This window comes from Paracoccus yeei ATCC BAA-599 (assembly GCF_000622145.1).
GTDB classification, from domain to species: domain Bacteria; phylum Pseudomonadota; class Alphaproteobacteria; order Rhodobacterales; family Rhodobacteraceae; genus Paracoccus; species Paracoccus yeei.
Genome location: NZ_KK211402.1, coordinates 311,363 through 366,202, shown reverse-complemented (window position 1 = coordinate 366,202; position 54,840 = coordinate 311,363). Strand labels below are relative to the sequence as shown.

Here is a 54,840-nt window from a genome sequence, read left to right as displayed (position 1 = left end):
TACTAATGGCTCGATTGGCTTGATTTGATCCGGAAGAAGACAGACCTTCTTCCAAAAGCATCCTTGGACAACTTCATCCTGCGGGATAACGCCGATCTCGCTCCTTTTCCGGTCTGGTGGCCAAAGCACGAGCAAAACACCCGATCCCATCCCGAACTCGGCCGTTAAGTGCCGTCGCGCCAATGGTACTGCGTCAAAAGACGTGGGAGAGTAGGTCACCGCCAGACCTGAAAAGAAGCGAAAACATCTCTCAGAACGATGAAAGCAACGCAAAGCGATGCAACGGACGCGGGGTAGAGCAGCCCGGTAGCTCGTCAGGCTCATAACCTGAAGGTCGCAGGTTCAAATCCTGCTCCCGCAACCAAAAAAATACGTCTTATCAAAGACTTCAAGGCCGAGCAAAACGCTCGGCCTTTGTCATTGCAGATTCTTGTCAACACCTGGTCAACGTTTGTCGAGCCCCCCATCGACGAAGCGGATAATCGTCGCCCGAGCCAACCTTCACTTCGGAAGATCCTCCCGAAACCGGTCCATCTGGTGCATCCGCTCGTGCAGGATCGTCACGATGCCGACGTCCCCGTTCGACAGTCGCCGCCAGTACACGAAATGATGGACATGCCGGAAGTAGAAGCCTTCGACCCCGAACTCGGCCGGGATGGGGCGTGACGCGACGCCATGGCTTTCTATCTGGTCAAACGCCGCGAAGAGGTCGGTGAGGTACCGATCCGCTTGCTCGATCCCCCAACGTTCGCGGGTGTAACGGTAGATCTCGTCAAGCCGCAGCGATGCGGCCTCCTGGACGCGAACGACCACGTCGTCAGCCCCGGTTCCGGGCGATCACCTCGGCGGCGGTCAACGGGCGATAGCTTTCCTCTGGCGCTGCAAAAGCACGCGACAGCTCAGCCTTCAGACGATCAAACGCCTCCCGCTCCGCCCTCTCCTTGTCGCGGCGGATCAGGTCGCGCACGTACTCGCTGATGTTCTCGTAGGACCCGTTCTCGCCCACGTTCGATGCCACAAACTCGCTCAGCGCGCCGCTGATCCGGACAGTCATCGTCGTGGTCTGGGACATGTTGGCCTCCATCTGTTGTGTTCAAGATACGCAAAAATGAACACGCAGACAAGATTGGCTCGGCATCCTTCGCCGCGCCATTATCCTGATGATGCCAGTGCTTCCAGATACGGGCGCATCTGGTTCCATGCCGCGTTCTCGCGCGCGGCTGTCGCGAGTTGGCCAGCCGTGGCCTTCCTCGCGCCCAGCGCCGCCTTCATTGCCTCGATGGTAACGGATCGGTCGAGCAGCTTCGGGTTACGAAATGCGTCAGCAATTGTCTTGGTGATGGAATAGACACGCACCTCCACGCCGCGGATGCGATGAGTCTCGATGTTATTCGTCAGGTAGGGCTCACGGAAGCGAACGATGCGGGTGCGGGGGTATTCGATCTTCGGTGCCCAGTCCTTGGCACCGATGGCGATCCACACCCGCCGTGGCAGCTGGTCGGTCAGTTGATGAAAGGACAGTGCCGAGGTCAGGCAGATGACAGCCTTGGGTGCGAGCTTGGCGATCTCGATCAGCCCCTCATGCAGGTCCGGCTCGCTGTCGGGCAGTTGATACAGCCCCCTCCCGATGCGCACGACCACGCCATCTGCCACTGCCCTCGCGATCGTGGTCCTGCTCACGCCTATGGGCGCCAGATCCCTTGAACGGGCGCATGAGCTTCCATGTATCGATCATGCGGGCGCGCTGGTTCTGATCCGTCGCGAGCATAGCTACAAAACCTCAGGTAAAGGTGCATCCTGTCCTAGGTTTGGTAACATCGAGGGCAGATTGAAACAACCAGTGCAGACATTCACTGGACAACACCAAGATGAACAATCGCCTCGGAATATGCGGAGATTTGTGTCGCTATTCTCCGCAAATGAGATCAGCGATGTTTTCAATATCCACGCAATGTCGCTCTCAACCGATTGAAGCAGCCTGTTCCGGAAGGCCCCAGACAGCGCGGGCGAGCGTAACAAGTGAACGCTGACGCTGATGAACGGCCCCCTCATTCCACGAGGAGTAGGGCTCGATCAAGGCGACCGCCCGGTCAATGCGCGTGTTCGTACCGACCTTTGGCCGCTCGCTCAGCGCCCGTGTCAACAGCAGCTTGGACTGCTGATACACCGGCCTCTTTTCACTGTAGGGGCGGTTCCCGAGCGAGGTGTTTATGGATTTTTCGACGAGGACGAGGTTACCCAGCCTTTGCACAACCTCCGGATCGCCGACGGGACCGAACTCAGCGGCGGCTTCTGCATTCGGCGTTTGAGGAAAGATATGCTCGACCTCGTATCCGCCGCTCACGTAGTTCCCAAGCCACCTCGTACCCTCGGTCTCGCCATAAGCCAGAAGATCCACCTGCTGGGTTAGCTTGGCCAGCACGTACTGAAACCGATACAGCTGCAAGCTGCGAAGTGCGAGTCGGCCCATCGAGTCATCGAAACGGTTCGCCAGGTCTGCCTTCGCCTTGTCGAAGCGTGCGACGATGAAAGTATCAAGCTCATCGTCGGAGTTGATGGACCTCAGCTCCGTTGCCCATTTCGCGAAGTTGCGTTCGAAATCCCGCGTCGGCTCTCGCGTGATGACATAGCAAAAGAACAGGTTCTCCACTTCGGCGGCCAGACGATCGAACAGCGCCGGACCAAGATGGCGCCCCGCAAGAAGCAGTATCAGGTGCTGACGCGCTGCTTGGCCGCCCAGTAGCCGGATGTTGTCGAGATAGCGGTTGCGCTCACCCTTTTCATTCTTGCCCTCGCGAAACCGCTCATAGGCCCGTGCGGCTGACACGAGTTCTTTGGCAAAACCGATTGGATCGCGTCCATACCCGACGAGCGCATCGTTTTTCGTGAACCAGCCATAGATCTCGTCCTCACGCAGGAGATCCACGTCGTACCTGCTGAAGATGAAGTAGCGGAGAAATCGCAGGGGTTTCTCGCCCATGCGGAAAATCGTGTCCTGCAGCTCCTTCCATGTATCCTTCAGGCGGTCGAACTGTCCCTTGGGCGTCTTCATGAAGAGCAGGTTCTTCAGAAGGTCCATGGAGTTCAGTCCAACGCCACGATCGTTGATCGTTTCGAATATCTTCAGGGCTTTCGCGACGTCTTCGGTCTCGATGCGGATCAGCTTCACCTTGTTCGTCAGGTACCCGTAGAGTTTGCGGACGGCTGCGGCATCCTGACCGAATTCGGACTCGAGAAACCGGGTGACGACATGATGGGCGTTGTGCATGTTTCGCATCGACTGGGTGGAGGGCGTTTCTATGCGCTTCCCATCAGCGAGGCGCGTCAACGCATCGCCACTATCTTCATACTGCAGGTCGAGCCGGTAGCGTCGACGCTCCTCGCCGGAAACGTCAACCGCAGCATCGGCGATCTGGGAATTCAGCACTGAGGAGGGCTGTGCTCCCAGCTCAGCGAACCGATCCCGGATCGCGCAGAGCGTGATGTAAAGAGTTGTCATCCGCTGTTGGCCGTCGATCAGGTCAAGCACGCCATCGCGGCCAGGGCAGACGACGATGCTGCCGATGAAGTACTCTGGGGCATCTTGCGCGGGGCCGTCGCCCATCTCTTCGCGGACGTCCTTCAGAAGCTGTTCGACCTGGTCCGTATCCCAGACGTACTCGCGCTGATAATCGGGGACAGCATAGAAGGACTGGAAGAGGCTGGCGACCGAGCAGTCTTCACTCTGGATCTTCTGAATGGCCATCTGCGCTTTCCCTTCCCGTTGACACAGTTAAGTCGTCGCAAAATCTGCGGAATTCTTCCAGACCAGATTTGCAGCGATCGCATGTCACTCCCGAAAAGTGCTCAGCCAGAGGCCAAGCTGGAATAGCCGTCGACAAGCTGTCTGACGACATCGCATTTCATCCAAGTGCACAATTGTGCCCATCGCCATGCGGGACAGGCAGGGCCGCACCTGACATCATCAACCCGCTGCGAATCCCTGCCGCTCGTTGACAGCGTGAATCCATGAACCGGGCCGGGCGATGCGCCGCGGTTGAGGCGACCGAGCTTCCTATGGAGGCTTCGCCCGGCCCGTGTTTCATCTGCACGCCCGCGCCTGATCACGCAAGACAGCGTAGTCGCTTAGCATCCGCACTATGACGGCGCCCTCTGGCAGCGAGTCGACCTCGTCGGCAGCGCGCGCTTGATCCGCAGAAGAATATTCGACCACAGGGGAACATGGCGCGCGGGTCTCAAAACCTGCCATCGCGCAGGCGCTCAGCCAGAGCGTCACGATCAGCAGGGCGGCGGGCGGCGGCGTCGAGCATCTGGCGGTGGATGGCATCGTTTCTCTCTCGGAGGTCTAGCCGTTCGGCGACGCGCCCAGCGCGCTCGCCTGCCCGGCGCAGGTTCAGCAGGAACAGCAGGATCGCTGCGGCGGAGACGAACAGGCCCAGCGCCTTGCGCGCCGGGCCATGGGTGAGGAGCCAGCCGATCACCGCTGGCCCCGCTTCCAGTCGTCGAGCCGCGCGTGAATGGTGACCGCGATGCCGATCAGCGCGATGACGATCAGCACCCAGCGCAGCGTGTCGAGGTAGGGCACCAGCGGCTGGATCGTCGACTGGGTCTCGGCAAGTACGTCCTGCAGCACTTCCACTCCAGCCGCGCCGACGGTTGCAGCGCCCGCAGCGCCGCCGCCGCGCAGGGTGCGGCTTTCTGATAGGACTTCGCGCACGGGCGGCAGTTCCGGGGCGAAGGGCACGGATCGCGCCGGGAAGGGATCGCCCCAGGACCGGGCGGGGCCGAGGTCGATGTGCATGAAGCCCGACCGCGGGTAGTATCCGAACCCCAGGAACCCGACCGCCCGCGCCGCCGCTTCGAAGGCCGCAGGATCGTGGTTGGACATGGCGATGTCGAAGGCGGTGGCCTGCATGTGTTTCGAGGCCGGGGCGCCTCCGACAGCGCGGTTGTGTTCGGGGCTGCGATAGGCGGAGCGGATGATCAGCGGCTTGCCCAGCCGATCGCGCAGGGCCTGCAGCTTGTCCATGGCTTCCGTGTTGATCTTGATCGCGCCGGTGCCGCGGCAGGCGATTTCGGCGGCCGAGAAGTTCGGCCAGCGCCAGGCAGTCGCGGGCACGTCGCGCCAGTGGGAGTAGGTCAGGATCGGCATGGTGGATCCTCCAGATGAAAAAACCCGCCCCCGCGCGGCAAGGCCGCGCAGACTTTAGGTTCTGGCGGGCATTGCCCGCCGGGGGCGGGGGATGTGGTCGTGGTAGATTGGTCGCCAGGCGGTCAGTCGGATCGGCCGCGCTGGAAGGCGTCGAACAGCATGTCCCGCATGGATCGGATGTCCGTCTCGATCCGGTCGAGGCGGTCGCCATCAGTCTTGCGGTCCTCGCTGCGCTGGCGGTCGATCCGGTCCCGGTCGGCGATCAGTTCCCGGTCCAGGCGATCCAGCAGGGCCTCGTTGGTAAACGCTTTGCGCGTGATCGCCGCGATCAGGGCCATGGTGCCACCGATCAGGGCTGTCAGCGCGGCGGTGATCCCGTGGTCCCGAAAGGCCCGCGCGACCTCCCCGGCGAGAGTGGTCTGGTTATCCATCATGGTCCTTTCCGGCCACGGGGCGTGGCGCTTCAATAATCGGTCTCGACGTAGACGCCGGAGCAGTCATAGGCGACGGCTGCGGCTGTGCTGCCGTTGTTGAGGTAGTTGCGCGGGCTCAGGAGCTGGGTCGCCGCGGGCATGTCGGTGGTGATCGTGGCTTCGGCGACGGCGCCCGAGACTTCCTCGACCACGCGGATCCCGACCGCGCTGTCGTTCGGGGCCGCCGCGATATAAAGCGTCAGGACATTGGTCGTGCTGGCCACGGGGAAGCCCGCGCCGAGGTCGATCAGGGTCGGCGCGGCCGCGCCGTCGTTGTGGACGATCTGCCAGTTGGCATGCGTGCCGCGCTCGAACCCGATGCCCAGCGCGTTGACGACGGCCGAAAGGGTGAGGGTGGTGGACAGCGCCGCGATCGACCCGATCAGGCCGAAGAACCCCATGCCCGTTGCTTGCAGCGTGACCAGCGACAGACGGTTCACATAGGTGAAACCGCCCAGACCCTCGGCATTGCCGCGCCAGCAGACCCAGCCTGCGGATCGCTCCTCTGCCGCCGCCCCGGCCGTGGCCGCCGAGGTCATCCGCCAGCGCCGCATGGAGGTGGAGAGGTTGGTGGTGGCCAGCGTCGGCGTCGCCGCCGTGCCGACGGCCGTCCGCGGCATGCCGTTGGTGTTGATCGTCGTGCTTGTCGAGGGCGCCCATGTCGCGATGCGGTTGACCCCAAAATGCGGCTGAAGCGGAAAGTGGCGGCCCGAAGGGCGCTCGACATCCAGCCAGCCCATCCCCGCCCGGTCGCGGGCATAGAGCGCGAGTTTCCCCGCGGGCGGTGGTGAGGGCACGGCATCATGGGCGGGCAGGACCACCGGCTCGGCCAGTTCGACGCGGCCGTTGGTGCGGTCGACCTTGATGGCGTCGAAGAAGGCCGAGCCGTCCGGGCTGACCTTGAAGCTGAAATCGTCATTCCCGAGCAACCCGATGAGGGCGCGGGCCGAGAAGCCGGTCTTGAAGGCGAAGGCCGCGTCATTCCCGGCCGCAGCCTTGTTGACTGTCGCCTCGATGCCTGAGCCTGCGTTGTTCAGCAGAACTGCCGGGGTGTTCACCGACAGGCGGTTGTAACTGTCCGCCGTGGCCCCGCCGAGGCCGAGCAGTTGCGCGGTCAGGTTTGCCTGCGGCATGCCGACCTGCGTGACGGCATTGGCGAATGTGACGGTGGGCGTGTTCACCACCGTGGTGCCCCCGGCCCCGGCGGTGGCCGAGCCGATGTTCACGACGGTGGTGGATCCGGAGGCGCCTCCGGTGCCGATGTTCACGGTCTTTGTGACCCCAGCCGTCGTGGCGCCGGTGCCCATACCGTAGGTTGCGGTCGTCGTCGCCGTGCCGATCGAGGCGCTGGCGGCCGACACCGTCACGGTTCCGGACGCCGTCAGCGTGCCTGAGAAGGTCTTGTTGCCGCTGAAGGTCTGGGTGCCCGCGAGGATCGCCAGTTCGGACGAGGTGTTCGGCAAGGTGAAGCTGCGCGTCGTCCCGGCGCTGATGCCCGCCAGCGAGAAAGTGGCCTTCTTCGTCGGGTCCGCGTCGTTGACCAGGCTGAACACCGCGTCCGAGACGTCGCGGGGCTCACCGACCACTTCCCAGGCGCTGCCGGTCCAGACGAGGAACAGGCCCTCGGCTGCGACCCAGACCAGCCAGCCGGTACGCGGCACGAGGCGGATCCATGCGCCATCGACCCAGAAGGCGATGTTCAGATCCCACCCGGCCCAGAGGCCTGTTGCGCCGGAGGCCACCAAATGTCGGTTCCCATCGTTGGGACTCGCGGGTGGTGCGGTGCGCGTGCGGTCGAGGACGGAAAGCTGCACCATGGCGTCGAGCAGGCGCAAAGCCTCGTTGTGGGTGGCATGCTTCTGCGCCTGCGCCGCCAGGAGATAGGGCAGGCCCAGATGGGTCGTGGTGTCGGACATGGGGGTTCCCGCGAGTTGGGATCAGAATTGCAGCGTCACAGACGCGGGCGTGCCGCGGCCAAGGCGGTTCGAGAGCTGGTAGATGCGGATCACAAGCGTTTGGCCGGGCCCGAGCGGCGCACCCCAATCGGCAGTCTGCTGGGCGGCGGTATAGAGGACGGAGGTCGTGGTGCTGGTCAGCGTGCGCTTGACCGAAGCACCATCGAGGATCTGGACGTCATAACCCTCGACATCTTCGGCCAGCGGCACCTCGACCTGCTCCCAGGCATCGGCCACCAGCGCACGGGACCGGCGCGTCCAGCGGATGGTTAGATCGCCCGGGCTGCGTGCGATCCGCCATGGCTGTTCGACATGGACTGGCGCGAAAGGCACGAGGCCGCGCCCGGTCGGGGTGAAGCCCAGCGCGGCGTAGCTGTCATCCGTTACAGAACGCGCGGCCGGGCCCACCCGCCAGTTCCACGGCTGTCCGAGATCGGACTCGGCGATGGGCAGCGAGGCCAGCGTCGCATCTAGCACGACCACCCGTGTCCCGGCCGGGGCCGGGTTGCCCATCGCATGTTCCGTTCCGCGCTGGCCACGCAGCAGACGGATCAGGCGGTACCTGCTTGGCGCGATCAGTTCAGCCTGACCAGCCTGGACGATCTCCCATTGGCCAGCGGCGGCCTCGACCGCCAGCGCATTCGCCCCACCGAACAGTACGACGTCCGTCACGCTTTCCAGCGTTCCGGACAGGAGATCGACGACCAGTTGGTTGCCCAGATCGAAGCGCGAGGTCGGGCCGGGAAAGAAGTCGAAGGCCAGCGTGCCGATCCGCGCCCGGCTACCGAATGTGGTCAGCAGATTGAACCCATCCGTCGAGGCGCTGCGGAAGACCGCGATCTCGCCCGGCCAAGGGCTGGCATGGGCGGCGATCAGGGGTCGATGGGCTGGCTGGTCCTCAGTGATCTGCGGCAGGTCCAGCATGACCACTTCCGGCGTGCCGAAGACAACGGGGCTTGCAAGTGAGGCCGGGCGGGGATCCCCAGGTGGCAGATCGTAGGCGGCGCGGTCCTGACGCACCGCCTCGATACCGCGCGCTTCGGCATCGGCGACCGAGACGAGGCGGAACTCGACCTCGCGGCCGTCATGGGCGAGCCGGATCACGTCGGCCGGATCGAGGGCGAGGCGCGATGGCGGCAGGCGGAAGGTCGCGCTCTCGCGGCCGATCCAGGCTTCCATCAGCGCGCGACGGCAGCGGCGTTCGGCCTCCTCGGGCGGGATCGCCATCGGGAAACTTTCCGAAGCAATGCGCGTCGTGTCGACAGTGATGCGCCGTGCCTCGACCAGCGCAGCGTCATAGTCCTCATCCGCCCTTGCGACCTGCCACTTGAGGGCTTGGGGCAGTTCGGTCTCCTGGCCGCGGGTCAGCTCGAAGGCCTCGCCCTCGCGAACGGCGACAAGATCGTCGGTGGCCAGCGTGGCGACCGAGGCCCGACCGCGCATGACAAAGCGGATCACGCCCTCCGTCTCGATGGCGTCGAAGCCGAAGTGGCGGGCCAAGGTGGAAATCGATGACCGAGGGCTTTCCAGCGCGCCGATGACATAGCCCTCGACCGCGCCCCAGAGGCCGGAGACGTCGATCAATGCCTCGTCGAGCCCAGCGCGCAGGCAGAGGTGGCGCACAAGGGCCGCCAGCGACACCGCGCCCAGCCGCCCGGTCAGCCAGTGCCCAAGCCGCCAGTTCGGACCGTCCGTCCAGATCCCGGTCAGCTCGGGAAAGAACGGATAGGGCCGCGCATCCCAGGTCCAGGCGGCGCATTCGGGGACATGCACCATCCGGCCGCCGTAAACAGTCGAGATCGGGTTGTTCGCGCCCTGACCCCACCAGAGGTAGCTCGCCTCGAGATAGGCGCGCTGGATGGCATCGTCGCGCCAGCTGCGCGAGAAATAGGGCGTGAAGCTCTCAGACGACTTCGGGTCGAAGAAGACGTTCGGCTGGTTCGTCCCCCGGTCGACGGCGGGGCAGCCAAGCTCGGTGAACCACACGGGCTTCGACTGCGGCACCCATGCCGTGGGCGTGCCGCTCTCCACCCCACCCGGCCGGTTGAAATGCGGGTTCGACCACCAGGCGCGCAGATCCTTGTAACGGAACACCCACGGTTTGCCTGCAGCGCCATCCGTGATCGGCGTCCGGATCTGGGTCGACCGGTCGGCGTCGCTGGCATAGAACCAGTCGAAGCCTTCGCCGCCTGCAATGTTGGCCTGCAGGTAGCCGCGATCATGGTTCGCGGGCCAACCCTCCAGCGCATCGGCATGGTCGAAACCGTCGCGCCAGTCTGACAGCGGCATGTAGTTGTCGATGCCGATGAAATCGATGTTCGCATCCGACCAGAGCGGGTCGAGATGGAAGAACACGTCCCCGGTGCCATCGCCGGGCTGGTGGCCGAAATACTCCGACCAATCGGACGCATAGCCCACCTTGGTGCCCGGCCCGAGGATCGCCTTCACCTCGGCCGCCAGCGCCTTGAAGGCCGTCACGGCGGGATAGGCGCTGGCGCTGGACCGGATCGTCGTCAGGCCGCGCATCTCGGTCCCGATCAGGAAGGCATCGACACCGCCAGCCACTGCGCAGAGATGGGCATAGTGCAGGATCATGCGGCGCAGCCCCCAGTCGCCGGAGGGGCCGGTCCAGCTGACGGTGTCGCCCGACACCGCGAACTGCGCCGGGGACGCCGCGCCGAAGAAGGCCGAGACCTGCGTGGCAGCGGCGGCGGTCTTGTCGGCGGTCCCCGCAAATCCTGCCGCCGGGGAACAGGTGATCCGGCCACGCCACGGGAAACTCGGCTGGCCCGGCGTCGCGGCATTCGCGCTGTAGGGGTTCGGCAGCGTGTTGCCGGGCGGCACGTCCATCAGCAGGAACGGATAGAACGTCACCCGCAACCCGCGCGCCTTCATCTCTCGGATCGCCTGCACCACCGCGAAGTCGGCTGGCGTGCCGCCATAGACCGGACGGTCCTCGGCATCGCGGCTGACGAGGTGGGCATTCGCCCGCGCTACGCCATTCACGGACCAAACCTTCGGGCTGGTGACCTTGGCCGCCACTTCGACGCCGGGCTTGATCGTACAGTTGCCCGCGCGCAGATCATTGCCGAACCAGGCGACGACGAGGCTTACGCTCTCGACGGCCGGGGCCATGGCCTGCAGACGGTCGAGGGCCACGACGATGTCAGCCTCATCCGGGAGCGCGTTCAGGTTCTCGGCCGAGGTGGTGCCGCCGGTGGTCTGGCCGAAGACCGTGGTCGTGGCGCCGATCGTCTTGCGGACAGCTTCGGTCGCATAGGTGAACTCGCCCGAGGCGGGGATCATCGTCACGGCCTTGACCAGCCCCTCGGCGGTGTCGGGATCCGCGAGCGGCCGGAATACCTCGAAGCTGAGCTGCGGCAGGCGATTGCCGTAAGTCGAGAGCGGCAGTTCCTCGAAGACGACATAAGCCGTGCCGCGATAGGCGGGGGTGTTGGCCGCCCCCATCTTCGCCGCAATGAACGGGTCAGCCGTCTGGGTCTCGTCGCCTCGATACCAGCGCCAGGTGATGCCGGTCATGTCGAGCGGTTTGCCGTCGGCCCAGATTCGGCCGATGCCGGTGATCGGCCCCTCGCACAGGGCGACCGCGAAGGACGCATAGTAGAGGTATTCGGTCGTCTGGACCCTCCCGCCGCCCCCTCCGCCCTTGCCGCCTCCCTGTGTCGTGGTCTTCGTCTCCTCACGAAAATCCGTGGCCCAGATGATGTTGCCGCCGATGCGCATGCGGCCGTAGAGGCACGGGATGATGGCCCCTTCGGTGGCCGAGGTGATCCGAAGACTGTCAAGACGCTGGCCCTCGATCTTCTGCGCGGGGGCCAGTGAGGACACGATCCAGCTGTCGACCACCGACCCGATGGTCGAGCCGATGAAGCCACCGATGGCAGCGCCAGAAAAGCCGAGGATCGCGCCGCCAAAGGCCCCGCCGATGGCGGAACCGACGGCGCCGAGGACAAGCGTGGCCATGGGAAACTCTCAGCGCGCAGGGAACAGGAAGGCGAACGCGATGCGGCGTCGCCATGCAGGTGTCAGCGGTTCCTCGATCACGCCGAGGCGTTCATAGGCGTGAAGGAAGATGTCAGGTCCGGTCAGGATGCCCACATGCTTGGCGATGGCGCGGGGCATCATCCGGAACAGGATCAGAGCACCGGGCGGCGCATATGCTGGTACGATTTCCGGCATCATCGCCCGCGCGCCGTCCGCCAGCACCTCGCGAGGGCCGGTCTCGCCCCAATCCCGGCTGTAGGGCGGGATCGGGAACGGCTCCGGCCCGATGACCTCGCGCCAGACGCCCCGTGCCAGGCCGAGGCAATCGCAGCCGACCCCGCGCAGGCTGGCCTGGTCGTGATAGGGCGTGCCGAGCCAGGACCGGGCGACGGCGATGACAAGCAATGGATCGGCGGCCGTCACAGCACAGCCCCCTCGTGGCCGCCGTCCTTGGTGGCGTATCGAAGAACCGCGTCCTGACCGGGGATGTGTGGGAAGCCCCGGAAGTTCGCGACATTGGCGAACTTCGTCCCGCAGGTAGCGATCCGCTTGTCGCAGCCTGCCTGGACGATGAAACTGTCTATCGCCGTGATCGGGCGCACCGGGGCTTCCAGCAGGGTCAGGATCGCCACCCCGTCGACGAGGTCGTGCGACAGCACCTCGACGCGCCGCCCGGCATTCGCCCCGGTCGACCATTCGACCAGTCCGAAGGTGAACCAGCTCGCCGCAAAGGTGCCAAGGCCGGAGGCGGTGAACGCCCGGTCGCGCAGGACATCGATCACCGCGCCGCTGCCCTTTAAGGCTGGTGCCTCGAGGTTCACGCCGCAGCGTGCGTCGCCCAGCGCGGCGTCGCAACTCGCCTGGAACGTTCGCCCCACGGTCTGGCCAAGGACATGGGCCAGCGACCGCACCTCTGCCACGAAGGCGAGGCGCCCGCGACGGATCTGGCCGATGGCACCGCGGCGCAGCAGCACGCGCTGCGAAGGGTTTGCCCAGTTCACCCGCCAGACCTCGACAACTGCGGCGTCCCATCGGCCGTCGAGGATGTCGGTCTCGGTGATCCGGTCGGAGGACAGCACGCCTTGCGCGTCCTGCGCATCGACCGAGAGGTCGGAGCCCGAGCGCACCTCTGACGCCGTCAGCCCGCTTTCCGGTTCGAACTCGGTCCCGTCGAACGACAGGGCCCTGTCGTGGTCGGTGAAGCCAAAGGTCACGCCGTCCGCTCGGGTGATCCGCCAGCACCAGGACAGGGTGGTGGCGCCCTCGTCGAGAAGGGCCTGCAGCGCGGGGTTCAGGGCTTTCATGTGCGGATTTCCACGAGAGGGATCGAGGTGATCGACCCGAGGCGTTCGAGATCGAGGGTGACGTCGAGGGCGTCGGTGTCGAAGCGGACAGGGACGTCGAATTCGAAGCCCGCGGTGATCGCGACGCCTGCGGCGGGAGCCGCGGTGAAAGTGACAAGGCCGTTGACGGAAGAGACAGACCAGCCGGAGGCCTGCGGCGTGCCGTTCAGGGCGATGGTCACCGTCCCGGCGACGGGTTTGGTGATGGCCCGCGTCCAGGACTGCGCGCCGGAGCTGTAGCGTTTGGTCAGCTGGAACAGGGTGGCTGACCCGTTGCCGGTGCCGATGGGCTGGTTGGTCGGCCCCGGCGACTGCGATGGCAGGCAGGACTTGAAATCGGCCCAGTCCTTGAACCGGAAGCCGTGGAGGCGGCCGTTGCGGGCCTCGAAGAAGGCGACGACTGCTGCCAGATCGTCAGCGCGGCGGATGCCGTAGGCCACGTCATAGCGGCGGCGGCTGTTGGCCCAGCTGGCGTTGCGTTCCTCGGCCCCGCTTGCCAGCTCGACGATCTGGGTGCGCCGCTCGGGGCCACCGCGTGCGCCGCGGCTGATGTTGTCCGGAAAGCGGACCTCGTGGAAAGCCATCACATCCCCCTCCGCCCAAGCGACACGGCGCGGGCGATGTCGCTGGCGACCTGTGTCCGGGACTGGCGGAAGCTCTCGGCGTCGCGGGCGTTGATCGTGACGTTGACTGTGGAAGCGCTCGCCTGGCCGTGACCGGCCGCCTCGCGCCGGGAGAGAACCCGCTCCCCGCGTTGCAGGATTGCGGGCACCTCGTCCGGTCGCAGCCCGGCCCAGCCCCCGTTGTGCATGCGCGGGGCACCCGCAAAGGCCAGCGCCGGGACCATGCGTCCGGGACCAGGGGCACCGACCATCCCGCCCGCATGCAGGATGTTGGCGAAGATCCCGCCCGCGCCGCCCAGCGCTCCGGAGAGAGCGTTCGCAATCGGGCCGAGGATGAAGCGGCGGGCCGCGAGCTTCGCAAGATCGGCGATCATCGATGTGACCAGATCGCGAAAGTCGAGCTTTCCGGTTTTCACAAAGTCGCCGATGGCGTTCTCGGCGCTCTGGAACGCGCCGACCAGCGCGCTCCCGATATCCCCGCCGATGTCGCGCGCTTTGGCGGCGTAGTCGGCAAGTGCGGCGGTGACGGCTTGCCAGCCGGTCAGAGCCTGCTCGGCTCCGTCGGCAGTGTCGGCCCCTGCCTGTCGCCCCGCCGCACCGGCGCGACCTGCCGCTCCGCCGGTATCGTCCAGGTCTTCGCCCAGGGCCCCGGCCGCAGCAGCGGCACCCGCCAGCGCAGTCTCGGCGTCGACCCCCGTGCCGGTCACCGCATTCTTCAAAGCCTGCCAGCTGGCGAGCGGCCGACCGGCGGCATCGGCGAGCATCCCGGCCGCCTCGCGATAGCCGTCGGCCCGGGCGCGGGCATCGTCAGCCATGGCCCCGAGCCCGAGATCGGGTGGTTCCAGATAGGTCCGCGACAGCGCGGCCGAGAAGGCATCCGCGGCTGCGGCCCCGGCTGCGGTCGCGGCCCCTTCAAAGGGATTGCCGATACGCCCCAGTTCCACCGGATCGAGGATGCCGATCCGCACGCCACCTTCGCCCGTGGCCCACTCTGGCAGCAAGGCCAGCGCCGCGTTCAGGGTCTCGATGAAGCTGTTGATACGGGTGACGACACCGTTCAACATCGCCTCGACGCCGGAGATCAGCCCGTTCGCGGCCTGAAACGCGAAGTCTCCGATGGCCCCCGGCAGGCTGCCCCAGATCGCCACCGCCGCGTCATAGGCCCCCTGGAAGATCGCCGCCGTCCGGTCGCCGAAGCTGACGACACCCGCGATGGTGCCTTCCAAGGCCGAAAGACCGGCCGCCTTCAGCCCCTCCCATCCAGCTGTCATCCGAGCGAGGGCCGCGTCGAGCGACAGGCCGATGCGCGACCAGACTTCGCGGGCCAGATCGCCAAGCAAGCGGAAGGTCTCGCCCACCCCGCCGACCCGGGCGACGAGCTGCGAGAATTGATAGACCAGCTCGCCCGCCCCGACGATCAGCGCGCCGATGCCGGTGCGGATCAGAGCGCCGCGCAGTAACACCAGCGCGGTGGCAAGCCCGCGCACGGACAAGGCTGCGGCCGCCATTCCCGCGACCCAGCGCCCGGCCATGACGGCGGCGAAGGTCGCGGCATACGTGGCGAGACGGCCGAGGTTACCGATAAGCGTGTCGATGGCCGACCGCAGGATGCCACCATCTGACGCGAGGGCGACGAAGGCATTGGCCAGTGCCTCGATGGTCGGGGCGACGGCCACGGCGATGCGGTTCCGGAGGCCATCGAACACGAGGGATACGGTGCCCAGAGCGAGTTGGGTGCGGCGCAGGGCTTCCAGCGCATCATTGTCCAGCACCGCGCCGAGATCGGAGGCCTGATCCCCAAGCCGGGCCATCTCGGCGCCGCCGTTCCGCAGGAGGGGGATCAATCGCGTCGCGTCCGAGGCCATGGCCTCCAGATAGAAGGTCATCTCCTGCTGGCTGAGCCCGGCCCGTTCCAGCGTGTCGACATAAAGCTGAAGCGCCTCGGGGCCGGAAAGGCGGGCGAACTGGTCGGCCGTGACGCCCACGCGCGGGGCCACGTTCTCGAAGAAATCCGCCATCGGCCCGCCGCCGGTCTGCAGGAAATCCCCCACCCGGTCGTTCACGTCCTTCAGGATATCGGCCAGCTTCTCTTGCTCGATGCCAACCGTCCGCGCCCCCGCCGACCAGCGCTGCAGTGCCTCGGGCGTTGCATTGGCGACCTGCGCGAACTGCCGGATCTGCGCGGCGCTCTCGGCGGTGGATCGGACGATCAGGCCGAGCGAGGCCGTGGCGGCGGCAGCGGCAGCCCCAAGGGCGAGACCGGCACGGCGTGCGAAACTCGCCAACCGGGTGTTCGCCAGTTCCATCTCGCGCGACAGACGGCCGAAACCACGGGCACCGGCCTCGCCCACCCCTTCCAGTTCCGCGCGCACGCGCCGCCCGCCCTCCGCCACGAGGCGGACGGAGACCTTCTTTTCAGCCATTCCGGCGTCCTTCCATCTGCTCGTTCAGTTTGCGCACCATCACCGCCTCGATCTCGGGCAGCAGTTCGGCGGCGATCAGGGGCGCAATGCCCAGCGCCTGCGCCAATGAGAGCGCGGCACCCATGTCCCATCCGATGACGGCCCCCGGCGCGAGGCGCAGCTGGCCGCCGAGGCGCTGGGTCAGGTCCCAGACCTGCCAGCCCTCGACCGTCATCGGCCTGTTCAGTCTTGCGGGGCAGTCGGGGCAGGGGCCCGCGCAGGCCGCGCAATAGTCGTCGCCCCCGCCGAAGGACCAGTCGGCGAGGGCCCGGAGGCGTTTTTTTCCTGATCCAGCATGAGGCCGCGGGCGACGTATTGCGCCTGGAAGGCTTCGAACACCGGCCAGATTTCCAAGAGAGCGTCGATCCCCGCCGGGCTGACGGGCACGAGGTTGCCTGCCTCGTCACCAACGCCGTCCCATTCCAGCACCGCCTGGCGCGCGACGGCCTTGGCCATGGCCAGCGCCATGTCCTCCTGGCTGGAACTGTCCGACAGGCCGTCGATCATCGGGTCCGCGCGAGCGGAGACCATGAGCGCGGTGGTCAGTGGGGCCACCAGCACGCGCAGTCCGGGCAGGAGGTCCAGCCATTCAGGGCGGTTCGACAGGTTCAGGCGGATCATGGTCAGTATCCCGTGACAGTGTTGACGAGGACGGCGGTGCACATGCGGGCGGGGCTGGTGGCCTTGGCGGCCTGCCAGTCGAAGGTGGCCTGGATGCCCTGGGGTCCGGGGATCTCGATCCGCGGGACGGGCAGGTAGACGGCATGGGCGGTGAAGGTGTAGCTGGCGTTCGCGCCGAGGCTGTAGGCGAACTCCAACTCGCAGGGTGTGCCGTCGATGGCTTGTGTCACCAGCGCCGAGTCCGCGAAGCGCACCTCGATCCGGCCGGTCAGGGCCGCCATGCCGGGATCGGCGCCTTCGATCTTGCCGTCGTTGCGGATGGTCTCGATCCGGTCGAGGCCGTTGGCATAGGTGATCTCGGCCGAGACGACATTGCCCAAGGTGGTGCCATTGCGCTTCACCACCCCGTTGAAGTGGCCGAAGCGCTGCAAGCCCAGAGCGGTGGGCGTCCCCGCGGCCGTGGTGGCCGCGATGGCCTCGCCTTGGGCGATCAGCCGTGCAGTCGCAGTCAGCAGGCCCGAGCGGTTCATCTGCCAGGACAACTGGTCCACCACGCAACCAGCATACATCGCAAACCGCGGCACCTCCGGCATCGCCACCTCGATGGCCATGGAGGGCAGGGTCCAGTTCCCGGACTGGAACGTGTGGGTCTTGGGCGTGGTCCCGGTCGTGGTCGGGGCGCCTAAGGCCGCCTTCAGCCAGAAGCCGAAGGCCTCCACATCGATCGGCACCACCACTTCGCCATCGGCGGTGACGGCGTCTTTGATGGGGGCCAAGGGATCTCGGCCGTAGCCCAGCAGCTCGGAATTCAGCAGCGGCTGTTCCGCGCCCAGTGTGGTGCGGGCAAAGGGCATCAGCCGATAGCCGCTGGCGGGCGGGGTGCCGTAAACCGTCTCGAACGCAAGCGCCATCTGCGCCCGCGCGCCGTGAGCGCGTGCCATGGGGGTCTCCTATGTGGGGGGTGTCAGGCCAGAGGGCCGGTCGTGGTGTAGTGCAGGACGATGGTGATGACCGCCGCCTTCAAGGCCGCGGCACCCTCGATGGGCAGGTCGACCGATGCCGGGGCCTCGGGTTCGACCCAGTCACAGAGGCCGCCAAGCGTCCGGTCGGCTTCAAGCGCCGCGCCGATGGCAGCTATCAGGTCGTCGAAGGCGCTGGCCCGGCCGGTGCCAGCCTGAACGACGATCTCCAGCTCGGCCCGGTGCTGGTAGTGACAGCGCAGCGGTGACAGCGTCACTTCCGGCTCGCCCGGCTGGCCGTCGCGCAGGATGATCAGCCCGGCCGCCGGGATCCGTTCGGGCAGCACCTCGTCACGCAGGGTGAGGGCGGCAAGAGGCTGCAGCCGCGCGTGCAACGCGGCGAGGACGAGTTCGCGGGTGGTGGGCATGAGGAAACTTCTTAAAGGTGCCGACTGCGTTTATTAATAGAATCCCCATTGAGGCAAAAACCTATTCGCCTACCACGAAGCTCATCAAGGGTAAGAAATTTAGAGCGCGACTTCGTTCAATTCCCGGAGTATTGCTCGGCCTTCATCAGAAAGGACGCCCACGCGTTCAGTGATCTGTTTGGTCAAATATTCGAGTGCCACTCTCCCATCACACTGTGCGTCAATCAGCGCGGAAGATTCTCGTGGATGTAGTCTGTTGCTAGTAAGTGCAATGCCGCGAAACCAGCTTAATCTAGAGTAAACAAACGCTGCATGAATCGCTCTGTCGATTGGCCAGTGAGTGCTTCGCCAAGGTATGAAAACCTGCTCATTCACGGCACTCCGCTCCTGCACCAAAAGGCTGTTTAGTGTCAAATAGCTTGTCAACTCTTGATGGCAGCACTCATGAAAAATGTTCTCCTGAAGAGCGTAAAGTCCAACATGCTGGATCACAGTCTTCGGAGGGATATGTCTAATTGCCTTCTTCGAGATAAATATACAGTAAGGGATCGAGGGAATGGCAACAGAAGTCACTTCGTTTATTTCCGAAGCCACTCTGGAAACCCAAACAAATAGCCTGCACCAGTTCACGATGTGCGAGAGAGCTTCCGGATTGTACCGCTGTAGATCTGCTAATGCTTCATCCACCCAGGAAAAAATTCCGGTTGAACGGACGGCTTTATGTCCACCGAGAGGGAGTGACATGAAACAAGCTTCATCCAGCCCATCCGTGGCGCATTCGATCCCTGCGACTGTTCGCCGAGCATTACCCATGCGCCCAGAGAAATAGCCTTGAGGAAACTCATGGTCGCTTGGGCATGTTCCCTTGAGGGTTTGGTAGCAAGCGAAGGGGGCACCTGCAGCAACAAAGTCAACAGCTTTGGTACTGGCCCCTAATGAAGCAGCCAAATTGCTAAGACTTTGTGATAACTTGTTTGGTTCTACCAGTTTATTCAGGTTCAATCTTTCCTCTCGGGTCTCCCATGGCCTCAAGCATCTGAATTGTAGAGCCAGATCGTAATTCAACGGGAGCCATGCTCACAATAATCTGATACAGCTGATCAATCTTCTCCATAGGGTTGGAATCATCTGGCATCAACTGAGTAAGGCGCTCATTGATCTTCTCGAGCTTCTTGTGAGCGGGTTGGAGTTGTTCGAGGTCAGGTGACCGCCCCTCAACAACGCGAGCTAGTCTTTCGATACGCTCAAGAGGCGAGAGTGAAGGGTCTGGCAGCAGTTCGTATAGTTTCTCAGATATCGCAGCCAAGTCAGCCGCAGCTTTCCGATTAAACGCAAGAGGCATCTCTGGATCTGGAACCATATGGTCCAATCGCTGCGTCAGGTTCGCGGCTCGCCGAACAATCTCGTCCATGTGCACCCCCTTCTGTCACGTTGCTCTCTTGTCCAAGAGTGCATCATTGAACGTTGTCTGAGTCAAACTCTCCTTTGCCGTCATCTCAACATTTCAGTGTATAGATCGTCCCACCCTGCCACGATCCGCCCCGGCACGCCGTCGATGGCCTGCTCGGCATCGCGCGCCAGATCGAGCCGCTTGCGCAGCTTGACCTGCGGCACGAGAAGGAAGATTGGCACCGTGGTCAGCCCACGACCAGTTTTCGCGCGGGAGGCCACGGCGCGTCCCTTGCTGTTCAGTCGCCCCTCGGCCACCAGCAGGCTCGGACCCCGGCGCCGGTAGATGAAGCGCAGCCGCAGCCCCGTGCGGCGTTCCCATTCGCCGGGGGTGATCCGGCCGCCGCGGGTGGACTTGCCTGCGGCCGGGGTCGGGATGGCCAGCCAGAACCCGTTGCGCGACCGTATCAGCGGTCCTGTATCATGCGCGCCGACGATCACCGGGGCGTTGGACCAGACCAGCGCCGCGGCGTTCAGGCTTTCGCCGCCCTTGGGATAGGTGGCCAGCCGGATCGAGTTGCCGAGCCGGGTACCGAGCCCCGCGCCGGTGATCTGGCCGCGCCACGCGGATTTCAGGCCCGCGCCCGCCTCGCGCATGGCGGTGGCAACGGCCTTTTCACCGGCAGCGATTTCCGCCTGCATCAGGGTGGCGAGGTTGGGGTTGATCTCGAGTTTCAGCTTCATGCTGGCCTCAGGTCCAGCGTCCAGATCAGCCGTTCCCGGTCGCGCAGCGGTTCCCCTTGGATGATATGGCTGCCCGCGCCAATGACGATCACGTCGCCTGGGCGCGGGGCGGGCAGGTCGGCCACGCGGACGTCCACCACGGTCGAGTCGCTGACGAACCGCCCCGCGCCGAAGTCGGTGACGTGGTCGGGTGCGCGGCGGATGATGCGGATCGGGCGTTCCTCCGACGTGGTGGCCGAGATCCAAAGGGCCGGGGCCGCCATGGAGGCATGGGTGAAGATGCGGTCCATGGCGGCGGCGAAGACGGACATGACAGATCAGTTCGAGCTGTGGATCCGGACGGCCAGCCGGGGCCGCTTGTTCACCGGCAGGATCGAGGCCTCGGTCATCACGTCGATCCAACGGCCCTTCTCGTCGAGATGCTGGCGGGCGTAGAGGGGCAGGCCGATAGTGTTGGCGGTCTCCAACAGGTTCGCCGGGCCGCCATAGGTGGTGAAGGTGTCCATGGTGCCGAGCGGGAAGGCGATGCCCTCGTTCGCCGGGACCAGCCGTTCGGTCGCCTTGGTCGAGAGCGTGACGGTGCCCGAGTATTCCTCGAACAGGATGCCGCCGAAGGGGAAGTTGCGGCGGACATCCTCGCGCAGCGGCTGAGCGCCAGTCGAGGCGTAGAACTTGTAGGCCTCTTCCGTCTTCGGATGCGCGATCAGCTTGTCGAAGAACTCCCGGCTGACCAAGGCATGGACCGAGGTCATGGCCTCGCCCAGAAGGTTGTCCTCGATGGCGCGCAGAACCTCGCGGACCTTGTCCTGCACGTTGGTGCCAGCCGTGCCCAGCACGAAGTCGACGGAGATCTGCGCGAGGCCGAATTCGGTGAAGTAGTTGTAGAGGGTGGTTCCGGCGCCGTCCTTCACGATGCCGCGGAGCGCGTTCATCTCCATGTATTCTCGCGTCTGGGCATGCTTGCGCCGCATCAGCAGAAGTTTGCGGTTCATCACCTCGACGAGGGGATCGGCCGCATCGAAGGCGCCGCCCAGCGCGGGTTGCCCCTGGATGTCGGCGGGCAGGACCACATCGTCATGCGGGATCCACGGCAGGGCGAAGGACCGCATGGACCGGCCTTCGCGGGTGCCGACTGTGGCTGGGCCGCCGAGGGGGACGGAGGGCAGAAGGCTCAGGACGCCTTCGTACTGCTCGATGATGACCGAGCGCTGGCTGACCCCTTCGAAGCGGAAGAGGCCGATCTGGGCGAGGCGGGTGTAGAGGTTGGGCAGGATGTTGATGGCCTGCGTCATCTCGGCCAGCGAATAGCCGCCAGCGTCGAAGGGATTGCGGACGAGGGTCATGGGGATGCTCCGGGGGATAAGGGGGATCAGACGCCGTCACGGGCGATGATGCCGACGGCGGCCAGCTGGGTGATCTTGGCGGCGATCTTGGTGCCGTCATCGACGGTGGCGCCGTAGGCGAGGGCGGCGCGCGAGACGATGGCGGGGCCGCGGACCAGCACGATGCCGATGGCATCGGCCAGCGTCGCGTCAACGGCATAGAGCAGGACGGCCGTGGCGACCTGCGAGCCGTCGGCTCCGGTCGCGGGCGACAGGGTAAACTTGCCGCTGGCCGTGATTTTCCCGAGCACCGAGCCGACGGGATAGGGCATGCCCGCGAGCAGCGTCACCACCTCGCGGGTGTAGTTCGGGTTGACCTCATATTTGAGGACATCGCCCATGCTGGGCGGTTCCGTCAGGACGGGCATGGTTCAGTCTCCAGGATGTTGGGGGATGGGGGCGCCCAGCGCGGGCAGAATTGTCAGCGCGAGGCAGCGGCCGATTTCTTCGCGGCCGCGACGATGGGGCTTTCCTTCGCGCCAGCCGCCGGGGCCGTGGCGATGATGGCCGCGGCATCACTGCGCGCGGCAAGATCGGCCAGCACCTTCGCGCGCAGCGCTTCGGGTTTCACACCCTTGGTGACTGCGTCTGCGGCATCGATCTGGATGCCAAGGCGAGCCGCCTGCGCGCAGACCTGTGCGACCTCGGCCGCCTCGGCGCGGATGGCTTCGGGCGACATCGCGGCCGCTGTGGTTTGCGGCGGCGCGACTGCCGCGGGCGGGGCCGGTTCCGGCGGGGTGCTGGCGGCGGGCGCAGTTGCAGGCTGCGCATGGTCTTCGGGGGCAGTGGTCATCATCGGGCCCTTTCCTTTGGGTGGGGTTGTTCCGCGGGGTGCGGCGGCGAAAGCGCGGAAGGCAGTGACGGGATCGGCCACCTCGTCGGCAAGACCGGCGAAGACGGCCGCCTCGCCACGGAAGACGGCGGCCTCGGTGCCGAGCGCCTGAAGGGTGTCGAGGCGACGGCCGCGCCCTTCGGCGACGGTTTCGGCGAAGAGCTGGCGCAGGTCTTCAAGTTCGCCCGCGATCCGCGTGCGGACGGCCTCGGGCAGCGGCTGATACGGGTTCGCATCGACCTTGCGCGCGCCTGCATGGATCAGCGTGACGGCGATGCCCTTCTGGTCCAGCGCCCCGCTCATGTCGCTGTGCATGGCCACGACACCGATGCTGCCGACAGCGCCGGTGCGGGGCAGGATGATCCGGTCGGCCTGGGAGGCCAGCGCATAGGCGGCCGAGAGGGCATGATCGGCGACGAAGGCATGGACTGGCTTCTGCGTCCGGGCGGCTCGGAGTCGGTCGGCTAGGTCGAAGGCCCCTGCGACCTCGCCACCGAAGCTGTCGATATCGAGGGCGATGCCGCGGATCGCAGGATCGACCAGCGCTGCCTGCAACTGCGCCGCGATCCCCTCGTAGGAGGTCAGCCCCGACGACTGCCCGATCCAAGCCCCGCGATGCACCAGCGTGCCCGCGATCTCGATGACTGCGATCCCGTCCACCACAGTGAAGGGCTGGCTTCCGTTCCGCGCCTGGCGGCTGGTCAAGTCGTCGCTGAAGAGAGAGGCGCGGGCAGGGAGTGCGGCGGTGGCCTGATCTGCGGGATTCACGGGCATTCCCTCGACCGTGATTTCCCTGCCGGTGATCCGCGGGCCGAGCCCGGTCAGGAAGGCCAGCGCCTTGGCGGGATCGACCATCAGGGGCGTGTTGAAGACGCGCTGGGCGATCTGGGTGTGATGCATCATGCGTCCTCCGCGGGCCGGGGTTCTCGGCCCTCGCCATCGTCTTCCTTGTTGTTGCCGTCCTGCTGATCTTGCTGCCGGTCCTCGGCATCACCTGACCCAGCGCCGCCATCGACCGCCTGCGCGGGCGATCCTGGCCGCCGGAAGTCGAGCCCCAGTTCCGCCTCGCGCTTGCGTTCGGCGGCGATCTCGCGGTCGACCTGTTCGGCGTCATAGCCGCGTTCGGCGATGGCCTGCGTGCGGGATTTCAGGCCTGCTTCGATCTGCAGGATCTCCGCCGCTGCATCCTTGGCCGGGTCGATCCAGTCCCACTTGGTCGGAAGCCAGTCGCAGGCGAGGTATGCGCGCCGGTCGGTGGCATAGCCCGGCAGGTCGATGGCACCCGCCAGCACCGCCATGTCCATCCAGCGCGTCCAGACGGCGCGGCAGAGCTGGTAGACCATCACGGAATGCTGGAAGGCGGAGATGCGGCGCCGGAAGTCCACCAGCGCGATCCGGGTGTTCGAGAAGTTCCCCTTCGCGGTGTCGCCCGTCAGATAGCCATAAGGCACGCCCAGCGCCGCGCCGATCTGCAGCAGTGTCCGGTACTGGAACGGCTCATAGGTGCTGCCGGAATCCGGCGTCGAGGGCGTGGTGACATCCTCGCCGGGGTCAAGCCGTACCACCTGGCCGGGTTCGACCTCGAGATCGTCCTCCGCCGGATCGAGCGCGGTTTCTGGGGCGGGGGAGGTGATGAACATCGCGAACATCGCCGCGGTCTTCTTCCGCTCCAGCTCCGCATCGTCGTAAAGATCGAGGGTGAAGAGTTTCACCACGGCCGCTGCAAAGCGCGACACGCCCCGCAGCTGGCCCGCCTCGACGGGGTCGAGGATGTGGATGACCTCGGAAGCCGGAACCCGCACGGTTTCCCCGGCCAGCCCCGGATCGGTCATGTCGCCTGGATGGCGGCGCAGGAAGTGATAGGCCACGCGCCGCCCGATCCCGTCGAACTCGATGCCCTGCCGGATTGATCCCGCGCCGGGCAGACCGCGGGTCATGTCCTGGGGCAGCATTTCCGAGGGCAGCATCTGCAACTGCATCGGCACGGTCAGTCCGTCCTCGGGGCGCCGCGTCCGGATGCGCAGGAACACCTCACCCGCCAGAAACACCTCGCGTGCCGCCCGGCGCTGCAGCCCGAAGAAGTCCGTCAGCCCCTCGGCATCCGCCTCGTCGGTCCAGGCGAGCCAGAGCCTCTGCAATTCCTCCTTCTTCGTTGCATCCGCGATCTTCGATGAGGGCTTGATGCCGTCGCCGACGACATGGTTCGCGAAGGCGTCGACCGCGTTGGCCGCGTAGCCGTTGTTCCTGACCAGCCAGCGCGCACGTGCGGTGATCGTCTCGCCCGAGGTCGCGATCAGCGTGTTCACATGCGCCCGGGTGGCCCGGAACCCGCGCATGCGGCGGTGGGACTGCGCGGCGTCAAACCCGCCGATGATGGACCCGAGGCGGGCGCGGAAGGCGTCGAAGACCATGGTCACAGACCCTTCGTGGCGACCGTGCCCCAGCGGCGGCGGCGTGGCGTGGCCGAAGCCGCTGCAACCCGTGCCTCGAGATCGCGAACGGCCGCCGCCAGTTCGGCATCCGAGCCATAGGTCACCGTCTTGCCGTCGTAGCTGACGCTGCGCAGCCCGGCGAAGCGGGCTTCCTGCAGCGCGGTCAGCAGGGCCTGCATGCGTTCCAGGTCCATCAGTCCCTCATGAAGTTCGGGGTGTAGGCCCGCCGTTTCCGACGTGGCGTGGTCAGGGTTCCGGCCTTGGGCTGGGCCGGGTCCTGTGTAGCGATGTCGGTCGCGGTGGCCGAGGGCATGCGCGTTTCGACGCCCGCCTGCGCCTCGAGTCGCCGCCAGGTGGCTTCGTCCCAGCGGTCAGCGCCGAGGATCCACGCCGCGGCGCGGGCATAGACCCGGCAGTCCAGCGCCTCGTTCCGCTCGCGCATCTTCTGCCATTCCTGGTGGGCATAGCCGCGCTTGTTGCGGATCGTGACCAGCTGCTCGGCCACCAGCTGCTTCAGCCATTCGGTGTCAGCCCAGCCCGGAAGGTGGATCGTACCGGGCGCGTCGAGCACTCCGGTGGCGCGATCCTCGTCCGAGGGCCGTTCGATCCGCAGGAACCTGTAGGTCTCGGCCTTGAACGTCGCCGTGGCCACCGACCAAAGCCGTGCACCGCGGCGCAGCCGTTTGCCGCCGATGGTTGCGTCGACATAGGTCGGACCCGACACCGGTGCGGCGCGGTTGAAGCCCTCAAGCCCCTTTAGCGGCGCCACTTGTTCGAACCCAACCTTGCGCGACCAGGCATAGACAGCTGCGGCTTCGTACCCGGTGTCGATGCCCAGCCGCGCCACGGTCATGAAGGCGCCGTTGGCATGCTGCCAGCTGCGCCCGAGCAAGGCGGTCAGCTTGTCCCATGCGGCCGGATCGTCAGGTCCGCCCGGGATGACTATGTGATCGACAAGCCAGGATTCGAGCCCGCGGCCCCAGGCCCAGATATCGACCTCGATGCGGTCCCTCTGGACGTCGGCACCCGCGGTCAGGAACAGCCCCGCCATCGGCACCGTGCCCGGCTTCCACGCCTCGCGGCGATCCGCCAGCCGCTGCCATTCCGGCGCGTCGCCGCTTTCGACCCACGTTTCCCCCAGAAGCGTGTTGCGCGCGGCGCGCAGCGTCTCGTCCGACCCTTGCGCCGCCAGCCATTCCCGCCCGACGTCGGACCAGCTTTTCCACCCAAGCGGCGAATAGAGCGCCGAGAGGTGGAAGCCGATGGCCTTCGGATCCTTGGAAACTGCTGTCGCCCGCCATTCGCCGCGGGCCAGCATCTCGGTCTTGTGGTGCTCTGCAATGGGACGCTCGCAACCCTCGCAGTGATAGGCGGCGGTCTCCGGCTTCCCCTTCGCCCAGCGCAGCCGGTCGAACTGCAGCCATTGCATCGTCCCGCAATGCGGGCATGGCACGAAGTAGCGCCGCTGGTCCGATGCCTCGAATTCCCGCTCGATCCGGCTCAGACCCCGGATCGTGGGGGTCGAGACCATGAAGACCTTGCGTCGGTGCGAGAAGGTGGTGGTCCGCGCTTCGGCCAGCGTGACCGGATCGCCTTCCTCGTCGGCCGAGGCCGGGTAGGCATCGACCTCGTCGAGGAACACATATCGCGCGGGCATCGACCGCAGGCCGGTGGCGCTGTTGGCCCCGGTCAGTACAAGGATGCCGCCTGGGAATTCCTTCGACAGCATCGAGTTGCCCGCGTCCCGCGACCGCGCCGGGTTCACCCGCTCGCGGAGCGCCGGACTGTCCGAGATCAGCGGGTCCAAACGACCGCGTGACGTCCGCTTGGCCAGTTCCAGGCTCGGCAGCACCGCCAGCATCGGCCCCGGCGCATGGTGGATGACGAAGCCGATCCAGTTGTTCCCCGCCTCGGTCGCGCCCACCTGCGCAGCCTTCATGAAGGTGATGCGCTGCGCCGGATGACCGGGCGAGAGCGCATCCATGATCTCGCGCAGGTAGGGGGCGCGGGCGGTGCGATACCGCCCAGGCTCGGCCGCGCCCCGCGACGACAGCCAGCGATGCTGATCCGCCCATTCCGACACCGTCAGGTTCGGATCGGGGCGCAGCCCCTGCCGCCAGACCCGTAGCAGGTCCTCGGCGCCGTCGAAACCGAGGTCGAAGTCGGCCGTCGGGTCGTTGTTTTCATCCTCATCATGCAAGCGAGACCCGGAGGTCGGCGAGGGCGTCGAGCTGTTCGCGGACATGGGCTTCCAGCACCCTCTGCATGATCGCGGTCTCGATCGTCACCGATGCCCCGGATTGCCGTTCCACCTCCGCCATGATCTGCGCCGCCATCAACGCGGCCACCCGTCCGGGCCAGGTCACCCAGACATCCCGTTCCTGCCGCGCCAGGCGGAAGACGAGGGTCTCCGCCCGTGCGCGGTCGACAAGCGCGCCCTTCTTCTTCTGAACCGCCAGCTGACGTTCCTGCGCCGCGTAGACCGTCAGCGCCGTGCGGGCCTTGATGTAAGATGTCGTGTCGCCGGGGCCGCTGGCGAGGGTTTCGCCGCCCAGCGACCGGCGCTGCTGGTCGGGGTCGGTCATCTCGGCCCGGCGCACATCCGAGGCCGCGGCGTTGATCGAGCCATCGTCATGGACCACCAGCCGCCCGTTCTTGCGCGCCTTCTGCACCCCGCCGCGGGAGAGGCCGGAATGCGCCGCATACTCGCGTTCGCTCATGCCCTTCATGGCGCAGATAGTCCGATCAACCCAATGATATTGCTTGGTATTCAGTTGATTAGAGGACGCGACAGAGCGAGTCTGATCCCTAGGGAACGATGCAACTCACCGAAGGATGCCACCGCCATGACCACCCGTCGCGCCGCCGACAATTCCAAAGCCCTCGACGCCTTCATCGCCGCCAAGGCCGAGATCGACACCATGCTGGAGCGCCTGAAGGCCCTCAGCGATGACCATTTCGAGACCCACCCCGACGAGATCAACTGGGGGCATGTCGGCACGCTGAAGCATTATGCGGACCTGCTGCGCCAGATCAGCGATAGCGTCTTCAAGGAAGGCGAACACGCCGCCTGACGCGCCCACGTGGCACGACGGCCGCCCCGTCTGGTGATGGGGCTTGCCTCCGTAGAAGGCGCGCACGCCGCGCGCCACAGCGCCCGGAGGCCTCGATGACCACCCCGTCCGACACCCAATCCCTGATCCTGTCCCGCGCCGCGACCCGGCCCGGCAACCTCGCCCTACCGCTGCCCGGGGGGCTGGTCGGCGCCGCAGCCAAGATGGTTGTCGGCAAGATGATCGCCCGCGGCTGGCTCGAGGAGGTCGAGGCAAACCTGCGGCGCGGCGAGCCGATGTGGCGCGAGACCGGCGACGGCCACGGCACCACGCTGATCGCGACCGAGGCCGGGCTGGAAGCCATCGGGATCGAACCGCTGGTGGCCACCGCTGTCGCCAGCGCGCGGAAGGCGAGGCCGAAGCAAGAGGCAGAGCGCACGCCCGACGACACCGACAACGCGACGCCCGTCGCCATCCGCGCTGGCACCAAGCAGGCGCAGATCATCGCCATGCTCCAGCGCCCCGAGGGCGCGACGGTCGCCGAGATGGTCGAGGCCACCGGATGGCTGGCCCATACCGTCCGCGGCTCGATCTCGGGCGCCTTGAAGAAGAGGCTGGGCCTGCCCATCAGCGCCGAGAAAGACAAGGGCAGGGGAACCGTATATCGCCTCGTCAAAGAGGCGATTTCTTAGGCGGAAGCCAAATGGGTTTCAGTAGGGCCCGCCTATGTGCATAGGCCAGCCCAAGGACGAACATGCCGCCACCACTCCAAAGGAGTGAGAACCCTGATCGGCAATAGCCTCAACTGGTCGCGCTTCTTGATAATTGTCCGCCGATCTCTTGTGCAGAAGACGTCACATTCGAGGCCGACTGCATTTCCAATCAGTTCCCGATCCGCCTTGTCCGGCAGTCGGCGGGTGAAAGGAGCATCGATCATGCGCCGCCCGACCACGGAAGCGTAAGCGTTCGCTTCGTCTTCAGGCGAAATCAACTCTACAGCGAAGTCTCGCAGCCGCTGGCGGTGTTCGGGATCGGGCGTATTGTCAACCTCATCAAGCGTCTTTCGGGATGCCATGATCGCCCAGTTTGCCCGCCTGCCAACGTAGAAGATGTGCATAAGCGCTTCGAGGTCCTCTGCAAGTAACGCGTCCTCGATACTCGGTAGCGGCTGCTGCTCGAAAATCTGGTCTGGGTAATTCACGAGCAGGTTCACAACATTCGTGTCGAGAAAAATCCGCCCGGGAACGGCCTCATAGGGATAGACCCTGCAATCCGCACTATGTTCGGCCTCACTGCGATAAAGGATCCAGCGCTGTCTGGTTTCATCCCAATGTTCGATTCCCAAGGGTCCACCATCTCATCTGGAAGCTGACGACAGGGAGAATAGACTTGGTCTGAGGTTGATCCAAGCCTCCAACGGCTTGCCAAAATGGCGCTACTCCGCCGCCAGGACAGCCTTCAGCCCCGTCGCCATCTCCCACCGCCGCACGGCGACGTCGCAATAGACTGGGTCCAGTTCCACCGCGCGGCAGCGCCGCCCGGTGCGTTCCGCGGCAATCAGCTGCGTGCCGGAGCCGCAGAAAGGTTCGAACACCAGGTCGCCGGGATCGGTGAAGGCCTCCAGCACCGCCTCGACCAGCGCCACCGGGAACACGGCCGGGTGCGATCCGGCCGCGCCCAGCCCGCCCTTGTGGCGCATTATCCGGAATACGCTGTCCGGAATGCGGTGGCTCTGGATCGCGTTGCCGTATCCGGTCTTGCGGTGGACCGTGCCGTCGGCCCCGCGCAACCCGCCGCCGCCGAGGGTTTCGCCCGCGTGCTTGCTTTCGACCGTTTTGTTCGGTTTCCGAGGCTGGCGGTTGAAGTGGAAGATGAACTCGTGCGAGGGCGCGAGGCGGCCGTTCCAGTCGCCGGGCAGGCCAGGCCCCTGGTCCCAGACATACCAGCCGAAGCGCCGCCAGCCCTGCGCGCGCATCCAGTCGACCCAGCTTTCCCAATACGGGATCCACTCGCCATCGCGATGGACGAGGCCGAGGTTCACCAGCAGCTGGGCATCGGCGGTGACGGGCGCCGCGGCGAAGGCACCCTGCATCAGCGCATCCCAATCGCCGACCTTTTTCTTCGCCGCGCCATAGTCGCGCTGCTGGGCGTAGGGCGGGGAGGTGAACATCAGCGCTGCCTGCGCCCCATCTATCAGCCGCGCCACCACGGCCGGGTCGGTGGCATCGCCGCAGATCAGCCGGTGATCGCCCAGCGCCCAGATGTCGCCGGGGCGCGTGATCGGGTCGGCCGGGGCCTCCGGGATGGTGTCGGCGGTGTCGTCGCCGATGGGCGCGCGGTCGTCGGCGTCATGCAGCAGGGCATCCAGCTCGTCCTCGGGGATCCCGATCAGTCCCAGGTCGAAATCCTCGGCCATCAGGCCCCGCAGTTCCTCGAGCAGAAGCGCCTCGTCCCATCCGCCCAGTTCGGTCAGCTTGTTGTCGGCGATCCGATAGGCCCGGCGCTGCGCCTCGGTGAGATGGCCCAGCACAATGACTGGCGCCTCTGTCAGCCCCAGTTGCGCGGCGGCCAGGACCCGGCCATGGCCTGCGATCAGCTCGCCGTCGCCTGCGACGAGGCAAGGGACGGTCCAGCCGAATTCGGCCATGCTGGCGGCGATCTTGGCCACCTGGTCGGCGTCGTGGGTCTTGGCATTTCGCACATAGGGCCTGAGACGCGCCAACGGCCAATGCTCGATCCGTCCGGGCAGGAGAGGCGCGTTCATGCGGCGAGCCGCTTCGCCTTGAGGGCGGCGAAGGTCTCGCCGGTTTCCACCAGCACTGCCTCGACGCCAGTAAAGGACTGCCAGCGCTCGATGGCGACGTCGACGTAGGCGGGGTTCAACTCGATCCCAAAGCAGACCCGGCCGGTGGTTTCGGCCGCGATCAGCGTGGTGCCGGAACCCATGAAGGGTTCATAGACCGCCTGACCCGGGCTGGAATTGTTCAGGATCGGCCGCCGCATGCATTCCACCGGTTTCTGTGTGCCGTGCACGGTGTCGGCATCCTGATCCCGGTTGGCGATCTGCCACAGCGTGGTTTGCTTGCGGTCCCCCGCCCAGTGGCCCTTTCCCTTGGCGCGGACGGCATACCAGCAGGGTTCGTGCTGCCAGTGATAGTCGCCGCGGCTGAGGACGAGCCGGTCCTTGGCCCAGATGATCTGTGACCGGATCGCGAATCCCGCGGCCACCAGGCTGTCCGCCACGGTCGCGGCATGCAGCGCGCCGTGCCAGACATAGGCGACATCGCCGGGGAACAGCGCCCATGCTTCGCGCCAGTCGGCCCGGTCGTCGTTCAGCACCTTGCCGGTGCGTTTTGTCTTCGCCGCGCCCGCCTGGTTGCGCCAGGAGGGATCATACTCCACGCCATAGGGCGGATCGGTGACCATCAGCAGGGGGCGGACATCCCCGAGCAGGCGCCCAACGACATCGGCGGCGGTGCCGTCGCCACAGATCAGCCGGTGTACGCCCAGTTGCCAGAGATCGCCCGGCACCGACACCGGCTTGCCGGGAAGCTCCGGAACATCGTCCTCGCCCTCGACCGGGCCATCGCCGCCCAGCGCCTCGGGATCCCGCAGGAGTGCGTCGAGGTCATCATCGCTGATGCCAAGCAGCGTCAGGTCGAAATCCTCGGCCAGAAGCCCGGCGATCTCGTCGCGCAGCAGCGCCTCGTCCCATTCGCCGAGTTCGGTCAGCTTGTTGTCGGCGATGCGGTAGGCCCGGCGTTCGGCGTCGTCGAGGTGGCTGAGCCGGATCACCGGCACCTCGGTCAGACCGAGCATGGTGGCGGCCAGCACCCGGCCGTGCCCCGCGATCAGCTCGCCGTCGTCGGCCACCATGCAGGGCACGGTCCAGCCGAACTTGGCCATGCTGGCGGCGATCTTGGCCAACTGATCGTCGCCATGCATCTTGGCATTGCGGGCATAAGGGCGCAGCCGGGCAATCGGCCAAGTTTCAATCTGGCTCGGCGCGAAGACCAGGTCCATGGGATGGGGCTCGGGATGGGGAGGACGGAAAATGAAAAGCGCCCGCGAGGGGGATCCTCCGGGCGCAATTCTTCGATGATCAAGGGGTAGGTCAATGGGAGCAGGTCTGTCAAGCCGAAAAGTGAAGCGGATTCAACGGCTTCTAACGAATTGGCTTCCCAGGGTGGCTTCTGGCCTCCTGGCTTCCCCGGAGGTGGCTTCCCTGGCTTCCCACGGGGAATCCACCCCGGCCAGATCGTGATTCCGCAAGCCGCTGATCTGACTCACGAATTTCGGCATCAGGTCGCAAGGTGGCTTCCGCCTGGCTTCCCCGGTGAAAATGCCTCACGCTAGCGAACCGCCGCGCTGCGCCCCCCCGCATACGTTCGAGGCCGGGGAGGAACCAGAGGAGGGGGCCCCTGTTGGTGCGACCCTCTTATGGGGTTCGGCACGCATCAGTTTGAAATAGCTCGTTCCCACTCCAGTATTCCATCCGCAGGTAGGGTCGCAGCGAAAGCCTGACAGTGGGTCCATCATTCGTGGTCAGTGCCACCACCACATGTCGCGCCTCTGTTTCCTCCACCGCGAGGACGCGGTAGAGCGTGGTCCCTTCGGGTACGTCCAGTTGGATGTTTGTATCGCCGTCGCTGAAACGTACCTGGTATTCACGGCGAGGGTTTTCGCAGATCAGCTGGTAAGTCTCTGCCGTTGCGGGGCCTGCCGATGCGGCAACGGCGAGAAGAGCGGTTAACAGGGATGAACGGCAAACGAACTGCAAAGCGCTTCAACTCCTCGAGATATGCTTTTAATTCGGCCCGCATCATCAGCCCGACTGATTGAGACCCTGTGACCAGTCACACATCACAGTGCCATCTCCGAAAGCATCGCTTCTGCCTGTGCCAGAACGCCCCGCACTGCCGCTTCCTCGAGGTCAGGGGGATAGCCATACTTCCGGAGGATACGCTTGACGAGGACCCTCAGACGTGCGCGCGCGCTGTCGCGGTGCGCCCAGTCGATGCTGACGTTGGCCTTGAGTCCCTTCAGCAGTTCATGGGCGATGATTTTCAGCTGGTCGTTGCCGAGGACGTCAATCGCACTCTGATTGTCGGCCAGCGCATCATAAAAGGCGACCTCTTCGGGTGTCAGCCCGGTTTCTTCGCCACGGTTTCTGGCGTCGCGAACGTCTTTGGCTAGTGCGATCAGCTCCTGAAGAACCTCGACCGTGCTGATGGCATTGGTGTGGTAGCGCGCGATAGCTTCCTCAAGCCGTTCCGAGAACTTGCGGGTCTCGATCACATTCGACCTACTGCGCGACCTGATCTCGTCGGCCAACAGTTTCTTCAGAGCTTCGAGGGCCAAGTTCTTCTTTTCCAACTGGCCGACCTCGGCCAAGAACTCGTTGGAGAGTATGGAAATGTCGGGCGACGAAAGCCCGGCCGCAGACAGGATATCGACGATATCAGTCGAGGCGACGGCCTCGTTCACGATCTGGCGGATGGCAAGGTCGCGGTCGGCGGCCGAGCGACCGGACGTGTCCGCCGCCTTGACCATGGCCGCGCGCACAGTCTGGAAGAAACCGACTTCATCGCGGACGTCGCGGGCGGTGTCACTGGCGGAGCTGAGTGCAAAGGCCTTCGAGAGCGCCAGCACCGCATCCGGGTATCGGCGGTGCGCCGCCTTCTTGGCCTCCTTGTCGGTTTCGCGCTGTGCTGCCTCGTCCTGTTTGGCTAGGATCCAGTTCAACGCCTCTGCCAAAGTGACAAGCCGTTGGTGCGGGGTGCCGGTCAATCCGGCCGAGTAGTCGAAACCGTGGAACATGGAGCGCACTACATCCAGCCGCTCCAGCAGCGCGGCGACGGCTTCAGCTTCGTCGATCCCTGCCTGCTCCTGGTCCGACTTGGAATACTGGCCTAGGGCCGACTTCAGGTTCTGTGCGATGCCGATATAGTCGACGATCAGCCCGGCAGGTTTGTCGCGGAACACCCGGTTCACCCGGGCGATGGCCTGCATCAGCCCATGCCCGCGCATCGGTTTGTCGATGTACATCGTGTGCATGGAGGGGCTGTCGAAGCCGGTCAGCCACATGTCCCGCACGATCACCAGCTTCAGCGGGTCTTTCGGGTCCTTCGCGCGCTTGGCCAGCAGGTCGCGGCGAGCTTTGCTTCCGATATGGGGTTGCCAGGCCTCGGGGTCCGAGGCTGATCCGGTCATCACGATCTTCACCAGCCCGACATTGTCGTCGTCAGAATGCCATTCGGGGCGCAGCGCGATGATCTGGTTGTAAAGGTCCACGCAGATGCGGCGGCTCATACAGACGACCATGGCCTTGCCGTCCATCGCCTGCACTCGCGCCTCGAAATGGGCGACAAGGTCCTCGGCAACCATGCGCAGCCGCTTTTCGGCCCCGACAAGGGCCTCGACCGTGGACCATTTGCGCTTCAGGCGCTCCAGCTCGCTGACGGCTTCGTCCTCGGTCAGTTCTTCGATCTCGGCATCGACCTTTGGCTTTTCCTCCTCGGGCAGCTCGATGCGCGCGAGGCGGCTTTCGTAGTAGATCGGCACCGTCGCCCCATCCTCGACAGCACGGCTGATGTCGTAGACGTCGATGTAGTGGCCAAACACCGCGGGGGTGTTCACATCGTCCTGCTCGATCGGCGTGCCGGTAAAACCGATGAAGGACGCATTCGGCAGCGCGTCGCGCAGGTGCTTGGCGAAGCCATAGGCGATTTCGCCAGTCTTCTCGATCCGCGCCTTGAACCCGTATTGGCTTCGGTGGGCTTCGTCGGCGATCACCACAACGTTTCGCCGATCCGTCAGCAGCGGATAAGCCTCGCCTTTCTCGGGCACAAACTTCTGGATCGTCGTGAACACCACCCCGCCCGAGGCGCGAGACAGCGCCTTCTGCAGATCCCCTCGATTCTCGGCCTGAACCGGCGTCTGGCGGATCAGGTCGCGGCACATGGAAAAAGTGCCAAAAAGCTGGTCGTCCAGGTCGTTGCGGTCGGTGATCACCACGATGGTCGGGTTCTCCATCGCAGGTTCGCGCACCAGCTGCCCGGCATAGAAGGCCATCAGCAGGCTCTTGCCCGACCCCTGCGTGTGCCAGATCACCCCAACCTTGCGGTCGCCCCCGGAACGGCTGGCTTCCACCGTGCTGGCCACGGCCCGCTTCACGGCGTGGAACTGGTGATAGCCCGCGATGATCTTGGCAATGCCACCGGGCGCGTCGCCAAAGACTGTGAAATTCTGCATCAGCGACAGGAGGCGCGGCCGCGCGAAGACCCCGTCGATCAGCACCGACATTTCCGGCGCGCCCTTGGGGGCCACCTCGGCGCCATCGGTTGTGCGCCAGGGCATGAAGCGTTCCAGATCGGCGGTCAGCGAGCCGATGCGGGCCTGGATGCCGTCGGTCGTGACCAGAACGGCATTGGCGCGGAAGAGCGAGGGGATCTGCGCCTTGTAGGTCTGCAGCTGGTTGAAGGCCGCACCTAGTGTCGCTGTCTCGGCCCCCGGCTTCTTCACCTCGATCACGCCCACTGGAAGGCCGTTCAGGAACACCACCACATCCGGGCGGCGGTTGTTGCCGTTCTCGATCACCGTGAACTGCGCGATGGCCAGCCAGTCGTTCAGCGCATCCTCAGGGTCCACTAGCCGCACGGCATCGCCGCGGATCGTGCCATCCTCGGCCCGATACTCCACCGGAACGCCCTCGATCATGAACCGATGCAGGCGACGGTTTTCTTCGATCAGCGAGGGGCGGTCGCTGGCGATGATCCGCCGCAAGGCGTCCTCGCGCGCATCCTCCGGGATCTGAGGGTTCAGCCGGGCGATGGCGTTGCGCAACCGGCCGGCAAGGATGGTGTCGGAATAGGCCTCCCGCTCAGGTGCCGCGCCATCGGGACCGGAGACCGCGTCGTTCAGGCAGGCATAGCCCAGCGCTCCCAGTTGATCGATCAGGACGGATTCGACTTCGGCTTCGGTCAGCGTAGGCATCGAACCTCCGGCTTGATCGGTGTGTCCGGCTTGTCGGTCACTTTTGCACCACAAATCATTTTGTGGGTCAGTTTTCCTGCGCTTCCGACCCACAAGCTAGTTTGAGGCGAACAAGTGATCCTCAAAACGCGTCCCGCCCTTCGCAGATGTTCAGCAACTCCGGGAAGGCCAGCACGGCGGGCCGCCTGCCGCTGGATGCGCGGATTTCGCGCAACAGCCCATTGTCGCGCACCAACCGCAGGATGCGCTTGGCGGTTGGTTCGGGAATGTCGGCCTGCGTGACGAAATCGGAGGCTACGAAGATCGGGCGGCTGAAGAACCAGTCCAGCGCACGCACCCCGTATTGCGAACGGGTCGCCTCGACCATCCAGTCCTTGCGCGCCGTGTAAAGCGCATGGATCGCCTGCGCCTTGGCCTGGTTCGTGCCCGCCTGTTCGATGATCGCACGCAAGAAAAACCCGCACCAGCCAGTCCAGTCGCCATCGCGCGACACGGCCAGCAGGCGGTCGTAATATTCGTCGCGGTGGCTTTCCAGATATTCCGACAGATAGAAATTCGGCGCCGACAACAGGCCTTTGGATTTCAGGAACAAGGGGATGATCAGCCGACCCAGCCGCCCGTTGCCATCCAGAAACGGATGGATCGCCTCGAACTCGGCATGCAGGATAGAAAGCTGGATCAGCGCATCGGGCGCGGCGGCGTGGATATAAGCCTCCCAGGCAGTCATCGCGTCGGGAAGCGCCTCGGCGGAACACGGGATGAAGCGGGCCTGCTCGATGGTGCAGCCTTCGGGGCCGATCCAGTTCGGGATACGGCGATACTCGCCCGGTGCCTTGTTGCGGCCGCGCACGCCCTGCATCAGGCGTTCGTGGGTCAACCGGATCAGGCGCTGCGACAGTGGCAAGTCCTCCAGCAGGTGCGAGGCCTCGGCCAAGGCGGCGCGATAGTTCAGCACCTCGTGGATGTCGGCCTTCTTGGCGGTGCTTTCATCGCCCGGCTCGCCCTCGGCCTCGAACTCCAGCACCTCGCCGATGGTGGCCTGCGTGCCCTCGATCCGGCTGGACAGCACGGCTTCCTGTGTGGTCAGGGGCGAGAGCAGGACATTCGGGTTGGGGATGCCGTGCAGCACGCCCTCATAGCGCGCGACGGCGGCATTGGCCGGGCCGATCAGCGGCAGAAGCTGCGGCCAGTCGAGCGCCCCTGGCGGGAACTGACCCTGATGATAGGCAACGGCCATCACGCCACCTCCCTAGCGAGGGTCTCTGCCTCGGCCACCCGCAACTCCCCCGACATCAGGCGCGGCAGCAGGAGGTCGCGGGTCTGAGCGAGGGTGCGGGATTCGGCGCGATTGGCCTCCATGAGGTCGAGATTCGCCGAAACCGCGCTGCGGAAAGCGTTCAACACATCAGCTGGAGGAATGACGATGCCGGTTGCTGCCACGGCCTCCGGTCTCACTGCAGGATAAGCCCCACCATCGGCTAGATGCGCCAGCCGGTCGATGTTCTCTGGTGACGTGGCTGCGCACCACACAAACGCTTTGTCCCTCAAGTTCTTCGGGCGAAGGGCTGCAAAGCCGGTGCTCCCGGTCAAACTGTCCTCGCCGATGTAGCAGAACGAGCCATTTCCGGGGCGAACGGTGCCAACGATGGTGTCGCCTGCACGAAGTACCCGTCTTGCTCGGCTCGGCGCGTCGGCCCAAGCGTATTCTTCTACCTTGTCGATGCTGCCCCACTTGGTGTTGGCCAAATCGACATATGACACGCGCGCAGGGGCATTTCTCGCGGTCCAGCTTTCTGGGTTGAGCAACGCAAGATCAATGAGCGTGCCGACCTCCCACCCCTCCGGCTTGCCCTCGGCGTCGAGGCGGTCGGGGAAGAGAGACCAGAGGTCAGGGGAGAGGTAGGGGGCGCGGCCTTCCATCCTGGCGCGGGTGGGGCCGAAATCGACGAACCAGTCGCGGAACAGCGCCCGCGCCATGGCCTCGAGCGTGGCGTTCATCTTCCGGTTCAACTCGATCTTGTCATCCAGCGCCCCGAGGGTGGCGGCAATGGCGCGTTGTTCGGGGAGCGGTGGCAAGTCAATCTTCATCCGCCCAAATGCCGACTTGTTCAGGATCGGCTGGGCGGAACCACTCGCTGATCCCCGGATTTCGTCCTTTCGGGCGCTTAGGTTGTAGTAAATGAACAAGGGGTCATGGTCGCTGCTGGCAATTACACTGTTGATCTGTTGGTTGGTCACGCAACGGCGAGCCGCTATTGCAGCTTTCCCCATATCGGAGCCGATGCAAGAGACCATTACTGCGCGCGCAGGTATGATCGAGTTTCGGACTTTGGCTGCGCCAGTGTCGGAAAGGTAGCGCGCCACGTCTTCAATGATCCGCTGCCCCTGCATGTCGCTTGGAGATACGAAGGGGATGTTTCCGCCATAGTTTTCCGGCTCGGAGGTTGCCGGAGTTTTCCCAGTTACGATCCTGCCCAACTGGTCCAGTGTGGAAAGCTGCCACCCCTCCTTCAAAGCCCAACCCCCGCCAGCCGCGCCCGGATGGTCGCCGTAAATTCCTCAGCCTCGGCGAACTGCGCCTCCAACAGCTCCTGCAAGGCAGCGAAGCGTTCGGCAAAGGGCGTCTCGTCCTCCTCTGCCGCCTCGGCCCCCACATAGCGGCCCGGGGTCAGGACGTGGCCGTGAGAGCGGATCTCCTCAAGGCTCGCCGATTTACAGAAGCCCGGAACGTCGGCATAGCCCTCGCCCAGCCGCCAGGCGTGGTAGGTGTCGGCGATGCGGGCGATGTCGGCGTCGGAAAACTCTTTCCGCGTGCGATCCACCATGAAGCCCAGCTTGCGGGCGTCAATGAACAGCACCTCGCCACGCCGGTCGCGCAGCTTGCGGTCGCGCGCGATGCCGTTCGACTTGTCCTTGGCCAGAAACCACAGGCAGGCCGGGATCTGGGTGGAATAGAACAGCTGCCCCGGCAGGGCGATCATGCAATCCACCACCTCGCCCTCGATCATCGCGCGGCGCATCTCGCCCTCGCCACTTTGTGTCGAGGACATCGAGCCATTGGCCAGCACCACCCCCGCCGTGCCGGTGGGCGACAGGTGGTGCAGGATGTGCTGCAGCCAGGCGAAGTTGGCGTTGCCCGCAGGCGGGATGCCGTATTTCCAGCGCCCATCCTCGCGCAGCCGCTCGCCACCCCAGTCCGAGATGTTGAAGGGCGGGTTGGCGAGGATCACATCGGCGCGCAGGTCGGGAAGTTCGTTCTTGTGGAAGGTGCCTTCGCTGTTCCAGCGGATGTCGGCGTCGATCCCGCGGACGGCCAGGTTCATCTTGCACAGCCGCCAGGTGGTGTAGTTGCTCTCCTGCCCGTAGATGGCGATGTCGCCCAGACGGCCGCCGTGGGCCTCGACGAACTTTTCCGACTGCACGAACATGCCGCCCGAGCCGCAGCAGGGGTCATAGACGCGGCCTTTGTAGGGTTCCAGCATCTCGACCATCGTGCGGACGACCGACCGGGGGGTGTAGAACTCGCCGCCCCGCTTGCCTTCGGAGCCCGCAAACTGGCCGAGGAAGTATTCATAGACCCGGCCCAAGAGGTCGCGCGCCTTGTCCTTGCCTTCGCCCAGCGCGATGCCCGAGATCAGGTCGATGAGTTCGCCCAGCATGACGGCGTTGAGGGCGGGGCGGCCATAGTCCTTGGGCAGGACGCCCTTTAGCGAGGGGTTCACCTTTTCGATGGCGATCATCGCCTCGTCGATCAGTTTGCCGATCGTGGGCTGCTTGGCATTGGCCTGCAGATGCGACCAGCGCGCCTCCTGCGGCACCCAGAAGATGTTGTCGGCGAGGTATTCATCCGGGTCCTCGGCGCCCTCGGGGTATTCGGTCAGCAGCGCCTGGCGTTTCATCTCGAACCCGTCCGAGATGTGCTTGAGGAAGATCAGGCCGAGGGCGACGTGCTTGTAATCCGACGGCTCCATGTTGCCGCGCAGCTTGTCGGCGGCTTTGAAAAGGGCGGCTTCAATGCCGAGGTCGGAGCCATTGTCGATTGATGCCATTGTGAAATCTGCCCCCCGGTAAGTCTTTTCCAGACGGTATTTCAGCCGGAGGGCGAAATCCAGCCGCTAACAGCGGCTTGGCGGGGTTCTTTCCCACGGCTTTGCCTTCGGCATCGCCCCTGTCACCTCGACCTCGCGCAGCATCCCGCCTGCGATTAGCCCCTCCCGGACCCAGCCCAGCGCCTGCCACCAGTCGTCATAGCCGCGACGGGCAGCGTCGATCTGCTGCGGGTGGGGCGAGAAGGTGACCGGGCAGGCCAGGATGTCGATGGTCTTCCATGTCGCTCGGGCACCCGCGCCACGCACCCGGATGCGCTCGGTGCCGACGACGATGGCGCCCGCATGCGTCCCATGCTGGTTCTGCTTGACGATGGTCGGCACGCAGCGCGGGATGGCGCCCGGCATCCAGTCGGGGGTCAGACCTGCGCGGGCCAGTTCGGCGACGCGGATCGCCATGCGTTTCCCGCCGAGGATGTCGGGGATCCCGGCGACGGTGGCGGCGATCACCTCGGCGTCCTCGTGGGTGTAGCCGCCGATCTTGTGCTGGCCGCCGTCGATCTTGCAGCCGAGCACGGCGCGCTGCAGCAGGACGTATTCCAGGCCGAAGCCGAACCCTTCCTCGGTGACGTCCGGGGGCAGGGGCAGTTCCAGCTGCGCCTGTTCGATCCGGAACGCCCATTCCAGCGCCGCCTGCACGCCCAGCGCGCGCTTGATCCTGGTGCCTCTGACGCGGCCGTGGAAACTCATCGCTGCAATCCTTCAAGGAAATCCATCTGCGCCGGGCGCTGGGCTGCATCCGTCGGCCGCCAGATCCACGGGCCCGAGGCCATGGGCAGCTGCGAGAGAGCGCCACGCATGTGCTGCTGCCAGAGGGTGAACTCCGTTGCCGAGCAGGCGCACAGCGCGTGCCCGATGGGCCAGCCCATCAGCCATCCGACGAAGAGCGGGTTCAGCCGCCGCCGCGACCGGCCCTTCAGGATCCGCCGCGAGACGGCGCGCCCATGCGAGGCAATCATCGAAGCCCAGAGCGGGCGCGAGATCGGGGCGTGCGGCAAGGACCGCGGCCCATCGGGCGAGGTCGCCGGGGCCGGGGGGGTGAAGCCCTGCTCCGCCCGGTAGTGCAGCAGATCCATCCGGGATTTGCCGTCGCTGCGGGTGACGCTGGCCTCCGAACTGCCCTTCCAGTTCTGTGCTGCCGGGGTCGGCCAATGGTTCGGCAGGGCCTTCGCGATGCACAGTGCCAGCGCCTCCGCCTTCCGCGTGAACCGAAGGTCCGCGACAGCGAATTCGCTGTTCCCGGCCGGGTTGTAGCGGCCGGTGCCGGGATGCAGGCTCATTGGTGTGGGCCAGGATGAAGATGCGCAGCCGCTCATGCGGCGCGCCGACCTCTGCCGCCGAGAACAGGCCCGCCGCAGGCGAATAGCCCAATCCCCAAAGCTCTCGCAGGACGGTTTCAAGGCCGAGAGTGACGTGACCGGCGACGTTTTCGAGGAAGACCCATTCGGGGCGGAGCTCAAAGATGACGCGGGCGACATCAGGCCAGAGATGGCGGGGATCGTCGGCGCCGCCGCGCTTTCCGGCCGCGCTGAAGGGCTGGCAGGGATATCCAGCCAGCACCGTGTCGAAGGCGCCGCGGAAAGGGCGGGCGTCGAAGCTGCGCAGGTCGGTCCAGATCGGGGCCGGGGCGAAGTAGCCTGCGCGCTGGGCGGCAATGAGGACGGCGCGGGGCCAGTCCTCCCATTCGACGAAGGCGCGGGTGTGATAGCCGGGTTCGGCGAGCATGAGGCCCAGATCAAGGCCTCCGCCGCCAGCGCAGAGGGACAATCCGTGCCGGGGACGAAGCACCATGCCATTCACCGCACCCCGCGCTCGCGCAGGCGTTCGGCTGTCACCAGCCCCCGGGCCAGCATGGCATCGCGCATCGTGTTGCTGATCGCGCTGACCGGCAGGTAGCGGTCGGAGTTGACCAGATCGGCGTAGAAGGCGGGCAGGTCGGTGATCGGCTTCGCGGCCGGGGCAGGGGCCGCCTTGGGCTTCCGGCGCTTCCGGCCTGCATCCTCGACCTTGCGCCCTGCTGCACGCTGCATGGCGCGGTCCAGTGCCTTCGGCCCATCGGGCGGTTCGGGATGCTCCTCGCGGGAGGCCTCAGCCGCAGCGATGATCTCCGCCTCGGTCAGGCCGAGTTCGTCGCGCCAGCGCTGGACGTGCAGCCGGGGCGGCCAGCCTTGCCACCAGCCGGGCAGGGCCGCGGGGTCGAGGCCCAGCGCCGCGAGCAGGTCCCCGAAAACCTCATCGGAAATCGCTTCGCGCGCCTGCGCGCCCTCCTCCTCCTTTACTGGTTTACTTAGAGGTTCCCTTACAGGGTTAGTGTCCGAAATCCGGACACGGCTTCCGGCATTTTCCGGACACGGGTCGGCCGGAAAATCGGACACGGGCCTCGCGTCATCCCCATGTCCGAAATCCGGACACGGCAAGGCATCGGCCACGCCACCGCCAGCACAAGCATCGGCACCGTCGAGCCTTTCTGCGCCGCCATCGTCCCCGTGTCCGATTTCCGGACACGGCACCACAGCCACAGGTGTGAAGCCCGGCTCGAACCCCAGGATGTAGCGGGTGGGCAGCTGGCGCTTGGTCACGGGGTCGAGCCGCGGCACACGCCGCAGCAGGCCCACGGCTTCGAGTTGACCAAGGTGATCGTTCAACGTCGACCGGCTGATCTCGCAGTCATGTGCCAGCCGATCCTGCGAGGGGAAGCAGCCGAAATCCGGGTTGAACCGGTCGCAGAGGTGCCAGAGCACGATCTTGGTTGTGGGCTTCAACCCGCGCTGCTTGATGGCCCAGTTGGTGGCATCGTGGCTCATGGCGCGGGCCTCCGCGTGGCTGGGGCGATGCGCGTGGTGAAGCCATGATCGGCGAGCGCGCCCAGCGCGTCGTCGAGACTTCTCACCAGCGCCCAGCCGAACCCCTGCGCCTGCACCGCATCGCGGAATGACTCCTGCTCAGGCCGCAGCCGACCCTTCGGGGCTTTCAGCTCGAGAAACAGGACGCGGCCGTCAGAGAGCACCATCAGGTCGGCGAACCCGGCATGGACGCCCATGCCGACAAGGATCGCCTGGCGCTTCGCCCCGCGGTACCCGGACTCGGTCACCTCGTTGGCGCAGTGATGGATGATGGCCGAGCGGGGCAAGGCAATGCGAAGCGCCTGCACGACGGCGCGCTGAAGGTCGGCCTCGGGGGTCCCGCGGCGCTTCATCGCGTGGCCCTCCCTTGGTCTTCGCGCTGCGCCCGACGAACTGGCCGCCGCGCATCGACGACCACCAGCAGGCGCTGGGCATCGGCGCGTTCGCCCGGGGTCTCGCCATGTTGGACCAGCACGTTGCAGGCGAGCCGGATCAGGAGATCGCTGTGATGTGCGACATCGGCGAGGACGGCGCGGGCCTCGGCCACGCGGTCGGCTGGCCAGGCGGAACTGCGGGGGTGGATCGTCATGACCGCCCCCGCGTCTTGCGCACCGGGTGAGCCTGTTCCTGCGACCGGATCCACTCCTGGATGGCGGCGCGGCGATAGAAGATCTTTCGACCTATGCGTGTGCAGGGCGGACCCTGACGGCGGGCTTCCCACCGCGACAAAGTGTCTGTGGTCAAATCCAGTGCGCGGGCAAGCTGCTCGCGGCTGATCCAGTCGGCCAGGAGGTCAGGGACCTCCTCCACTGGGTCGTTTTGCATGTCCTTCATCGGCTGCTCCGTTCGCCTCGCGCCCCTCTGCCGGGGGCGGTTTCAGCGAAGCAGAACGTGAGGACCGGAAGACAGGCGGAAGGTGGAACTGGCCGCTATCTCCCAATTCCACCCCTTGTTTTATTGGACTTTCAGCGGATAGCGCGCGACGCGACAGGCGTTGCCGCAGCCTTCGCAGGGCATTCCAAGCGCCGCTTCCTGGCGACGATCCGCGCTTCGTCGACACCGCTCCGACAGCTTGGGGCTGATTGGGCGGCGCTGAGGCGGTTTCGCCGGTTTCGCAGGGACCGGAATTGCCGGAATGGACCATTCCGGTCGGGTTCCGACGGTTCTGGATGATATCCACAAGTTCTTTTTTTGTTCTGGTGCGCCAGTGCAGGATTCTGGTTGATCGTTCGCCTTCAGGATGCGTAGATTCGTGGTTGAGCAGAACATAAGAATCGACAAGGCAACCGAAGCCAGGTGCCGCCCCTCTTGGGGTGGGGTGCCCAATTACAGGCAGTTTTCCTCGACGACGTGGGCTGCAGCCAGTCCACCCGCGTGCTTGGCACGGCGGGTTTTTGTAACCCGCAGTCCGACGGCCCTGGCCGAAGGATGCCGTATGTCTGAGAGGAGTTCGTTCATGCCTTTGCCGCCCGTCGCCTTCTATTCCATCTACGAAATTGCTGTGCGCTGGGGCTGTCCCCCGGCCGATGTCGCGGGCTGGGCGGCAGAGGGCCATCTGAAGGTTGTCGCAGGCATTCCGCCCGTCAGATGTGGGGATGAAGTCGTGGGGGGCTTGGTCGAGGTGCCTATCGCCGAATTGATGTGCATGTTCAGGCGGTTTGGGCCGAGCGACGATATCGGCCGATTGAGGCGCGTTCTCAAACCCGGCAGCGCGACATGGGCGCACGTGACCGAACCTTCGGATGGCCTCCCGATCCGCTCGTCAGACCTGCTGGTGGCATCGGGGTCGTTGCTGCAATTCGAAGAAGAACGCGATCTGCTGCGCCGCCCGGCCTCCACCATCGGCGCCAGCCCGCGTTACGATTGGGATGCGATGTACGCATGGCTGACGTGGTTCATCTTCGAAAAGGGCGTTCCGGAAACCCAGACCGCTCTGGTCTCGCTGGTGCAGGACTGGTTCGTCCAGAATTCGAAGTCGGGCGAGGTGCCGGATGAAAGCACCATCCGCAAACGGCTGAGCTCTCTCTGGCGCAAGTTGCGCGGCGAGGAAACCGTGTGAAGATCAGGCCGATTTCGGCAGGTCGGCCCCGTCCTGCGCCGCGTCATGCACGAGGCGCGGCCGCGGGCGCAGCAGGCTGGCCACCGTGTCGACGCCCGCCCGCAGGGGGGAATCCATCAAGTGCGCGTAGCGCTGGGTGGTCTGCATTTGGCTGTGGCCCAAGAGCTTGCCGATTATTTCCAGCGATGCGCCGCCACTGACCAGAAGCGAGGCGAAGGTGTGGCGCAGGTCATGGATGCGAACGTCGGCCAGCCCGGCGTCCTTCTGCACCTTGGCCCAGAAGCGGCGGATTTCACGCACCGGCTGGCCAACCGTGTCGCCGGGGAAGAGCCACGGATTGCCGCTCGGCACCGCCCGCAGACGCAGGCGCACGATGGCTGCGACGTCCTGCGAAATCGGCACACGGTGGATCTTGCGCTGCTTGGTGGTCGAGGCGGGTTTCGACCAGATGGCATAGTCGAGGTTGAACTGTTCGAACCGCGCGGTCCTGACCTCGCCCACCCGCGCGCCGGTCAGCATGCACATGCGGATGATCGCCGCGGCGCGCTGATCCTCGGCAGCATCCAGCACGGCCGCCAGCCGGGTCAGTTCCTCGGGAGACAGGAACCGTTCGCGCGCATGCTCGATGCGCCGATGGAACCCCTGTGCGGGGTTGTCCGTCCGCCATTCCCATTCCATGGCCAGCGTGAACATCTTGCGCAGCACCTCGCCCATGCGGTTGGCGCGGATCGGGGTGGGCTTGTGACCCTGCAGCTTGCGCGCCCGGTTGTTGGGCTTTGCCTTGCTGGGACGTGGCCGCCCCTCGGCAACGAAATCGAGGAACTTCGCGACATCGGACTTGGTGATCTCCGTCACCAGCCGGTTGCCCCAGGCGGGTTCGACCATCTTCTTCAGCATCGACACCTGGTCGCCCGCATTGGTCTTGGCCAGTTTCGGCAGATGCTCGGCGATGTAGCGGTCGATCATGTCTGTGACATGCGGGGCCCCGCGCCAATCGTCGCGGGCCGCCAGAGGATCCTGCCCCTCGTCGATGGCGCGGCGCAGTTCCTTGGCACGTTCGCGCGCGGCCGTGACGCTCCACTCCGGCCACCGCCCGATGGTCATCCGCCGCTGCCGCCCGGCATGCCGGTAGTCGATGGTAAAGGTCCGCGCGCCCGAGGCCTGCACCCGGGCGGCGAAGCCGATCACCTCCGTGTCGAATATCTGATAGCTGACGCCGGGCTTCGGCTCCGCCTCGCGCAGGGTTTTCTCATTCAGTTTCAGTCTCTTGACCATCCATCACGCCTCCTTGCCCGACGACACAGGCGTAGACCCGCGCCACTATCAAGTCGGACCACGGGGCGGCGGCCGGAATACAGGCGGAAGGTGGAATTGAAGGCCGGGTGACAATTCCTAAAAAAGAAAAACAAGGTGTTAGGTGAATTTGCCCAGCGCACGGGGGGGGGAACAGACGGACGCTCGCCCCCTCCTGCGCCGATGGTTTGATCGGAGGCCGCGCAAGAGGTAATCCTGTCGGCACACCCCAAACACGAAACTTCCATGCCCAGCGCCAAGCCACCAAGAAACCTGACGCCCGTGCTGTGCCGGCGCCTGCAAGCCGAAATGCTGAAGGCCTGCGAAGCCGTCGCCGCTCGTCATGGCCTAGTGGTCGAGCCGCGCGACATCACCGGCGCCGACCTGCGCTGGGGGTTCGATGCCACCTTCCGCGTCTCGATCCCCCTGCCGGATAGCAGCGCTCTCGATCCCGAGCGGCTTCGGTTCGAGGCGCTGTCCGAGGCCTTTGGGCTTTCCCCCGCCGATTACGGCCGCCAGTTCAGCACCGGGCGCGAGCAGTTCCGCATCACCGGCATCGACCCCCGCCGCCCGAAATACCCGGTGTCAGCCGAGCGGATCCCAGATGGCCAGCAGTTCAAGTTCACCGCAGAACAGGTCTCATTGTTGCTGCAGCACGGGATGAAGGATGTGACGCCGAAGGGGTAGGGGCGGAGAGTTGCCCATGGACGAAGCCGCTCGCGCGGCAATGGCGCGTGTGGCGGGCGTTGCGCGCTGATCTGACTCTTGTGCATTTGGGAATGGACGATCCTGCCTGACGATTGGGGCCTTCTCAATCATCAGACAGGAGGCTTCCATGACAGAGGAGAGCGTAAGCCCGCTACGCCAGCGGATGATCGAGGACATGCGCATCCGCGGGATGGGCGACAAGGCGCAGAAGTCCCACATCCGGGCCATCAAAGATTTCGCGGCCTTTCTCGGGCGGTCACCCGATAGGGCGACGCCGGAGGATCTGCGCGCCTATCAGCTTCACATGACGGATACCGGGGTCACGCCGTCGACTTTCAACACGCGCATCGTGGCGCTTCGGTTCTTTTTCGGCATGACCTGCGGGCGGGAGGAGATGAAGCGCTACATGCAGTTTCGCACCGAACCGCGCAAGCTGCCGGTAGTCTTCAGCGTCGAGGAGGTGTCCGACATCCTGATGGCGGCGCCGGGGCCCGGGCTCAAGTATCGGGCGGCGCTCAGCATCTCCTACGGCGCAGGGCTCAGGGCCGCCGAGGTCTGCAATCTCAAGATCGGCGACATCGACAGCGACCGGATGCTGATCCATGTCGAGCAGGGCAAGGGCCAGAAGGACCGCAAGGTCATGCTGTCGCCCGGATTGCTGGAGTTGCTGCGTGCTTGGTGGCGCGAAGCACGTCCCGAAGGCTGGCTGTTTCCCGGCAAGCCCAGGATCAACCCGATCTCACCGCGCCAGCTGAACCGGGCCTTCACCTCGGCCAAGCACATGGCCGGCGTCAGGAAGCCCGCCACCTTGCACACGTTGCGCCATAGCTTCGCCACGCACCTGCTGGAGGCCAATACCGATGTGCGCGTGATCCAGGTGCTGCTCGGGCATGCCAAGCTGACGACGACCGCCCGATACACCCACGTGGCAACCAAGACGATCCGGGATACCGTCAGTCCCTACGAGATGCTGGCCAGGTTGCAGGATCAGACGGTGAAGCGAAGTCTGGAGTGACCGGACGCCGGGGTGCCCCGGCCGAAGTTGGAGATCGCTGACATCTTTCGCGCCCATGGTTCCACGTGGCGGCGGGCCAATGCCGGGCATGTTAGCCTCTCCCAGCTCAAGGTCATGTCGGCCATCGAGGCCTGCCGGACCGAGGCGTTCGGCGGGCATGTGGCGGGATGCACAAAGTGCGGCCACCAGCATGTCGCGTATAACAGCTGCAAAAACCGGCACTGCCCGAAGTGTCAGGGACCGGCGGCGCGCGACTGGATGGAGGCACGGGCCGAGGACCTGCTGCCGGTGGAATACTTCCACGTCGTCTTCACGATGCCGGCCGAGATCGCGCAGATCGCCTATTGGAACAAGAAGGCGATCTATGGCCTGCTGTTCAAGGCGTCGGCAGAGACCGTCATGACCATCGCGGCCGACGCCAAGCGCATGGGCGCGCGGGTGGGTATGACCAGCGTCCTTCATACCTGGGGATCGGCGCTGACACACCACCCGCACATCCACATGATCGTCCCCGGCGGTGGCCTGTCGCCAGACGGCGCCAGGTGGGTCGCCTGCAAACCAGGGTTCTTCCTGCATGTGCGGGTGCTGTCACGGCTGTTTCGACGCCTGTTTCTGGAAGGGCTGATGGATTTGCACCGCGCAGATCAGCTCACTTTCTTCGGAGATATGGCGAGGCTCGCGGACAATGCAGCTTTTGCCACCTGGCTGAGCCCGTTCCGCAAATCCGAATGGGTGGTCTACGCCAAGCCTCCCTTCGGCGGGCCGGAGGCGGTGCTGGCCTATCTGAGCCGCTACACGCACCGCGTCGCCATTTCGAACGCACGCCTGGTCAGTGCCGATGCCCATACCGTGGCCTTCCGTTGGAAAGATTACCGCGTCAAATCCGGCGGCCGGCAAAAGGTCATGCGGCTGGCCACGCCCGAGTTCATCCGCCGCTTCGTGATCCACGTCCTGCCCGATGGCTTCCATCGCATCCGGCATTATGGCCTGCTGGCCAGTTCGACCCGCAAGGCCAACATCAGAATGATCCGCGCCTTGCTCTGCGTCCAGCGTCCCGAACAGGTCACCGCGCCAGGACCCCATACCGAGATCATCCCACTCACCCTGCGCGAACCATGTCCCTGTTGCGGCGGACCCATGCGCATCATCGAGATCTTCCGGCGCGGCCAGAAACCGATGTCGCGCGCCCCACCGAGGGAGCAGGCAGCATGACATATCGCCCGTCATCCGTCACGAGACAGCACCGGCTACACTCCGCTGACCCGGTCCGAACAGCGCGTGCTCGCTTACTTCCAACGCGACTCAAGGCGCCAGTATCTCCAGAACGCGCAGCATCGTCGGGATCATCAGCCGGGTTTGAGACCGTATCCGGCGCCTGCCTCGCCATTCGTAGCACCCCGGATGCAGCCGCCGCCGCGACCGTCCGCGCTCTTTCCCCATAGCCTGATCCAAGGCCCCCGCGGCTTCCACCTTGGGAGGTTTTCCAACGCGGGTCGTGGCCGCGCGAGTACGCAGCGTTCCGCCGCGACCCGCATCAGAAAACCTTCACCAGAGCTGCCGTTCGACTTCATTGCAACGAAGGTCCACTTGGAGCCCAGACTCACCGATGCTGCGGGGCGCGCGAATGTCGGCTTTCGTTCGGCGCGTCGCACCATGATGGAGTTAGTCAGCTTCCACCAAGTCACTCCGGGCATCGCGGATGATCATCCACGACGAATGCAGGAAAAGCCCCGCGATCGCGAACGCGACGATCAGGTCGGGCCATGCACTGCCAAGCCACGCGACCAGCCCGGCGGCGATGACCACGGCGAGGTTGCCGATGGCGTCGTTGCGAGAGAACAGCCAGACGGCTCGCATATTGGCATCACCCTTGCGGTGCTTTAGCAGCGGCAGCACCGCGAGGATGTTTACGATCAGCGCACCTACCGCGAAGGCTCCCATCAACCCGGCTTCTGGCGTGGTCTGGTTGAGGACACGCCAGAGCGTGCTGCCGACAACGCCAAGGCCCAGAAGGCCCAGAAACACGCCTTGGATCATCGCCGACCGCGCCCGCCATGTCAGGCTCCAGCCGATGGCGAGCAGGCCCAGAAACGTGATCGCACCATCGCCCAGAAAATCGAGCGCGTCTGCCTTCAGCGCCTGCGAACCGGACAAGAACCCGCCGAACATTTCGACCACGCCGTATCCGAGATTGAGCGCGACCACGATCCAGAGCGCGCGGCGATAGCTCGGGTCCTTGTAGGCCGGATCGGACGATGTATCGCCGTCCTCGATCTTCTCGAAACCGTAGCCGGTCGCGTCGAGCGCGGGCCGCACTTTCGGCAGATCGCCGTCCGCGATCCGCAATGTCATGATGTGGGTGGCGGCGGACACTTTCACGTCGCCTTCGGCCACGCCCGCAGACCGGGCCGCGCGCTCGATCTCGGCGGCATCTTTCGCGCAGTCCATGCCTTGCACTCGCATTCGGATCGGGGAGGAGGCTGTCGCCAACTTGCTGTTATCGGGCTGGCTCATGTGCGATCCTTTTTGTGGTGGCGGGCGAAAAGGTACGCTGCTAACGTATCAGTGGATAATGATATGACAGCGCAAAACATTCAAGACGATCTTTCGGCACCCGATACACTGGAACTGCGGGCAAAGCTCTTCCGGGGCCTAAGCGATCCCAGCCGTCTGACGATCCTCGATGCGCTGGTGTCGGAAGAACGCAACGTGCAGGAAATCGTCGGGCATACGGGTTTGGGTCAGCCCAACGTCTCGAACCATCTGCGCTGTCTGCTGGAATGCGGGCTGGTCAGTCGCCGCAGCAAAGGCCGCTTCGTTCGGTATCGTCTCGCGGACAGGCGGGTCGCCGATCTCATCCGTGATGCAGATCAGCTACTTGCCTCGACAGCCAACGGAGTTGATGCCTGCCAAAGCTATACGGACTAACCGGCGCGACCTGCTGCAATGTCCTATCGGTGCGCCAAACCTGAAGCAGCCATCTGCGCATCCGCAGCGAATGCACCCTTTGTTCGCATTGCTGACCTACATCCTTTGCGCAGCGACCGTCCGCTCTCCGCCCTTCGCGTCGAGACCGATCCAAGGGATGTAGGGATGGCTTTCGCGTTCGATGAACATCGCTTGTCAACGTCTGGTCAACCCGCGAATGCGTCCCTGTGCGCACGTTGATCCGTCCAAATCCGGCGAGAAGCGCCGATAGTTCTCGAAATTGTCTGCCGTCTCAAAGGCTTGCACGTTAAGTCTCTGAATAGAAAAGAGTCATGAGAATCAAAGAGTTCGGCTCATAACCTGAAGGCCGCAGGTTCAAATCCTGCCCCCGCAACCAAAAATGCCAAATATATCAAACGCTTGGAACCCGACGTAGACCGTCGGGTTTTTGGTGTTCCAGTTTACATCAACGCCACATCAACACCCAGCCAGAAAAACCGCAACAGCACGCATAAGCACGCAGTCGCAGGCAGCGGCAGGCAACTCGCAGTTGCGCGCGGTTCCGGTTCCCGCCATCATCACCCCGTGTTTCTCTCGACGGTGGATTGAAGATGAAGGATTTGGGGCCGGGTTTCCCTTGATCAGCCCCACCTGAGTGGTCCAAGTTAAAAGTTAGTGCATGACGGGCCTTTGGTCCATCGGGACGATGGTTTCCGGGGCCGGTGGGCGGTAGCCCAATGCGCTGTGTGGTCGTTTCGTGTTGTAATGCTTCCTCCATTGCTCGATCAGGATCTGTGCCTCGCGGAGGCTGTAGAAGACCTCCCCGTTCAGCATTTCGGTCTTAGGTAGCAAACGCACCAAATTGCCGACTGGATCGGGGGCATGACGTTTGTTCCAATGTCGGCATGTCCGAACCTTTGGTGATCCAGACGTTGACGCAGAAGCGCGCCGAGATACTCGGCCGGATCAAGGCCTATGAGGCGCAAATCGCCCAGGCCAGACACGACCTGGCGCATGTGAACGCGACGATCGAACTGTTCGCCGCTCCAGAGCGGCAGCGGGTGCGGTATATGGTCAGCCATGGCTTCTTCAAGAAGGGCGAGATCACCGACATCTGCGTCCGCCATCTCGACGTCGACGGGGAGATGACCACGCGCGAGCTCGCCGAGCGCGTCATGGCCGAACGGGATCTCGAGATCTCGGATACCGCCCTGAGGAACTCTGTGGTGTTCAAGGTGGTTCAGGCGCTGCGCCATGCCAAGCGCCGAAAGCTCGTCCGTATGGTGGAGAAGCGCAAGGGGATGTGCTTGTGGGCTGCAGGCGACGCTGTCACGCTGCGCGTCGTTGCCAGTATCCCTTCCACGCCCGGCTGACCGGCACGGCAAGCGCCCCGCCGATCAGGCGATCTGCCAGACATCCGTTGCTTTCCTCCCGGTGATCCTCGAGCCAGGCGGCATGGGTTGCGTAGGCATCGAGATACCGCCCTTCAACCCTCAGATGCTGGCCGCCGATCATCCGTCTCAGCCGCGAGAAGTAGCTCTCGGCGCCATTTGTGTGAGCACCATTCAGACTGTAAGCCTCTGAATGATTGATTCTTTGCATGTCGAAATCGGGCTCCAGAAGATCCCGGTGCGTGCCCTCGTCGGCCGAAACGACGGTGCCGGAGGCGGTCTGCTCCCTGACGAAGTCGACACCCTGGGCCTCGCGCAGAAAGGTCCGTGTGACTGTTCGGCCGCCGCGTTGGCGCAGCACGACCACCACGCGGCGTTTGCCGCTGCGGTTGCCGAGCAGCCGCCGATCGACACGCTCCTCCCGCAGGTTGGCGGGCCGGACATGACCACCAAAGGCAGCTCCGTCCACCTCCACCTCGCTCGTCAGGCGCATATCCCGGGTCTCGGCCGTCATCGCCTCGCGGAGTTTGTGCATCAGCACGAACGCCGTCTTGTGCTGCACGTCCAGATCGCGCGAGAGCTGGACGGCCGACAGCCCCTTGGCCGCGTTCACGAACAGGCAGATCGCGCCGAGCAGGTCGACGAAGGACAGCTTCCGCGACGCGAAGATGGTGCCGGACGTCACGCTGAACTGGCGATGGCAGGCTGCACATTTGAAACGCCGACGGGTCGTCAGGTCGTAGACATCAGCGCATCCGCAGGCCGGACAGACCGGCGCGCCGTCTGTCTCAGGCCAGCGCAGCCGGCAGAACCGGCGATAGGCGGCCTCCTCGCCATCGGAGAAAATCACCTTGAGCGAAAGTGTTCGTGCCGCCGCAGAGAGAAGAAAGTGCTGCGCCATGGAGGCCTCCAGAGCCATCATGTTCACATGATGTTCTCAAAAGCCCACTGCGTCAACGCTATGGTGCGTTTGCTCCTAAGACCGCAGACATTCGGCCCTGAGCCTGCCGTTGAAGCTCTCGATGAAGGCGTTCTGCTGTGGCTTGCCTGGGTCGATGGAGTGCCAGGGGACGGCGTTCTGGTCGGCCCACCTCAGGATGGCTCGACTGGTGAACTCGGTCCCCCTCCTCGGGGAAACGATCCCCCGGATCGTTTCCTGATCCTCGTCGATCGCTGACGATGCAAGCAGGCTTTGCGTAGATCCGCACCAGCGCATCCAGCTCTCGGGCGACACGAGCGCCCGAGATGCTGGTATCGGCGATCAGGCACAGGTTCTCGCGACAGCAATCGTCGATCACCGCCAGGATGCGGAACTTGCGCGAGGCGCCGAAGCTGTCCGCCAGGAAGTCGAGCGACCAGCGAGCGTGGGGATGCGCCGCCTGCGGCATCGGCGTGCGTGTGCCGCGGGCCCGCTTGCGCCCGCGTCGTCGCTTCACCGACAGTGTCGTCGGGAAAACAGTCCCCCGGACTGTTTTCAGATCCTCCTCCATCCTCCCGGTAGAGCCGATAGAGCTTCTTGTGGTTCATGATCATGCCCTTGCGTTCGAGCAGCACGCCGATCCGGCGATCTCCTTCATCTCCTCGCGGATCTCGGGGCTCGCCATTGGGCTCGAACCAATGGCGCCTTCAATGGCTCGCTCCGGCGGGCGTTCGCGCCGGACCGTCCTGGGATCGACACCGACAAGCCGGCAGGCCCGGCGCTGCGAGATATCGTGATCCCGCATCGCCCTGAGCGCTGCCTCTCGCCGCTTGGTCAGCGTCGTCAGTTCTTTCCCAGCAGGTCTTTCAGGACGACGTTGTCGAGCATCGTGTCGGCCAGCAGGCGCTTGAGCTTGGCGTTCTCGTCCTCCAGCGCCTTCAGCCTGGCGGCTTCGGAGACCTCCATGCCGCCATACCTGGCTTTCAGCTTGTAGAACGTCGCCGGGCTGAGACCATGCCTGCGGCACACCTCAGCCGTCGGCATGCCCGCCTCCTGCTCCTGGAGCATCCCGATTATCTGTTCATCGGGGCTTACGCGGCCCCACTGGGGCCACGGTCCCCTCTTCATCGGTGAAACGGCTCTTTCGCATTCGTCTGCTCCTTCAGGGTTGAGCAGACTCTACATCATGGTGCGGGACTTCGTGGGGGGCAGGTCAATCAGGCAGGGTTGCGACGGCACCTTGTCGTGATGCAAAGGCTGTGTGCGGGGGCGAATAAAGTTGCCTCGATTGTACCGGGACTGACCAAGGGGGCGTCACAGACGGGCGACCTAGGCTCCAGACCCATTGATTTCAATCTGTTATCGTGATTCAGGCTCTGCAAGGAGACCTGATCCATGAGCAATCTTTACTGGCTGACCGACGCCCAGATGAAGCGGCTCAAGCCGTTCTTTCCTAAGAGCCATGGCAAGCCCCGCGTCGATGATCGACGCGTTCTGAGCGGCATAATCTTCATCAATCGCAATGGCTTGCGCTGGTGCGATGTGCCGAAGGAATACGGCCCGGCCAAGACCCTCTACAACCGTTGGAAGCGCTGGAGCGACAATGGCGTCTTCGCCCGGATCATGGTGGGCCTTGCCGCCGAGAGCGCCGAGCACAAGACGATCATGATCGATGCAACCTACCTCAAGGCACACCGGACGGCATCAAGCCTGTGCGTGAAAAAGGGGGG

53 protein-coding genes, 1 tRNA gene, 1 rRNA gene and 3 pseudogenes are annotated in these 54,840 nt (G+C 65.0%); 11 read left to right on the top strand and 47 right to left on the bottom strand.

The features are described from left to right. Positions 1-112 precede the first annotated feature (112 nt). Both rrf and BU28_RS0119520 read left to right on the top strand, forming a co-directional pair. Positions 113-227: ribosomal RNA gene (rrf, locus tag BU28_RS0119525) — 5S ribosomal RNA — on the top strand. 60 nt (positions 228-287) lie between these two features. Further along, positions 288-364, top strand: a tRNA-Met gene (locus tag BU28_RS0119520). Between the two features lie 137 nt (positions 365-501). On the opposite strand, the gene BU28_RS0119515 is transcribed toward BU28_RS0119520, so the two are convergent. The 28 genes from BU28_RS0119515 to BU28_RS0119385 all read right to left on the bottom strand — a co-directional run bounded on the left by BU28_RS0119515 (position 502) and on the right by BU28_RS0119385 (position 27,529). Further along, positions 502-813 (bottom strand): type II toxin-antitoxin system RelE/ParE family toxin, encoded by a 312-nt coding sequence (locus tag BU28_RS0119515; RefSeq protein WP_028720912.1) that lies wholly within the window; start codon positions 811-813, stop codon positions 502-504. Between the two features lie 4 nt (positions 814-817). Beyond that, complete coding sequence (locus BU28_RS0119510; RefSeq protein WP_028720911.1) at positions 818-1,072, bottom strand: ribbon-helix-helix domain-containing protein; 255 nt, start codon at positions 1,070-1,072, stop codon at positions 818-820. Positions 1,073-1,152: 80 nt separating this feature from the next. Beyond that, the gene (locus tag BU28_RS0119505) at positions 1,153-1,728 is read right to left on the bottom strand and encodes a type IV toxin-antitoxin system AbiEi family antitoxin domain-containing protein (RefSeq protein WP_051578328.1); all 576 of its coding nucleotides are present in this window, start codon (positions 1,726-1,728) and stop codon (positions 1,153-1,155) included. Positions 1,729-1,960: 232 nt separating this feature from the next. Further along, positions 1,961-3,745 carry a DUF262 domain-containing protein gene (locus BU28_RS0119500; protein ID WP_028720909.1) on the bottom strand — a complete coding sequence of 595 codons (1,785 nt, stop codon included), beginning with the start codon at positions 3,743-3,745 and terminating at the stop codon, positions 1,961-1,963. A 490-nt stretch (positions 3,746-4,235) separates the two neighbouring features. Continuing rightward, the gene (locus BU28_RS0119495; RefSeq protein ID WP_415839904.1) at positions 4,236-4,481 is read right to left on the bottom strand and encodes a hypothetical protein; all 246 of its coding nucleotides are present in this window, start codon (positions 4,479-4,481) and stop codon (positions 4,236-4,238) included. Then, positions 4,478-5,152: a YcbK family protein gene (locus BU28_RS0119490; protein WP_028720907.1), complete on the bottom strand. Its 675-nt coding sequence runs from the start codon at positions 5,150-5,152 to the stop codon at positions 4,478-4,480. Before BU28_RS0119490 ends, BU28_RS0119495 begins: the two co-directional genes overlap by 4 nt. A 122-nt stretch (positions 5,153-5,274) precedes the next feature. Continuing rightward, the gene (locus BU28_RS0119485; RefSeq protein WP_028720906.1) at positions 5,275-5,583 is read right to left on the bottom strand and encodes a hypothetical protein; all 309 of its coding nucleotides are present in this window, start codon (positions 5,581-5,583) and stop codon (positions 5,275-5,277) included. Between the two features lie 32 nt (positions 5,584-5,615). After that, a complete protein-coding gene (locus BU28_RS0119480; protein ID WP_028720905.1) occupies positions 5,616-7,541 on the bottom strand; it encodes a DUF2793 domain-containing protein in 1,926 nt (641 codons plus the stop codon). A 21-nt stretch (positions 7,542-7,562) separates the two neighbouring features. Beyond that, positions 7,563-11,564, bottom strand: coding sequence for a baseplate multidomain protein megatron (locus BU28_RS0119475; protein ID WP_028720904.1), 4,002 nt, complete (start codon positions 11,562-11,564; stop codon positions 7,563-7,565). A gap of 9 nt (positions 11,565-11,573) precedes the next feature. Continuing rightward, on the bottom strand, positions 11,574-12,008 hold the full coding sequence (locus BU28_RS0119470; protein ID WP_028720903.1) for an NlpC/P60 family protein: 435 nt from the start codon (positions 12,006-12,008) through the stop codon (positions 11,574-11,576). After that, positions 12,005-12,889 (bottom strand): DUF2163 domain-containing protein, encoded by an 885-nt coding sequence (locus tag BU28_RS0119465; RefSeq protein WP_028720902.1) that lies wholly within the window; start codon positions 12,887-12,889, stop codon positions 12,005-12,007. Before BU28_RS0119465 ends, BU28_RS0119470 begins: the two co-directional genes overlap by 4 nt. After that, positions 12,886-13,512 (bottom strand): DUF2460 domain-containing protein, encoded by a 627-nt coding sequence (locus tag BU28_RS0119460; protein WP_028720901.1) that lies wholly within the window; start codon positions 13,510-13,512, stop codon positions 12,886-12,888. The genes BU28_RS0119465 and BU28_RS0119460 overlap by 4 nt, the downstream gene beginning before the upstream one ends. Further along, positions 13,512-15,974, bottom strand: a complete 2,463-nt coding sequence (locus BU28_RS0119455; RefSeq protein WP_028720900.1) for a phage tail tape measure C-terminal domain-containing protein — start codon at positions 15,972-15,974, stop codon at positions 13,512-13,514. Before BU28_RS0119455 ends, BU28_RS0119460 begins: the two co-directional genes overlap by 1 nt. Beyond that, on the bottom strand, positions 15,967-16,188 hold the full coding sequence (locus BU28_RS0119450) for a DUF7697 family protein (protein ID WP_036763613.1): 222 nt from the start codon (positions 16,186-16,188) through the stop codon (positions 15,967-15,969). Before BU28_RS0119450 ends, BU28_RS0119455 begins: the two co-directional genes overlap by 8 nt. Positions 16,189-16,196: 8 nt before the next feature. Further along, entirely contained in the window at positions 16,197-16,634 is a 438-nt protein-coding gene (locus BU28_RS0119445) for a hypothetical protein (protein WP_028720898.1), read from the bottom strand. Between the two features lie 2 nt (positions 16,635-16,636). After that, entirely contained in the window at positions 16,637-17,575 is a 939-nt protein-coding gene (locus BU28_RS0119440) for a phage tail tube protein (RefSeq protein WP_028720897.1), read from the bottom strand. A gap of 23 nt (positions 17,576-17,598) precedes the next feature. Then, positions 17,599-18,021 carry a hypothetical protein gene (locus BU28_RS0119435; protein WP_028720896.1) on the bottom strand — a complete coding sequence of 141 codons (423 nt, stop codon included), beginning with the start codon at positions 18,019-18,021 and terminating at the stop codon, positions 17,599-17,601. Between the two features lie 99 nt (positions 18,022-18,120). After that, on the bottom strand, positions 18,121-19,023 hold the full coding sequence (locus BU28_RS25765; protein ID WP_143809746.1) for an aKG-HExxH-type peptide beta-hydroxylase: 903 nt from the start codon (positions 19,021-19,023) through the stop codon (positions 18,121-18,123). Beyond that, positions 19,010-19,432, bottom strand: coding sequence for a hypothetical protein (locus tag BU28_RS23910; RefSeq protein ID WP_051578327.1), 423 nt, complete (start codon positions 19,430-19,432; stop codon positions 19,010-19,012). Before BU28_RS23910 ends, BU28_RS25765 begins: the two co-directional genes overlap by 14 nt. Positions 19,433-19,512: 80 nt before the next feature. Next, on the bottom strand, positions 19,513-20,154 hold the full coding sequence (locus BU28_RS0119425) for a DUF6441 family protein (RefSeq protein WP_028720895.1): 642 nt from the start codon (positions 20,152-20,154) through the stop codon (positions 19,513-19,515). Continuing rightward, positions 20,151-20,465 carry a head-tail joining protein gene (locus BU28_RS0119420; RefSeq protein WP_028720894.1) on the bottom strand — a complete coding sequence of 105 codons (315 nt, stop codon included), beginning with the start codon at positions 20,463-20,465 and terminating at the stop codon, positions 20,151-20,153. The genes BU28_RS0119425 and BU28_RS0119420 overlap by 4 nt, the downstream gene beginning before the upstream one ends. 6 nt (positions 20,466-20,471) lie before the next feature. Beyond that, complete coding sequence (locus BU28_RS0119415; RefSeq protein WP_028720893.1) at positions 20,472-21,497, bottom strand: major capsid protein; 1,026 nt, start codon at positions 21,495-21,497, stop codon at positions 20,472-20,474. A gap of 26 nt (positions 21,498-21,523) precedes the next feature. Then, a complete protein-coding gene (locus tag BU28_RS0119410) occupies positions 21,524-21,904 on the bottom strand; it encodes a head decoration protein (protein WP_028720892.1) in 381 nt (126 codons plus the stop codon). A gap of 53 nt (positions 21,905-21,957) precedes the next feature. After that, entirely contained in the window at positions 21,958-23,268 is a 1,311-nt protein-coding gene (locus BU28_RS0119405; protein WP_036763609.1) for a S49 family peptidase, read from the bottom strand. Then, entirely contained in the window at positions 23,268-24,779 is a 1,512-nt protein-coding gene (locus BU28_RS0119400) for a phage portal protein (RefSeq protein ID WP_028720890.1), read from the bottom strand. The genes BU28_RS0119405 and BU28_RS0119400 overlap by 1 nt, the downstream gene beginning before the upstream one ends. 2 nt (positions 24,780-24,781) lie before the next feature. Beyond that, positions 24,782-24,994 (bottom strand): phage head-tail joining protein, encoded by a 213-nt coding sequence (locus BU28_RS0119395; protein WP_028720889.1) that lies wholly within the window; start codon positions 24,992-24,994, stop codon positions 24,782-24,784. Continuing rightward, on the bottom strand, positions 24,994-27,045 hold the full coding sequence (locus BU28_RS0119390) for a phage terminase large subunit family protein (protein WP_051578326.1): 2,052 nt from the start codon (positions 27,043-27,045) through the stop codon (positions 24,994-24,996). Before BU28_RS0119390 ends, BU28_RS0119395 begins: the two co-directional genes overlap by 1 nt. Then, positions 26,993-27,529, bottom strand: coding sequence for a hypothetical protein (locus tag BU28_RS0119385; protein ID WP_028720887.1), 537 nt, complete (start codon positions 27,527-27,529; stop codon positions 26,993-26,995). The genes BU28_RS0119390 and BU28_RS0119385 overlap by 53 nt, the downstream gene beginning before the upstream one ends. A 117-nt stretch (positions 27,530-27,646) precedes the next feature. Here BU28_RS0119385 and BU28_RS0119380 point away from each other — a divergent pair, with 117 nt between their 5' ends. Both BU28_RS0119380 and BU28_RS0119375 read left to right on the top strand, forming a co-directional pair. After that, on the top strand, positions 27,647-27,874 hold the full coding sequence (locus BU28_RS0119380) for a hypothetical protein (RefSeq protein ID WP_028720886.1): 228 nt from the start codon (positions 27,647-27,649) through the stop codon (positions 27,872-27,874). Positions 27,875-27,969: 95 nt separating this feature from the next. Next, positions 27,970-28,545 carry a DUF3489 domain-containing protein gene (locus BU28_RS0119375; RefSeq protein ID WP_028720885.1) on the top strand — a complete coding sequence of 192 codons (576 nt, stop codon included), beginning with the start codon at positions 27,970-27,972 and terminating at the stop codon, positions 28,543-28,545. 32 nt (positions 28,546-28,577) lie between these two features. On the opposite strand, the gene BU28_RS0119370 is transcribed toward BU28_RS0119375, so the two are convergent. The 14 genes and pseudogenes from BU28_RS0119370 to BU28_RS0119310 form a co-directional block, all read right to left on the bottom strand. Beyond that, on the bottom strand, positions 28,578-29,198 hold the full coding sequence (locus tag BU28_RS0119370; protein WP_028720884.1) for a hypothetical protein: 621 nt from the start codon (positions 29,196-29,198) through the stop codon (positions 28,578-28,580). 90 nt (positions 29,199-29,288) lie between these two features. Continuing rightward, positions 29,289-30,617 carry a site-specific DNA-methyltransferase gene (locus tag BU28_RS23905; RefSeq protein ID WP_036763606.1) on the bottom strand — a complete coding sequence of 443 codons (1,329 nt, stop codon included), beginning with the start codon at positions 30,615-30,617 and terminating at the stop codon, positions 29,289-29,291. Then, on the bottom strand, positions 30,614-31,876 hold the full coding sequence (locus tag BU28_RS0119360; RefSeq protein WP_028720883.1) for a site-specific DNA-methyltransferase: 1,263 nt from the start codon (positions 31,874-31,876) through the stop codon (positions 30,614-30,616). The genes BU28_RS23905 and BU28_RS0119360 overlap by 4 nt, the downstream gene beginning before the upstream one ends. Positions 31,877-32,716: 840 nt before the next feature. Next, positions 32,717-35,848, bottom strand: a complete 3,132-nt coding sequence (locus BU28_RS0119355) for a type I restriction endonuclease subunit R (protein ID WP_028720882.1) — start codon at positions 35,846-35,848, stop codon at positions 32,717-32,719. A 121-nt stretch (positions 35,849-35,969) separates the two neighbouring features. Beyond that, positions 35,970-37,085, bottom strand: coding sequence for a Fic family protein (locus tag BU28_RS0119350; protein WP_028720881.1), 1,116 nt, complete (start codon positions 37,083-37,085; stop codon positions 35,970-35,972). Continuing rightward, positions 37,085-38,362, bottom strand: a complete 1,278-nt coding sequence (locus BU28_RS23900; RefSeq protein WP_158212796.1) for a restriction endonuclease subunit S — start codon at positions 38,360-38,362, stop codon at positions 37,085-37,087. The genes BU28_RS0119350 and BU28_RS23900 overlap by 1 nt, the downstream gene beginning before the upstream one ends. After that, on the bottom strand, positions 38,359-39,897 hold the full coding sequence (locus BU28_RS0119340) for a class I SAM-dependent DNA methyltransferase (RefSeq protein WP_028720880.1): 1,539 nt from the start codon (positions 39,895-39,897) through the stop codon (positions 38,359-38,361). Before BU28_RS0119340 ends, BU28_RS23900 begins: the two co-directional genes overlap by 4 nt. A gap of 66 nt (positions 39,898-39,963) precedes the next feature. Continuing rightward, complete coding sequence (locus BU28_RS0119335) at positions 39,964-40,644, bottom strand: hypothetical protein (protein WP_028720879.1); 681 nt, start codon at positions 40,642-40,644, stop codon at positions 39,964-39,966. After that, the gene (locus BU28_RS26545) at positions 40,641-41,234 is read right to left on the bottom strand and encodes a hypothetical protein (protein WP_028720878.1); all 594 of its coding nucleotides are present in this window, start codon (positions 41,232-41,234) and stop codon (positions 40,641-40,643) included. The genes BU28_RS0119335 and BU28_RS26545 overlap by 4 nt, the downstream gene beginning before the upstream one ends. Before the next feature lie 49 nt (positions 41,235-41,283). Beyond that, positions 41,284-41,679, bottom strand: a pseudogene (locus BU28_RS26540) (DNA cytosine methyltransferase); the annotation flags it as partial. A 71-nt stretch (positions 41,680-41,750) separates the two neighbouring features. Further along, complete coding sequence (locus tag BU28_RS0119325) at positions 41,751-42,758, bottom strand: helix-turn-helix domain-containing protein (protein WP_028720877.1); 1,008 nt, start codon at positions 42,756-42,758, stop codon at positions 41,751-41,753. After that, on the bottom strand, positions 42,755-43,150 hold the full coding sequence (locus BU28_RS0119320; RefSeq protein WP_028720876.1) for a VRR-NUC domain-containing protein: 396 nt from the start codon (positions 43,148-43,150) through the stop codon (positions 42,755-42,757). Before BU28_RS0119320 ends, BU28_RS0119325 begins: the two co-directional genes overlap by 4 nt. Then, complete coding sequence (locus BU28_RS0119315) at positions 43,147-43,386, bottom strand: hypothetical protein (RefSeq protein ID WP_028720875.1); 240 nt, start codon at positions 43,384-43,386, stop codon at positions 43,147-43,149. The genes BU28_RS0119320 and BU28_RS0119315 overlap by 4 nt, the downstream gene beginning before the upstream one ends. Next, positions 43,383-43,631, bottom strand: a complete 249-nt coding sequence (locus BU28_RS0119310; RefSeq protein ID WP_028720874.1) for a helix-turn-helix transcriptional regulator — start codon at positions 43,629-43,631, stop codon at positions 43,383-43,385. Before BU28_RS0119310 ends, BU28_RS0119315 begins: the two co-directional genes overlap by 4 nt. A 622-nt stretch (positions 43,632-44,253) precedes the next feature. Between BU28_RS0119310 and BU28_RS0119305 the strand changes: the two genes are divergently transcribed. Next, the gene (locus tag BU28_RS0119305; protein WP_028720873.1) at positions 44,254-44,856 is read left to right on the top strand and encodes a hypothetical protein; all 603 of its coding nucleotides are present in this window, start codon (positions 44,254-44,256) and stop codon (positions 44,854-44,856) included. A 3-nt stretch (positions 44,857-44,859) separates the two neighbouring features. Here BU28_RS0119305 and BU28_RS0119300 read toward each other — a convergent pair whose 3' ends face one another. Next, positions 44,860-46,131, bottom strand: coding sequence for a tyrosine-type recombinase/integrase (locus tag BU28_RS0119300; protein WP_028720872.1), 1,272 nt, complete (start codon positions 46,129-46,131; stop codon positions 44,860-44,862). A 264-nt stretch (positions 46,132-46,395) separates the two neighbouring features. Between BU28_RS0119300 and BU28_RS0119295 the strand changes: the two genes are divergently transcribed. From BU28_RS0119295 to BU28_RS0119285, 3 genes are all read left to right on the top strand, one after another. Next, complete coding sequence (locus BU28_RS0119295) at positions 46,396-46,836, top strand: hypothetical protein (RefSeq protein WP_028720871.1); 441 nt, start codon at positions 46,396-46,398, stop codon at positions 46,834-46,836. 148 nt (positions 46,837-46,984) lie between these two features. Continuing rightward, positions 46,985-47,872 carry a tyrosine-type recombinase/integrase gene (locus BU28_RS0119290; RefSeq protein ID WP_028720870.1) on the top strand — a complete coding sequence of 296 codons (888 nt, stop codon included), beginning with the start codon at positions 46,985-46,987 and terminating at the stop codon, positions 47,870-47,872. Positions 47,873-47,884: 12 nt separating this feature from the next. Then, positions 47,885-49,084, top strand: coding sequence for an IS91 family transposase (locus BU28_RS0119285; RefSeq protein WP_028720869.1), 1,200 nt, complete (start codon positions 47,885-47,887; stop codon positions 49,082-49,084). A gap of 450 nt (positions 49,085-49,534) precedes the next feature. On the opposite strand, the gene BU28_RS0119280 is transcribed toward BU28_RS0119285, so the two are convergent. Continuing rightward, entirely contained in the window at positions 49,535-50,386 is an 852-nt protein-coding gene (locus tag BU28_RS0119280; RefSeq protein ID WP_007803328.1) for a cation diffusion facilitator family transporter, read from the bottom strand. Positions 50,387-50,449: 63 nt separating this feature from the next. Here BU28_RS0119280 and BU28_RS0119275 point away from each other — a divergent pair, with 63 nt between their 5' ends. Beyond that, positions 50,450-50,800 (top strand): ArsR/SmtB family transcription factor, encoded by a 351-nt coding sequence (locus tag BU28_RS0119275; RefSeq protein ID WP_028720868.1) that lies wholly within the window; start codon positions 50,450-50,452, stop codon positions 50,798-50,800. 672 nt (positions 50,801-51,472) lie between these two features. On the opposite strand, the pseudogene BU28_RS23895 reads toward BU28_RS0119275, so the two are convergent. Then, positions 51,473-51,643 (bottom strand): annotated as a pseudogene (locus tag BU28_RS23895) (integrase core domain-containing protein); the annotation flags it as partial. Between the two features lie 62 nt (positions 51,644-51,705). On the opposite strand from BU28_RS23895, the gene BU28_RS0119260 reads away from it, so the two are divergent. Continuing rightward, positions 51,706-52,173 (top strand): hypothetical protein, encoded by a 468-nt coding sequence (locus BU28_RS0119260; protein WP_028720867.1) that lies wholly within the window; start codon positions 51,706-51,708, stop codon positions 52,171-52,173. Here the strand turns inward: BU28_RS0119260 and BU28_RS0119255 are convergent. Together BU28_RS0119255 and BU28_RS25140 are read right to left on the bottom strand one after the other, a co-directional pair. Then, complete coding sequence (locus tag BU28_RS0119255) at positions 52,130-53,092, bottom strand: IS1595 family transposase (protein ID WP_028720866.1); 963 nt, start codon at positions 53,090-53,092, stop codon at positions 52,130-52,132. The genes BU28_RS0119260 and BU28_RS0119255 overlap by 44 nt on opposite strands. 84 nt (positions 53,093-53,176) lie before the next feature. Beyond that, positions 53,177-54,238: pseudogene (locus BU28_RS25140) on the bottom strand (transposase); the annotation flags it as partial. A 267-nt stretch (positions 54,239-54,505) separates the two neighbouring features. Here BU28_RS25140 and BU28_RS0119235 point away from each other — a divergent pair. After that, positions 54,506-54,840 (top strand): IS5 family transposase (locus BU28_RS0119235; RefSeq protein ID WP_028720862.1); only part of this gene is annotated, 335 nt, incomplete at its 3' end.

Excerpts from the sequence above, each read along its gene's own strand:
- BU28_RS0119510 (WP_028720911.1), bottom strand. The coding sequence starts at position 1,072 with ATGTCCCAGACCACGACGATGACTGTCCGGATCAGCGGCGCGCTGAGC.
- BU28_RS0119500 (WP_028720909.1), bottom strand. The coding sequence starts at position 3,745 with ATGGCCATTCAGAAGATCCAGAGTGAAGACTGCTCGGTCGCCAGCCTC.
- BU28_RS0119490 (WP_028720907.1), bottom strand. The coding sequence starts at position 5,152 with ATGCCGATCCTGACCTACTCCCACTGGCGCGACGTGCCCGCGACTGCC.
- BU28_RS0119485 (WP_028720906.1), bottom strand. The coding sequence starts at position 5,583 with ATGGATAACCAGACCACTCTCGCCGGGGAGGTCGCGCGGGCCTTTCGG.
- BU28_RS0119480 (WP_028720905.1), bottom strand. The coding sequence starts at position 7,541 with ATGTCCGACACCACGACCCATCTGGGCCTGCCCTATCTCCTGGCGGCG.
- BU28_RS0119475 (WP_028720904.1), bottom strand. The coding sequence starts at position 11,564 with ATGGCCACGCTTGTCCTCGGCGCCGTCGGTTCCGCCATCGGCGGGGCC.
- BU28_RS0119465 (WP_028720902.1), bottom strand. The coding sequence starts at position 12,889 with ATGAAAGCCCTGAACCCCGCGCTGCAGGCCCTTCTCGACGAGGGCGCC.
- BU28_RS0119460 (WP_028720901.1), bottom strand. The coding sequence starts at position 13,512 with ATGGCTTTCCACGAGGTCCGCTTTCCGGACAACATCAGCCGCGGCGCA.
- BU28_RS0119455 (WP_028720900.1), bottom strand. The coding sequence starts at position 15,974 with ATGGCTGAAAAGAAGGTCTCCGTCCGCCTCGTGGCGGAGGGCGGGCGG.
- BU28_RS0119450 (WP_036763613.1), bottom strand. The coding sequence starts at position 16,188 with ATGACGGTCGAGGGCTGGCAGGTCTGGGACCTGACCCAGCGCCTCGGC.
- BU28_RS0119445 (WP_028720898.1), bottom strand. The coding sequence starts at position 16,634 with ATGATCCGCCTGAACCTGTCGAACCGCCCTGAATGGCTGGACCTCCTG.
- BU28_RS0119440 (WP_028720897.1), bottom strand. The coding sequence starts at position 17,575 with ATGGCACGCGCTCACGGCGCGCGGGCGCAGATGGCGCTTGCGTTCGAG.
- BU28_RS0119435 (WP_028720896.1), bottom strand. The coding sequence starts at position 18,021 with ATGCCCACCACCCGCGAACTCGTCCTCGCCGCGTTGCACGCGCGGCTG.
- BU28_RS23910 (WP_051578327.1), bottom strand. The coding sequence starts at position 19,432 with ATGGACGAGATTGTTCGGCGAGCCGCGAACCTGACGCAGCGATTGGAC.
- BU28_RS0119425 (WP_028720895.1), bottom strand. The coding sequence starts at position 20,154 with ATGAAGCTGAAACTCGAGATCAACCCCAACCTCGCCACCCTGATGCAG.
- BU28_RS0119420 (WP_028720894.1), bottom strand. The coding sequence starts at position 20,465 with ATGTCCGTCTTCGCCGCCGCCATGGACCGCATCTTCACCCATGCCTCC.
- BU28_RS0119415 (WP_028720893.1), bottom strand. The coding sequence starts at position 21,497 with ATGACCCTCGTCCGCAATCCCTTCGACGCTGGCGGCTATTCGCTGGCC.
- BU28_RS0119410 (WP_028720892.1), bottom strand. The coding sequence starts at position 21,904 with ATGCCCGTCCTGACGGAACCGCCCAGCATGGGCGATGTCCTCAAATAT.
- BU28_RS0119405 (WP_036763609.1), bottom strand. The coding sequence starts at position 23,268 with ATGCATCACACCCAGATCGCCCAGCGCGTCTTCAACACGCCCCTGATG.
- BU28_RS0119400 (WP_028720890.1), bottom strand. The coding sequence starts at position 24,779 with ATGGTCTTCGACGCCTTCCGCGCCCGCCTCGGGTCCATCATCGGCGGG.
- BU28_RS0119395 (WP_028720889.1), bottom strand. The coding sequence starts at position 24,994 with ATGGACCTGGAACGCATGCAGGCCCTGCTGACCGCGCTGCAGGAAGCC.
- BU28_RS0119390 (WP_051578326.1), bottom strand. The coding sequence starts at position 27,045 with ATGTCCGCGAACAGCTCGACGCCCTCGCCGACCTCCGGGTCTCGCTTG.
- BU28_RS0119385 (WP_028720887.1), bottom strand. The coding sequence starts at position 27,529 with ATGAAGGGCATGAGCGAACGCGAGTATGCGGCGCATTCCGGCCTCTCC.
- BU28_RS0119380 (WP_028720886.1), top strand. The coding sequence starts at position 27,647 with ATGACCACCCGTCGCGCCGCCGACAATTCCAAAGCCCTCGACGCCTTC.
- BU28_RS0119375 (WP_028720885.1), top strand. The coding sequence starts at position 27,970 with ATGACCACCCCGTCCGACACCCAATCCCTGATCCTGTCCCGCGCCGCG.
- BU28_RS23905 (WP_036763606.1), bottom strand. The coding sequence starts at position 30,617 with ATGAACGCGCCTCTCCTGCCCGGACGGATCGAGCATTGGCCGTTGGCG.
- BU28_RS0119360 (WP_028720883.1), bottom strand. The coding sequence starts at position 31,876 with ATGGACCTGGTCTTCGCGCCGAGCCAGATTGAAACTTGGCCGATTGCC.
- BU28_RS0119355 (WP_028720882.1), bottom strand. The coding sequence starts at position 35,848 with ATGCCTACGCTGACCGAAGCCGAAGTCGAATCCGTCCTGATCGATCAA.
- BU28_RS0119350 (WP_028720881.1), bottom strand. The coding sequence starts at position 37,085 with ATGGCCGTTGCCTATCATCAGGGTCAGTTCCCGCCAGGGGCGCTCGAC.
- BU28_RS0119340 (WP_028720880.1), bottom strand. The coding sequence starts at position 39,897 with ATGGCATCAATCGACAATGGCTCCGACCTCGGCATTGAAGCCGCCCTT.
- BU28_RS0119335 (WP_028720879.1), bottom strand. The coding sequence starts at position 40,644 with ATGAGTTTCCACGGCCGCGTCAGAGGCACCAGGATCAAGCGCGCGCTG.
- BU28_RS26545 (WP_028720878.1), bottom strand. The coding sequence starts at position 41,234 with ATGAGCCTGCATCCCGGCACCGGCCGCTACAACCCGGCCGGGAACAGC.
- BU28_RS0119325 (WP_028720877.1), bottom strand. The coding sequence starts at position 42,758 with ATGAGCCACGATGCCACCAACTGGGCCATCAAGCAGCGCGGGTTGAAG.
- BU28_RS0119320 (WP_028720876.1), bottom strand. The coding sequence starts at position 43,150 with ATGAAGCGCCGCGGGACCCCCGAGGCCGACCTTCAGCGCGCCGTCGTG.
- BU28_RS0119315 (WP_028720875.1), bottom strand. The coding sequence starts at position 43,386 with ATGACGATCCACCCCCGCAGTTCCGCCTGGCCAGCCGACCGCGTGGCC.
- BU28_RS0119310 (WP_028720874.1), bottom strand. The coding sequence starts at position 43,631 with ATGAAGGACATGCAAAACGACCCAGTGGAGGAGGTCCCTGACCTCCTG.
- BU28_RS0119305 (WP_028720873.1), top strand. The coding sequence starts at position 44,254 with ATGCCTTTGCCGCCCGTCGCCTTCTATTCCATCTACGAAATTGCTGTG.
- BU28_RS0119300 (WP_028720872.1), bottom strand. The coding sequence starts at position 46,131 with ATGGTCAAGAGACTGAAACTGAATGAGAAAACCCTGCGCGAGGCGGAG.
- BU28_RS0119295 (WP_028720871.1), top strand. The coding sequence starts at position 46,396 with ATGCCCAGCGCCAAGCCACCAAGAAACCTGACGCCCGTGCTGTGCCGG.
- BU28_RS0119290 (WP_028720870.1), top strand. The coding sequence starts at position 46,985 with ATGACAGAGGAGAGCGTAAGCCCGCTACGCCAGCGGATGATCGAGGAC.
- BU28_RS0119280 (WP_007803328.1), bottom strand. The coding sequence starts at position 50,386 with ATGAGCCAGCCCGATAACAGCAAGTTGGCGACAGCCTCCTCCCCGATC.
- BU28_RS0119275 (WP_028720868.1), top strand. The coding sequence starts at position 50,450 with ATGACAGCGCAAAACATTCAAGACGATCTTTCGGCACCCGATACACTG.
- BU28_RS0119260 (WP_028720867.1), top strand. The coding sequence starts at position 51,706 with ATGTCCGAACCTTTGGTGATCCAGACGTTGACGCAGAAGCGCGCCGAG.
- BU28_RS0119255 (WP_028720866.1), bottom strand. The coding sequence starts at position 53,092 with ATGGCGCAGCACTTTCTTCTCTCTGCGGCGGCACGAACACTTTCGCTC.